The organism is Streptomyces sp. NPDC026673 (genome assembly GCF_040638135.1).
Lineage (GTDB): Bacteria > Actinomycetota > Actinomycetes > Streptomycetales > Streptomycetaceae > Actinacidiphila.
Genome location: NZ_JBEZXR010000018.1, coordinates 10606 through 68276 on the forward strand (window position 1 = coordinate 10606; position 57671 = coordinate 68276).

Here is a 57671-nt window from a genome sequence, read left to right on the forward strand (position 1 = left end):
CCGGGGACGGGGGCACCGGGAGTCGGCCGAGCACGGGAGGCGCGACGGCCCGGACCGGAACCCGGGACAGGGGCCGAGGCCGGGAACCCGGGTCAGAGGCCGAGGCCGGGAACCCGGGTCAGGTGCCAGGCCAGGAACCCGGGCAAGGAGTCAGGCGAGCGCAGGACGCGCAGGTGGCCGCGACGGGGGGCCGGGGACGGGGGCACCGGGAGTCGGCCGAGCACGGGAGGCGCGACGGCCCGGACCGGAACCCGGGACAGGGGCCGAGGCCGGGAACCCGGGTCAGGTGCCAGGCGAGCGCAGAACGCACAGGTGGCCGCGACGGGAGGCCGGGGACGGGGGCACCGGGAGTCGGCCGAGCACGGGAGGCACGGCAGCCCGGACCGGAACCCGGGTCAGAGGCCGAGGCCGGGAACCCGGGTCAGGAGTCAGGCGAGCGCAGAACGCGCAGGTGGCCGCGCCGGGTGATCTCCATGGGGTCGCCGCCCCGGCCGTTCGTACCGGTGCCCTCGCGTTCCTGGGGGCGGGCGGCCTCGCGCACGGCGTTGGCGAGCGCTTCCAGGTCGTCGCCGCTGGGGCGGGTCGGGCCGGTGTCCGTGGCAAGCCGTACGACCTCCCAGCCGCGGGGGGCGGTGAGGCGCTCGGAGTGCTCGGAGCAGAGGTCGTAGCAGTGGGGCTCGGCGTAGGTGGCGAGCGGCCCGAGGACGGCGGTGGAGTCCGCGTAGACGTACGTCAGCGTCGCGACGGCGGGACGGCCACACGCGGTGCGCGAACAGCGACGTACAAGGCTCACGACGTTGGACGGTACCGCACTCTTGAGCGGGCCGCGACGACTCCCCAGGAGCTCACCCCGTCGTGTCGTCCGGGTTGGCCGGGAAGGTCCGACCTGGGCCCAACACACCTGACCTGCAAAGGGCCGGAAATGTACGGGCGTACCGCCGAGGCGCGTGGTCACCAAACGATGCAAATGACGCCAATTGCGATCAGGGAAGCGGTCAGGGCGCGGGAATCGTCCGGGCGGCAGGGGCGAGCGACCGTACATTCTGCGACATCGCAGAGGATGTCCGGTCCTGGTACCCCGTGGCGGTGGCAGCCGTCACGGAGCCGCATACACGGGGCTCCCGACGGCTACTCTCAGAGGTGATGGACACCCCTTCGCCCGCACCGCGCCAGCGCCGCCGCGACCGACACGGCCGCGGCATGCGCGGCCCCATCGCGCCCCCGCAGGTGCCGCTGGCGCGCACCCGTGCCGACGCCTTCGACGACCTGGTGCGCGACGCGGCCGACCGGCTGGAGCGGCGGTGGCCGCAACTGGCGGAGGTGGAGTTCGCGGTGCAGGAGGTCCCCTGGCCCGTGGACGGCGCCGACGCTGCCGAGGCCGACGGCCGGTTCGACGACGGAGTGCCGCTGGGACGGCTCATCGGGGGCCGCAAGGACAGCCCGCACCGCATCGTGGTGTACCGCCGTCCCGTGGAGATCCGGGCCAAGAGCCGCGAGGAGCGGGCCCTGCTGGTGCACGACGTGGTCGTGGAGCAGGTGGCGGAGCTGCTGGGGCTGTCGCCGGAGAACGTCGATCCCCGGTACGGAGAGGGTTGACCCCCCGTACCGGGGCGCGTGCGGTACCCGGCGCGCTCCGCCGTCACCGGTTCAGGATGGACAGGTCCTCTTCCGACTTCGGGACGGCCACCAGGCCGCGGTCGTCCGGCAGGGTCTGGATCGTGAACATGGGGACGCCCTCCAGCGGCAGGGCCAGCATCCGCGAGGCGTAGACGGGGCCGCCGGAGACGGGTTCGACCGTGACGGCGTACGTGCCCTTGCCCTCCGAGGGGGCGGCCGGGGCCAGGACGACGGTCGTGCCGCGCTTGACGGGGACGTTCTTGGTGATGGGCTCGCCGCCCTTGGTGGACGCGGAGCTGGTGACGCGCACCGTGGCGTCGCCGTCCGGCGCGGTGAGGGCGAGCGTCGAGCCCTTGGCGCGGTTGTCGGCGGCGGTGGCGCGGTCGCCGATGGGCGCGGTGGCGGGCAGGAAGGCGGTCTCCTGGTTCGCGCCCTTGCCGCGGGTGATCCGCAGGGCGGCGACCACGGGGGCCGCACCCGAGGTCCCGGTCGGGCTCAGGATCAGCGAGCCGGCCTCGCCCTTGGTGACGTCGCCCAGGTCGACGGCGGTGGTCATGCCGCTCTTGACGTGCACGGTTTCATGCCCGGCCGGGGTGATCTCACCGCTGGCCGAGGCCAGCCGCACCTTCAGGTCGGCGTCGTCGTCGCCGGTCGCGAAGACCACCAGGCGCACATCCGTGGCGTCCCCGGGGATGCCGGGCATGACGACCGCGGTGGCGGGGTCGGTGGCGGCCGGCAGCCAGTCGCCCCCGGCCTTGGCGTCCTCGGCCTCCACGGTGGCGCCGACCCGGCCGCTGCGGGCGCTGACGTGGAGGGTGAGGCCGTCGGACTTCTCCGTGGTGACCGTGGAGAGCAGCACGGGGACCGACGCGCCCGGCGGCACGGTGATGCCGTCGCTGGTGGCGGTCTTGACCTCGCCCTTGTCGCCGTACAGCTCCAGGTCGACGACGGCCGCGGTGTCGTCCGGGTTGGTCAGGTGGACGTAGTCCTGGCGCTCGGCGGCGGTGCTGACGCCGGGGAACCAGAACGCGCTGTCCGGTACGGAGCAGGAGGCGCCGAGCACCGCCCGGGCCGGGCCCGCGTCGACGACGGTGGTCTGCTGCACGGTCCAGCCCGGGGCGAGCGCTCCGTCGGCGGTGCCGATGAGGGCGGGGGCGTTCGTGGCCGCGGTGTCGGCGGAGACCGGCTTGCCCGCCTCCTTGAGCGGCACGACCGGCTTGCGCTTGGCGTCGGCCTTGCCCTCCTGGTCGGCGGCGGGCAGCAGTTGGGCGGTGCCGCCCGAGCCCGCGGAGTCGCCCTTGGGCGTGAAGGCGGTGTACGTGGTCGAGGCGAAGTCCGAGTCCGACGGCGCCGGGCAGGCGAGCGTGGACCGCTCGACGGGCAGCCGTGCGGCGTTCGCCGCGGGCGCCGCCTCCGGGGTTCCCGCACCGGTCACGGTGGCGACGCCGGCGACGGCGGCAAGGGCGGCGGTGACGCCGATCAGGGAGAGAGTGCTGCGGTTCACTGCTGGTTGCTCCCGTCGCGGCGGTAGCCGTCCGTGTCGTACGCGTCCGTGTCGTAGCCGCCGTTGGTGCCGTAGGGGGCGTAGGAGGCGTCGTAGCCCTGCTGCCCGGGCTGCTGCTCATAGCCCTGCTGGGGCTGCTGCTCGTAGCCCTGCCGGTCGTAGCCGGGCTGCGGGGCCTGCTCCCCGTAGCCGTACGGGTCGTAGACCTGCTCCTGCGGCTGGGCGGGTTGCTCGTAGCCGTAGCTGCTGGTGTACTCGGCGGCCCACTGCTCCTGGCCGTACGGGTCGCCCTGCCCGGGGGCGGCGGCGTAGGGGTCGTATTCGGCGTACTGCGCGTACTCGCCCTGCTCTTGGGGGTCGGGCTCGGTGGCATCGGGCTCCGCGGGGGCGGCCCCCGCCTCCTCCTCGGCCTCCGCGGCGGCGCGCAGCCGGCGGGCGCGGCGGCCGTCGCCCTGCGCCGGGATGCCGGCGGCCGGCATGGACGGCACGGGCACGGCCTCCGCCTCGGGCAGGTCGTCGTCGATCTCGCGGCGCCGGCCCGGCAGGGCCATGACGACGAGCACCAGACCGAGGAAGCCCTGGACCCACAGCCACACGGTGTGCGTGAACGGGTCGTCGTAGACGACGTCCAGGCGGCCGCCCTGGCTGGGCAGCCGGAAGCCCTGGGCCCAGCCGTCGACGGTGGTCGCGGTGAGTTCCCTGCCGTCGAGGGTGGCGGTCCAGCCGGGGGCGGCGCGGTCGGCGATGCGCAGGACGCGGCCTTCGGCGCCGGACGGGATGGTGGTGTGGGCCTCGACCTTGCCAGAGGCGACGGTCAGGGGCCGCGCGGTGTCCGCGTCGTCGCCGGTGGATCCGGTGCCGTCGGCGCTCCCACCGCCGTCGCCGGCGGGCGCGACGATCGTCATGCGCGCGACGTCGTCGTCGACCCGCCACAGGGCGCTGCCGTCCGCCTGGCTGAGCCGGGAGAGGCCGGGTGTGCTGTCGAGGGTGCGGCCGACCTCGCGCGGGGCACCGCGCTGGACGAGGACGTAGCGCACGGCGTAGCCGCCGAGCTGGCTGGCCTGGTCGGCGCCGGAGCCTGCCACGAGGTTGCCGACGATCTTGGCCAGCCGTGTGTCGCCGCCCTCCGCGGCGGCGATCTCGGCGTCGCCGAGGCGGGCGCCGGCGCCGCGGACGAGAGCGTACGACACCTGGGCCGGGGTCCCGGACAGGACGAGGGTGCGGGCCTGGTCGCCGGTGTTGCTCTCCTCGGCGACGAAGGCGGGCACCTGCGTGGGGTCGCTGCGCTTCAGGGGGCCGTCGGCGCCGCCGGCCATCCAGCCGACGGCGGCGGCCAGCGGGGCGAGCACGGCGGCCAGGGCGACGAGCGCGGCGACGGGCTGGCGCCAGCCGAAGCCGGAGGCCGCGAGCCGTTCCTTGGCTCCCTCGGCGCCGACGGCGGCGGCGGCGATCAGGGCGAGGCCGTAGACGAGGGTGGCGGGCCCGGACCAGGCGGTGTGGTTCGCCGCGACCGCGAAGACCAGGCCGGCCAGGGCGCCCACCCAGGCGGTGACGATGGCCGACCGCCGCTCGCCGCGCACGAGCGCGGCGAGTCCGGCCAGCACGATGCCCGCGAGCAGGTAGCCGCCGACGGCGCCGGGGCCGCCGGGGTTGAGCAGCAGGAGGTCGGTGGCCGTGGCGGACCTGGCGCCGTACGGCAGCCCGGCCTCGTGGAAGAAGCGCGTCGGGTGCGTGAGCAGCCCGATCGACCAGGGCGCGAGCACCACCAGGGGGGCGCCGAGGACCGCGACGGCCCGCATGGCCAGCGGGACGAGCAGCCGGCCCTGCCCGCGCACGACGCGCGTGGCGAGGGCGACGCCGACGAGCACCAGGGCGATCAGCCAGGTGATCGGGGTGAACGCGGTGGTGATCGTCAGCAGCAGCGCGACCGCCCAGGCGGCGCGCCAGCCGGGCCGCAGCCCGCGCTCGACGGCGTCGGCGGACATCCGCAGGCCCGCGGCGGAGACGGCGGCGCGGGCCATGAGCGGCAGCAGGACGGCGAGGACGGCGGTGCCGAGCCGGCCGCCGGCGAGGGCGCCGGTGACGGCGGGGAGGAAGGCGTACGCGACGGCGCCCCAGGCGCGCAGCAGCCGGGAGTCGACGAGCGGCCGCGACACGAAGTAGGCGCTGAGGCCCGCGAGCGGCACCGAGGCGACGAGGAGCACGGTCAGGGCGAGGCCGGTGCTGCCGAGCAGGAGGCTCGACAGGGTGGCCACGATCGCCAGGTACGGCGGCGCGGCCTCGATGGTGCCGGCGCCCAGGGCGTGCCAGGCGCCGAGGTACGAGCCCCACAGGTCCGAGGCGTCGGAGGGGGCGGGCAGCAGCGCGCCGCCGGACAGGGCGCCGCCGCCGAGGAGCGCGCGGCAGGCGATGAGGGAGAAGAGCAGCAGGACGGCGAAGAGCATCGGGGCGGGTTGCCGGGCGACGCGCTTCAGCAGCGCGAACTGCTCGACGTCCATGTACTCGCCGTCGTCGTCGCCCCCGCTCGGCCCGGACTCCAGCCCGCCGCCGTGGCGTCCGGCGGAGGAGGCGTCGGCGGCGGCACGGCCGGAGACGTTGCTGACGACCTGCTCGACGGTGGCCCGTACGGTCGCGCCGGGCGGCGGGAAGAGCGACCGCAGTTCGGAGGCCGGGACGGCGGCCCGGGAGCGACGGTGACGGGCGGCCAGGAGCCGGCCGGGGCGCAGCAGGACCGACAGCAGGCCGGTGATCTCGTCGACGGCCTGTCCGGGGACCTTGCCGACGAGGTAGGCCAGGGTGCGCAGGACGGTGCCGAGCACGATGCGCGCGAAGACGTACGGCAGCAGGACGCCGCGGGTGTTGGACAGCAGCGTGTAGACGGCGCCGGCCTTGTCGACGCGGTGCGGGTTGACCGCGGAGCGTCCGGCGCAGTCGACGGGCCGGCGCTCGCGGGAGGCGGCCTCGGCGTGCCGCAGGACGGCGTCGGGGGCGACGAGGACGGTGTGCCCGGCGGACTGGGCGCGCCAGCAGAAGTCGACGTCGTCGCGCATGAGGGGCAGCCGGCGGTCGAATCCGCCGAGGTCCTCCCACACGTCGCGGCGTACCAGCATGCCCGCGCTGGAGACCGAGAGCACCTGGCGGACCTGGTCGTGCTGGCCCTGGTCCTGCTCGCGGCGCTCCAGCCCGGTCCAGCGGCGGCCGCTGCGGGCGATGGAGACGCCGACCTCCAGCAGCTGGCGCCGGTCGTACCAGCTGCGCAGCTTGGGGCCGATGATCGCGGCGGACGGCGAGGAGTCGGCGACCCTGAGGAGGTTGAGGAGGGCGTCCGGGGCGGGCTCGCAGTCGTCGTGGAGGAGCCACAGCCACTGCACGGGCTCCCCGTGGGGCTGGTCGGGCTCGTCGTAGGCGTCGTCGTTCCAGGTGCGGGTGGCCGGGTCCCAGCTGCTGCGCCGCCCCAGGTAGGGCAGTTGCTCCTCGGTCAGGGGCTCGGCGGCGCGCACGCACTCGTCGACGGCGGCGCCGAAGCCGCTGCGCCGGGCGAGGTGCAGGACGCGGTGGTCGCCGAGGCTCTCGGCGAGCAGGCGGGCGGAGTCGTCGGCGCTGCCGGTGTCGGCGGCGATGACGTCCTGGACCGGGCGGTCCTGGGAGACCAGGCCCGAGAGCGCGTTGGGCAGCCAGCGGGCGCCGTCGTGGGCGACGAGCACGGCGGTGACGACGTGGCGCGGGAACTCCGGTGCCTGGGCGGCGTATTGAGTCCCGGCAGAACTGTTCACGGACATCGAGGTTCGGGCCCCGGTTCGCTGGACTTCGGACGACGCCTTGGGCGTCTCGGACGGGCCCCCACACTAACGGTTGCGGGAGCCGGCCCTTCCGGGTCCGGAGCACATATACGCACGAAGCCCGACGTGCCGGACGCGCGCCGGGTCCGCCGCTAGACGACGCCCTTCTTCAGGCGGCGGCGCTCACGCTCGGACAGGCCGCCCCAGATGCCGAAGCGCTCGTCGTTGGCGAGGGCGTAGTCCAGGCAGTCGGAGCGGACCTCGCAGGCGAGGCAGACCTTCTTGGCCTCGCGGGTGGAGCCGCCCTTCTCGGGGAAGAAGGACTCGGGATCGGTCTGCGCGCACAGCGCGCGCTCCTGCCACCCGAGCTCTTCGTCGGCCTCTTCGGCCAGCAACAGCTGGAACAGCTCGGTCATGCGCGCCCCTCGTCTGTTTTCGCTTCCCCGTGATGTTGCCGTTACCTGCGACGGTCGAACGACACGAGTGAAATTACAAGTGTGCCGATACGGGCCAGTCAAGCCGAGATCTGCTATTGAGCCCGTTATTCACCCTGCGGAACCAAGGCCTGACAGAAAGTGTTCAAATCAGCCCAAACGTCCGCATACGTCAACCGCGGTCGACGCCCCGGAGGGGAGGCGATCACGATGCGATCACGAAAACACAACGACGTTTCACGAGGAGACGTTCCTGCGTACCCGTGTGGTTGCGTCGGCACTTTTCCTGGGTCTTCTACACACAAACCTTTCACCATGCCGAATAGCCGGATCAGGTGAAAGATTTACGACAAACCAGGCATCGAGTTGACAGGCGCGCAGGGGACCCGGTGTGCTAGAGGGCATGCCAGTGACCCACGCGCCTTCCCGGACCCGCCGCCTCGGCGAGTTCCGTCGTGCCGTGGAAGCTCACTGTCGCTGTTCCAGCTGTTGCCGCTGAAGGACTCCTCCCAGCCCGCACAGCCTCATGCGCATGCCTGACGCTCCTCACTTCCCGTAGGAACTCCCGCACCCATGAACAGCGACGTCTCGATCGCCGGCGACCCCCTCGCCATCCCCCACCTCCTTCCGCCCGCCCCCGCCCACCCCGTCACCGTCGCGCAATTCGCCGGGCTGGCCCGCGAGATCGCGGCGGACCGGGCCCGTTGGGCGCCGCGCGTGCGCTACGACGCCGTCACCCGCTGGTACGACCGCCTGGAGACCGGCCCCGGGTACGAGGTCTGGCTGCTCAGCTGGGTCCCCGGCCAGGGCAGCGGGCTGCACGACCACGGCCGCTCCTCGGGCGTGCTGACCGTCCTGCAGGGCGAACTCACCGAGCGCTCCCTCGGCGGCAACGGCGAGACCCGCCGTTCACTCCCGCCGGGCCACCAGCGGGTGTTCGCCCCCGGCTACGTGCACGAGGTGGTCAACGACTCCCTCGAGGGCGCGGTCAGCCTGCACGTCTACTTCCCGGGCCTGACGGAGATGACCCCGTACGCCTGCACCTCCGGGACGCCCGCGGCCGAGGGCTCGTTCGCTGGCTGACGCGGCGGGCTGACAGACTGTCCGCATGCGAATCGTGGTACTGGCCGGCGGCATCGGGGGAGCCCGTTTCCTGCGCGGCCTGAAGGCGGCGGCGCCGGAGGCGGACATCACCGTCATCGGCAACACCGGCGACGACATCCACCTGTTCGGCCTCAAGGTCTGTCCCGACCTCGACACCGTCATGTACACCCTCGGCGGCGGGATCCACGAGGAGCAGGGCTGGGGCCGCGCCGACGAGACCTTCACGGTCAAGGAGGAGCTGGCCGCCTACGGCGTCGGGCCCGAGTGGTTCGGCCTGGGCGACCGCGACTTCGCGACCCACATCGTGCGCACCCAGATGATCGGCGCGGGCTACCCCCTCAGCGCCGTCACCGAGGCGCTGTGCGCGCGCTGGAAGCCCGGGGTGCGGCTGATCCCGATGACCGACGACCGGATCGAGACGCACGTCGTCGTCGACGACCCGGACGCGGGCCCCGGCGGCGGGCGCAAGGCGGTGCACTTCCAGGAGTACTGGGTGCGGCTGCGGGCCTCCGTTCCGGCGTACGCGGTGCTGCCGGTCGGCGCGGAGGGCGCCAAGCCCGCGCCCGGCGTCCTCGAGGCGATCGCCGAGGCGGACGTGATCCTCTTCCCGCCGTCGAACCCCGTGGTGTCGGTCGGCACCATCCTGGCCGTCCCCGGCATCCGGGAGGCCATCGCCGAGGCGGGCGTACCGGTGGTGGGCCTCTCCCCCATCGTCGGGAACGCGCCGGTGCGCGGCATGGCCGACAAGGTGCTGGCGGCGGTCGGCGTGGAGTCCACGGCCGCGGCGGTGGCCGCGCACTACGGTTCCGGCCTGCTGGACGGGTGGCTGGTCGACACCGTGGACGCGGACTCGGTGGACGAGGTCGAGGCGGCGGGCATCCGCTGCCGGGCCGTGCCGCTGATGATGACGGACCTGGACGCGACGGCCGCGATGGCCCGCGAGGCGCTCGCGCTCGCCGGGGAGGTCCGCGCGTGACCGCCTCCTTCCGCGTGTGGGCCGTGGCCGGGCTGCCGGAGATCGAGCCCGGAGCCGATCTCGCCAAGCTCATCGCGGCGGGCGCGCCCGGCCTGGCGGACGGCGACGTCCTCGTCGTCACCTCGAAGATCCTCAGCAAGGCGGAGGGGCGCGTGGTGCGCGCCGACGACCGCGAGGCCGCCATCGACGCCGAAACGGTTCGGCTGGTCGCGCGGCGCGGGCCGACCCGGATCGTGGAGACCCGGCACGGCTTCGTCATGGCCGCGGCCGGGGTCGACGCGTCGAACACGGCCGCCGGCACGGTGCTGCTGCTCCCCCAGGACCCGGACGCCTCCGCCCGCGCGCTGCGCGCGGGCCTGCGGGACATACTCGGCGTCAACGTCGGCATCGTCGTCACCGACACCTTCGGGCGGCCGTGGCGCGAGGGCCTGACCGACGTCGCCATCGGCGCGGCCGGGCTGCACGTGCTGGACGACCTGCGGGGTGCGACGGACTCGCACGGCAACGAACTGGCGGTCACGGTCACGGCCCTGGCCGACGAGCTCGCCGCCGCCGGCGACCTGGTGAAGGGCAAGTCCAGCGGGTCGCCCGTCGCGGTCGTCCGGGGCATGGACCGGCTGGTGCTCCCGGCGGAGGAGGACGGCGACGGCGCCCGCGCGCTGGTGCGTCGCGCCGCCGACGACATGTTCCGGCTGGGCACGTCGGAGGCCGTCCGCGAGGCCGTCGGCCTGCGGCGGACCATCCGCGACTTCACCGACGAGCCCGTCGACGGCGCGGCGGTACGGCGCGCCGTGGCCCTGGCGGTCACCGCGCCGGCGCCGCACCACACGACGCCGTGGCGCTTCGTGCTGCTCGAGTCGGAGTCGGCGCGGGTCGAGCTGCTGGACGCCATGCGCGACGCGTGGATCGCGGACCTGCGCCGCGACGGCCGCAGCGAGGAGTCCATCGCCAAGCGGGTGCGCCGCGGCGACGTCCTGCGCCGCGCGCCGTATCTGGTGGTGCCGTGCCTGGTCGCCGACGGGGCGCACGACTACCCGGACGCGCGGCGCTCGGCGGCGGAGCGGGAGATGTTCGTGGTCGCGATGGGCGCGGCCGTGGAGAACCTCCTCGTCGCCCTGGCCGGCGAGCAGTTGGGCTCGGCGTGGGTGTCGTCCACGATGTTCTGCCGCGACGTGGTGCGCGAGGTGCTCGATCTGCCCGCGGACTGGGACCCGATGGGGGCCGTCGCGATCGGCCGGCCCGCGGCGCCGCCGAAGGAGCGGCCCGCACGCGGCGCGGAGGCGTTCATCGAGGTGCGCTGACGCGCCGTTCGGCCGGTACGCGCCTCCCGGGGCGCGCCGCCGTCCGAGGCCGGTCGCCGCGTGGCGGACGCGGGGTGACGGAGGCAGCCCTCGGGGCGCCCGCGCGTCCGGTGCCGGCGGTCAACGGCGCCACCAGCGTCGCGGGGGAGCGGGGGCGGGGGCGGGGGCGTTGTCGTACTCGCGGGAGATCACCTCGACCCGGCGTGCGGCGTGGTCCGCGCGGACGGTGTCCAGGCCGAAGGTGTCGAGTTCGCGCATGGCGGCCATGTCCTCCTCCGATGCCGGGCTCAGGACCCGGACGCTGAGCTCGCGGTCCCCGTCACCGAGATGGGTCCCGGAGAGGACGGCGTCGATCAGGCGGCGCGCCGCGTCCGGCGTGCCGGTGTCCGTCAGGGCGATCTGGAGCAGCAGTTGCTCCATGCCCGTGTCGGTCCACCGGGCCTGCGCGATCCACACGCACCGCACGCCGGGGAAGTCGAGCAGCCGCAGGCGGATCGCGTCGCGCAGGGCGACCGCTGTGGGGTGGGTGGACCAGGTGAACCTGACCGTCCGTTCCTCCGTGGTGCGCATGCCCCTGACCCGCAGGGTGTGCGCCACCAGGGCGAAGGGGAGCTTGGCCGAGCCCTGTTCGGAGAAGACGGCCAGCGTGTCGACCTTCGTGTGGTGGACGATGTCGAGCAGCCGCATGATGTCGCAGTGGACGGCGGCGGCCGCGTCGGGGAGGTTCCGCCGGCAGCACTCCTCGCTGACATAGCCGGGCAGGACGGGGCCGGTGTCGCCCTCCCAGCCGATGAAGAGCACCGAGCCGTCGTCCTTCACGGGGACGAAGACGCCGAAGTCGACGAGGGCGGCGAGCAGTCGCTCACTGTCCCGGTCAGGCTCACGGTGGTCGAGTATGTCGGCGAGAGCGGTGTTCGGTGTCGTCACTCCGCGATCATAGGGACGCGCCCTTTCCGGAAACAGCCCTTGCGTTCGGATATGCGGCGTAAGCGCCCTACAGCGGGACGATGTTGCCCGGGGCCATGCGGGGAGCGCGGCGCGGGGGGCGGCGGCCGGTGAGCAGGATGAGGCGGGCGGCGCGGTGGCGCTGGCCCTCGTAGGGCTCGAGGAGTTCGAGCATGGTGGCGTCGTCGGAGCGGTGGGCGCCGGTGAGGGCGTAGCCGACGGTGTGCGGCAGGTGGAGGTCGCCGACCGTGATCGCGTCGGGGTCGCCGTTGCTGCGCTGCAGGGTCTCGGCCGCGGTCCAGGGGCCGATGCCGGGGACGGCCTGCAGGCGCGCGAGGGCGGTGGCGGGGGCGAGGGCGGTGGCCTGTTCCATGCGGGCGGCGGCGCGGGCGGCCCGGACCGCGGCGGCGGAGCGCTTGCCGTCGACGTTGGCGCGGTGCCACTCCCAGGAGGGGATCATGGCCCAGCCGCGGGCGTCGGGCATGACGCGCATGCGCAGTTCCTCGCCGGGGCCGGGGGCGGGTTCACCGAAGCGCCAGAGCAGGACGCGCCAGGAGCGGTAGGCCTCGTCGGAGGTGACCTTCTGCTCCAGGATCGCGGGGATCAGGGATTCCAGGACCAGTCCGGTACGGGCCAGCCGCAGGCCGGGGTTGCGGCGGTGGGCCTCGTGGACGACACGGTGCCGGGCGGTGAAGGCGGCGGGGTCGTCGGCGTCGCCGAGCAGGGCGGGGAGGCGGTCCAGCAGCCAGTCGGCGCCCGGCCCCCAGGCCTCGGCCTCGATCTCGCCGCCGGAGGGGCGGGCGATCCGCAGGGTGCCCGGGCCCTCCGGGGTGCGCGAGGCGCGGTACACGGCGCGGTCGGCGCCGACGCGGAAGGCGGGGTCGCCGGGGCCGCGGCGCAGGGGGCCGAGCGTGAGGCCGAGGTCCAGGGGGCCGCGCGGTGTCCAGCGCCTGGTCCGGCCCGGCGTGCGGGGGCCGGGAACGCCGCCGGTCTTGGCGCGCAGGAGTCGGGTCTGCTCGGGGTGCACCCTCCGAGCCTACGGGGTGGGCCGTCCGGCGCTCCGGGTTTCCGGCCGGTGGGCGGGGTGCCCACCGGCCGTGGCCCGGGGGCCGGCTACTGGTCGGAGGAGAAGCGGACCGCGCCGTCCGGGATGACCGCGCCGCACCAGATGCGCACCCCGTGCCGCAGTTCGTTGTCGGCGCCGACGTGCGCGGCGTCACCGACGACGGCTCCGCTGACGACGGTGCGCTCGCCGATGACCGCGCCCGCGCCGATGAGGGAGTCGGTGACGACGGCTCCGGGGTGGACGACGGCGCCGGCCAGGACCGTGCTGCCGTCGACGACCGCCCCTGCGCCGATGACGGCACCCGCGCTCACGGCGCTGCCGCCGGTGAGCTTGGCGTCGTCGGCCACGCGGGCGCCCTCCAGGACGAGGCGCTCGCCGCACCGGCCGGGGACGGCCGGGGAGGGCGCGCGGCCGAGGACGAGGTCGGCGGAGCCGCGGACGAAGGCGTGCGGGGTGCCGAGGTCGAGCCAGTAGGTGGAGTCGACCATGCCCTGCAGATGCGCGCCGTCGGCCAGCAGGCCGGGGAAGGTCTCGCGCTCGACGGAGACCGGGCGGCCGGCGGGGATCGAGTCGATGACGGAGCGGTTGAAGACATAGGCGCCCGCGTTGATCTGGTCGGTGACGATCTCCTCGGGCGTCTCGGGCTTCTCCAGGAAGGCGGTGACGCGGCCGGAGGCGTCGGTCGGCACGAGCCCGAAGGCGCGCGGGTCCTCGACCCGGGTCAGGTGGAGGGAGACGTCGGCGCCGGAATCGCGGTGGGTGGCGACGAGGCCGGCGATGTCGAGGCCGGTGAGGATGTCGCCGTTGAAGATGAGGACGGGGTCGCCGGGGGCGGAGTCCAGCCGTTCGGCGACGTTGCGGATGGCGCCGCCGGTGCCGAGCGGCTCGTCCTCGGTGACGTACTCCAGGCGCAGGCCGAGGGCGGAGCCGTCGCCGAAGTGCGGCTCGAAGACCTCGGCCAGGTAGGAGGTCGCCAGCACGATGTGCTCGACGCCCGCCGCGCGTGCCCGGGCCAACTGGTGGGTGAGGAACGGCACGCCGGCCGCGGGGACCATCGGCTTGGGGGTGTGCACCGTCAGGGGGCGCAACCGGGTGCCCTTGCCGCCGACCAAGAGGATCGCTTCAGTCACCTGTGTTTGTCTCCGCTTCCTGGCGGGCCGAACGAATGAGCGGCCAATCCTATGCAGCCTGCGATCACCGGCCCTGGAGCCCCGCCGCGGCACGGCGGATGGCGCCGAGATCGTCGTACAACTCCGTTCCGGGGCATGCGGTGGCGAACCCGTCCCGGTGGCCGGAGATGACGTTCATGCGGACCCGCGCGCCCTTCCTGTACTTGTTGCTCCCTCCGGACACCAGATATGTCACCCCCTCCGGATCGAGGCCGTAGATCCCGAGTTTCCACGCGGCGAGCCGGGCGACCGCCGACAGGGCCTCGCGGGTGGGCTTCTCCTCGGAGAAGTCGCCGAGTACGGCGATGCCCATGGTGTGCTCGTTGAAGCCGAGGGTGTGCGCGCCGTGGACCGCCCTGGAGACGCCGCCGCTGCGGCCTTCGTAGATGTTTCCGCACTTGTCGACGAGGAAGTTGTAGCCGATGTCGCGCCAGCCGCTGCTCTTGACGTGGTAGCGGTAGATACCGCGGATGACCGAGGGGGAGTCGGAGCACTCGTAGTCGTTGCCGGTGGCGGTGTGGTGCACGAAGACCGCGGCGATGTCGTCGTTGAACTCGGATTCCTCGCTGCGCAGTTGCTCGTCGGCGCCCCAGCCGAAGCGGGTGACGATGCGGGGGCGCGCCCCGGTGAAGCGCTGCCCGGTGAGGGCCTCGGTCTGGGACCGGCTGAGCTCGGGGACGAAGGGGGACTCGACCGGGGTGCCCGAAGTGTCTCTCGGGTCCGAGGCGGTGTCGGTGGTGCCGTCCTTCGCCGGGCCGCCGTCGAGCGGGGTGTCCTCCTCGCCCGGGCCCACGCCGTCGAAGGGGTCTCCGCTGTCGGAGGAGTCGCCCAGGACGGAACCGTCGCCGGCGGGGCCGCCTGTGGCGCCGTCACCGTCCGGGCCCCCGCCCGCCGGTACGGCGGCCCCGGGGTCCGCCGCGGCGTCGGGGTCGGGGAAACCGCCGCCCGGGTCGCCGGCGGGTCCGTCACCGGCCCCGTCACCGGGTTCGTCCCCGGGGTCGACCATCTCCAGCCGCAGCCCCTTGGGGAGGGCGGGCAGCACCCCGCGCCTGCCGGTGGGCGCCGCGGGGACGACCCGCACCTCGACCCCGTCGGAGCGGCCGACCCACAGCGGGACGGTCGATCCGCGCACGCCGGAGGACGATCCCTCGGCCGAGCCGGCGTCGGGGGCGTCGTCGTTGTGCGCCTCGACGGCGCGCCAGCCGGACCAGGTGCCGGTCCCGGTGGCGCGGGTCCGGACCTGGACGGTGCCCTGGAGGTCGGTGCCGACGTCGTCCCAGGTGATGCCGATCAGGGAGAACGGCCGCACGGCCCGCGCGGGCAGGCCCTGGGTGAGCGGCGAGCCGATGGCGCGGCCGGAGGGGGCGAGCGGGGCCAGCGGGAGGGTGCGGGTGGCACCGGGGGGCGTGTCGGGGGCGGCGGCCCGCGCCGGGGCGTGGATCGTGGCGGTGGCACCGGAGGGGAAGGCGAGCGGCAGGGCGAGGGCAGCCATGCACGCAGCGGAGATCGAAGTCGCAAGAAGTGCACGCATGGGAAGAACAGTTACATAAGGCCCCAGAACGCGCAGCCGGGATCTGACGGGCTGTCCTCTTCTGCCTGGCCATCAGCGCGGCCCGCCACGGGGCCGCCTGACGTAGCCTGGGCCGCGTGACTTCGACTGCCCGTACACCCGCCGACCTGCTGCGTTCCGCGCTCGCGGCGGACCCCGCCCGCCCCCTGGTCACCTTCTACGACGACGCCACCGGCGAACGCGTCGAACTGTCGGTGGCCACCTTCGGCAACTGGGTGGCCAAGACCGCCAACCTCATCCAGGACGAACTGGGCGCCCAGCCGGGTGACCGTGCGGCCCTGCTGCTGCCCGCGCACTGGCAGACCGCGGTATGGCTGCTCGCCTGCTTCTCCACCGGTGTGGTCGCGGTCCCCGGCGGCGACCCGGGCGGCGCCGACTTCGTGGTCTCCGGCCCGGACACGCTGGAGGAGGCCCGGGCCTGCTCCGGCGAGCGGGTCGCGCTGGCGCTGCGCCCGCTGAGCGGCCGCTTCCCGCAGGCGCCGGAGGGCTTTGCCGACTACGCGGTCGAGGTGCCGACGCAGGGCGACCGCTTCGTCCCGTACGCGCCGGTCGATCCGCACGCGCCCGCGCTGGGGCTGCCCGGCGGGGAGGACGCCACCGGGGCCGAGGTGGTCGAGCGGGCCCGCGCGTCCGCCGAGGCCCTCGGGCTGACGGCCGGGGCGCGGCTGCTGTCGGGTCGGTCGTACGACGACTGGGACGGGCTCGCCGCGGGGCTCCTGGCGCCCTTGGCCGCGGGCGCCTCCGTGGTGCTCTGCCGCCACCTGGACCGGTTGCCCGCCGCCGACCTGGACAAACGCCGGGAGAGCGAGCGGGTGACGCACATGGCGTAGCCGCCTTCCGGAACCCCGCGCCCGGCGCGGGGTTCCGGAACACCGAGGGGCCTCGGACGAATTTCAACAACTCCGCACAACCGAGGGCGGGCTTGGACGGTCTTTATAGGTGACCCGATCATCTGCGGCACCTGTAAGGACGGACCCGGACGTGACCACGTCAGTCGATTCGCCGGAAACCGAGGACACCTCTCCCGGCGCGGCCCCGCCGAGGAGGCGCCGCCGTACCTGGCTGCGCGTCCTGGCGGTCGTCACCTCCCTGGTGCTCCTGGCGGGGGCCGGACTCTCCTGGTACCTGTACAAGCAGCTCGACGGGAACATCCGGACGGACACGGACACGGCCCACGAGCTGATGCGGGTGCAGTCCGAACGGCCCAAGGTCCTGCCCGAGGCGACGACGGCCGAGAACATCCTCCTGCTCGGTTCCGACAACCGCGGCGACGGCAACGGCAAGTACGGCCAGGACACCGGCACCCAGCGGTCGGACACCGCGATCCTGCTGCACCTGGCCGCCGACCGGAACAGCGCGACGGCGGTCAGCCTGCCGCGCGACCTCATGGTCGAGATCCCCTCCTGCCGCCGGGCCGACGGCAGCATGAGCAATCCCCAGTTCGCCCAGTTCAACTGGGCGTTCGAGTACGGCGGCGCCGCCTGCACGATCCGTACGGTGGAGAAGCTGACCGGGATCCGCGTCGACCACCACCTGGTGGTGGACTTCAACGGCTTCAAGAAGATGGTCGACGCGGTCGGCGGGGTCGAGGTCTGCGTCCCGCACGCCGTGCACGACCAGGACGCCCATCTGGATCTCGAGAAGGGCCGCCAGGTGCTCCGCGGCGAGGACGCCCTCGGCTACGTCCGGGCCCGCAAGGGCATCGGCGACGGCAGCGACACCCAGCGCATGGACCGTCAGCAGCAGTTCCTCGGCTCCCTGGTGCAGAAGGTCGACACCACGGGGGTGCTGCTCAACCCCGCGAAGCTCTATCCGCTGCTCGACGCCGCGACCTCCTCGCTCACCGCGGACGCCGGGCTGGACTCGCTGCGCGAGCTGTACGAGTTGGCGCAGAGCCTGCGCAAGACGCCCACGGACCAGGTGCGCTTCCTCACCGTGCCGCGCCGGCCCTACACCGCCGACCCCAACCGCGACGAGCTGGTGCGGCCCGCCGCGGACAAACTCTTCGCGACGTTGCGCGAGGACGGACAGGTGGCCGTCGAGGGGGACGCGGACAAGGGCTCCGGCCCACGTCGCGGAACGCCCGGTGGAACCGCCTCCGCCACTCCCGCATCTCCCACACCGTCGGGGTCGGCGAGCGCCTCCCCGTCCTACCGCGGCACCACCGCCGACCGCGATGTCTGCGGCGGGAGTGGGGATTGAACACTTTGTCCAGGTGTAAGAGAGCGGAATTTGTCAGCTGCGGGCGTACACGCTGAACTGTGGGGTTAGTGTGAGCGATCCGGCCTGATGCAGCGGCCGAGACGGAGGACTCGATCGACCGTGGACACGCAAGGCCGTAGGCAGCAGGTCGACCCGGCGGATCAGTGGGTTTTCGATCCCGAGACGGGCAGCTACCAGTTGCGGCTGGACCCCCCGCAGCAGCAGGAGCGCGCGGTTCCCGCGCAGGGGACGGGCCGGCGGGCACAGCGCGTCCAGCCGCAGGGCGGCGGCCGCACACGGCAGGGCCAGTCCGGCGCCGAAGGGCAGGGCCGCTCCACGGCGGCCGGGCGCCCTGCGAACGGCGGCCGCTCGGCGGCCGGCGGCAGGGGGCCGGACGGACGGCGGGCAGCGGGGGCCGGCGGCAGGGCGGACGGCGGCGGACGGGCGGGCGCGCGCACCAGCCGGCGCCGGCCCAAGCCCCGCAAGTCCACCAAGAAGCGCGCCCTGATCTGGACCGCCGGCACACTCGGGGTCGTGGTCATCGCGGCGTGCGTCGGCGTCTACACGCTGTACCAGCAGCTCAACGGGAACATCCACACGGTCGACCCGGGCATCGGCTCCAAGAACGCCACGTCCACCGGGCCCGTCAACATCCTGGTCATCGGCACCGACAGCCGTGCGGGCCTGAAGGGCAAGTACGGCGACTCGGCCAATGTCGGCCACGCCGACACCACGATCCTCTTCCATGTCTCCAAGGACCGCTCCAACGCGACCGCGCTGAGCATCCCCCGCGACATCATCACCGACATCCCGGACTGCCCGACGAAGCAGCCGGACGGCTCCACGAAAATCATCCCGGGTGAGAGCGACGTCCGCTTCAACACCAGCCTGGGCCAGTACGGCCGCGACCCGGGCTGCACGATGCGGACGGTCAAGGAACTGACCGGCATCACCCCGGACCACTTCATGATGGCCAACTTCGACGCGGTGAAGGACCTGTCGACGGCCGTCGGCGGTGTCGAGGTGTGCCTGGCCAAGGACATCGACGACCCGGACTCGCACCTGAAGCTGGACAAGGGCCGGCACACCGTCGCGGGCGAGCAGGCGCTGGCCTTCGTCCGCACCCGGCACAGCGTCGGCTTCGGCGGCGACCTCAGCCGCATCCAACTGCAGCAGCAGTTCCTCAGCTCGATGATGCGCAAGATGAAGTCGGGCGGCACGCTGACCAGTCCGACGAAGCTGGTCAAGCTGGCGAACACGGCGACCAAGGCGCTGACCGTCGACACCGGCATCGGCAGCGTGCCCAAACTCAGCGCGCTCGCCAGGGATCTGAGCCGCGTCGACACCAAGAACATCACCTTCGCGACGGTGCCGGTCATAGACAATCCGGCCGAGAAGGTGCACACCACGGTCGTGCTGGACGAGACCAGGGCGCCGCAACTGTTCGCCATGGTGAAGAACGACACGTCGCTCACCGAGGTGAAGAAGAAGCAGAAGGCCTCCGAGGCGGCCAAGCTCAAGGGCCCCAAGGCCGACCCGATCGACGTCCGGGTCGAGGTGTTCAACGGCAGCGGGGTCTTCGGCGCCGCCCAGGACACGGTCAACTGGCTGCAGAACGACAAGGGCGTCAGCCGCTCCACCAACGGCGGCAACGCGCCCGCCGAGGCGCGGAAGACGACGCTGGAGTACGCCCCCAACCAGGCCGACCAGGCACGCCGGCTGGCCGAGATGATGGGGCTGCCGGCCTCCGCGCTCAAGCAGGGCACCGAGGACGCCGCCCCGCGCGCCAACATGACGCTCACCCTCGGCAAGGACTTCACCGCCGCGGGCACACCGATCGCCCCGCCGACGAAGGCGCCCGAGGGCATCCAGAAGGTCGAGGCCGACGACAAGAGCGTGTGCGCCAAGTAGCGGCCCGGCGGGAGCACCAGGCTCAAGAGGGGTATCAGGGGTGGGGACCACACTATGACGGACAGTCGTGTGCGAGATCTCGGCTGGGACGACAGCCTCTACGAGCCCCGGTCGCCGGACGGGCCGGGGCAGCGGGCCGCGGACGAGCCGGCGGATCCGCACGCGGCTTCGGCCGGCGGCGGCCGGGGGCAGCAGGACGCACGGCCGCCGAAGCGGCGCAGGCGCCGGGTCCTGCGGTGGACCGCGGTCACCCTCGCGGTGCTGATACTCGGGACGGCGGGCGCCGGCTACGCCTACTACGAGCACCTGAGCAAGAACATCCGCAAGGGGAAGCGGAACAGCGGCGAGAGCCATGTGGCGAAGACGCCGACGAACGCGATGAACATCCTGCTGCTGGGCGCCGACGGCCGTAACTCCGAGGAGAACCTGAAGCTCGGCGGCGCCAAGTACACCAAGGGCGACCCGCCCCGCGCCGACGTGATCATGCTGGTGCACCTGGCCGCCGACCGCAGCAACATGTCCGTGGTGAGCATCCCGCGCGACACCAGGGTGCCGATCCCGAAGTGCACCGACCCCGAGACCGGCAAGGTGTTCCCCGCCACCACGCACGCGATCGTCAACGAGAGCCTGACGCGCGGCGGCCCCGGCTGCACGCTGGCCACCGTGCAGAACCTCACAGGGGTCTACATCGACCACTGGATGACGATCGACTTCGCGGGCGTGGTGAAGATGGCCGACGCGGTCGGCGGAGTCGACGTCTGCGTGAGGCAGCCGGTCTGGGACCACCCGACACCGCAGCAGCCGGGCGGCTCGGGGCTGAAGCTGAAGGCCGGCACGCAGAAGATCAGCGGCAAGACCGCGCTCCAGTGGCTGCGCACCCGGCACGCCTTCGAGAGCGACCTCGGGCGCGCCAAGGCACAGCACATGTACATGAACTCGATGGTGCGCGAGCTGCGTTCGCAGAACGTCTTCACCGACAGCGGGCGGCTGCGCGCCCTGGCCGAGGCCGCCACCAAGGCGCTGCAGGTGTCGGAGGAGATCGGCACCCCGAAGAAGCTGTACGACCTCGGGATGCAGCTCAAGAGCGTCCCGTCGGACCGGATCACGATGCTGACCATGCCGCCGGTCACCGACACCGAGAACGACCAGCACTACATGCCGGACCCGGTCGCCGCGCCCAAGGTGTGGTCGCGGCTCGTGCACGACGTGCCCTTCGACGACAACGGCGGGAAGAAGGCGAAGAAGAAGCCCGCCGAGACCGGCCCGGCCGCCCGTCCGGCCGCGGAGATCCCGGTCGACGTCGTCAACGGCACCGCGGGCGACGCCACGGGCACTCCCGTGAACGGCCGTGCGCGCGCCCTGGTCGGAGCGCTGGCCGGGGCCGGGTTCGGACGGGCCGCGGCGAACACCACGTCGCAGCCGTCCGCGGCCACCGTGCTCAGCTACCCGGCCGGCGAGGGCGCGCAGGGCCGCTCGGACGCGCTCGCCGTCGCCAAGGTGTTCAAGCTGCCGGAGAGCGCTGTGAAGGAATCCTCACATGTCGCCTCCGTCACACTCCTGATCGGTGCGGACTGGCGGGACGGAACGGTCTACAGCGGGGCCGCCGACGACGGCGGAGCGCTGCCCAGGAGCGCCGGAGCCCTGAACGGAGCGAATGAGTCGGCCTGCATGGACGTGTACCGGCCATATCGCTGGGATCCCGGTTTGGGGTAATGCGCACGATCGCTTTACGCAGCCGATAAACATCGAAAGCCTTGACCCCGTCGCGCTTTATGTATCGTGACCTCCAACCATTCGCGAGCAGGGCTGTTCCGGTTCCACAGGACTTTGACAGTCACACAGCTGAGAATCACCCACGATCCGCGCGCTGCGGCGCAGCCGGTGACCACAGTGACCACCAGCGCGTCATGGGAGGGCCTACATGCGCCACGGCAGCGTTCCCGGAGGGCTCAACGCCCCCTACGATCCTCACGAACCCGGATGGGGCGACTCTCCGTACAGAGAGGGTCACGGACAGCCGTACATCCCGCAGCAGCCGAACCCGCACCAGCCGGTCCCGCAGCAGCCGATCCCGCAGCAGCCGCAGCGCGGCGGCTACCGGCCGGAGGAGCCGCGGCACGGCGGATACCCGCCGCAGGAGGCGTACGCGCCCTATGAGGCGCCGAACCGCGACGCCGCCGGTTACGACACCGGGGGCTACGGCGACGACCGCTACGAGACCGGCTACGGGAACGAGGCCGGCTACGGGGACGACGACGCCTACGACGGCCCGCCGACCGCCACCCAGGGCGACGGGGCGGACGGCGGATCGGATGACGACGGGTACGACGACAGCGGGCGCCGCGGCAGCAGCCGACGTCGCAAAAAGAGCAAAAGACGCGCCCTGCGCTGGGTGGCGATCGTCACCTCGGTGGCGATACTCGGCACGGCCGGCGCCGCCTACGCGTACTACCAGCACCTCAACGCGAACATCAAGAAGGACGCGCTGAACCTCGGCGACAGCCAGGCCGCCAAGAGCAAGGCCAACGCCGCCGGCCAGACCCCGCTGAACATCCTGCTGCTGGGCTCCGACAGCCGGGCGTCCAAGGCGAACCAGAAGCTCGGCGGCGCCAGGGCCGACGCCGACCGCAAGCCGCTCGCCGACGTCCAGATGCTGCTGCACGTCTCCGCGGACCGCAGCAACATGACCGTGGTCAGCATCCCGCGCGACACCCGGGTCACCATCCCCAAGTGCACCGACCCGGACGACGGACGCGTCTACCCCGAGACCACGACGGAGACGATCAACACCAGCCTCCAGCACGGCGGTCCCGGCTGCACCGTGGCCACCTGGGAGAAGCTCACCGACATATCCATCGACCACTTCATGATGATCGACTTCGCCGGCGTGGTCTCCATGGCCGACGCGGTCGGCGGTGTCCCGGTCTGCGTCAAGGGCAACGTCTGGGACCGCAAGTCCGGGCTGAAACTCACCAAGGGCGACCACACGATCAAGGGCCAGCAGGCCCTGCAGTGGCTCCGCACCCGGCACGGCTTCGAGGACGGCAGCGACATCGGCCGCACCCACGCCCAGCACATGTACATGAACGCGATGGTGCGCCAGCTGAAGTCCGGTGCGAAGCTCAACGACCCGGGCAAGCTGACGGGCCTGGCGGAGGCCGCCACCAAGGCGCTGACCGTCGACGACGACCTGGGCACGGTCAAGAAGCTCTACGACCTGGGCAACGACCTCAAGGGCGTCCCCACCGACCGCATCACCATGACGACGATGCCGTGGGGTGCCGACCCGCAGAACCCGGCGGCACACGTCGTGCCGATCCCCGCGGCGACCAAGCTCTTCACGCTGCTCCGCAACGACCAGCCCGTGGACGGCAAGGCCGCCAAGAAGAAGAAGACGGACAAGTCGGCCGCCTCCACCGCCAAGGCCGCACCGGCGGCGGAGATCCCGGTGACGGTCCAGAACGGCACCGGCAGCGCCTCCCAGGCGGCGGTCCCCGGCCGGGCGAGCTCCCTCACGGAGAAGCTGAAGGCCCTGGGCTACACCCAGGCCGAGGCCGACTCGACGCCGCAGTCGCAGTCCGGCACCACCGTCACCTACGCGAGCGACGACGACAAGGCCAACGCCCTGGCCGTGGCCAAGTCGCTGAAGCTCCCCGCCGGCGCGGTGAAGAAGTCCTCGTCCGTCTCGCAGATCACGCTGGTGATCGGCGCCGACTGGAGGACCGGGACGACCTACCCGGCGGCCAGCAGCGCCGACACCAAGCAGGTGCTGGCGGACGCGAGCGCGCTCAACGCCTCCGACGAGTCGGCGTGCATGAAGGTGAACTCCTTCTACAGCTGGTAGGAGCTCACCCCGGGATCACGCGTCGGCCGCCGTCCGCACCGCCGGGCGGCGGCTGGCGATGACCCGCCGGGCGAGCGAGCGCGGGCTGGTCAGGAAGCCGTAGCCCCACGACATGTGCATCGTGGCGAGCGCCACCGGGATCTGCAGCCGTGCGCCGGCGGACAGGCCCTTGCCGGCCGGGACCGAGCCCAGTGCGATGGCGGCCAGGTAGCCGCCGGGCACCACGAACCCCAGCGGGGTGACCGCGGCGCCCAGGACCACGCCCGCCGCGATGGCCACGACGGCGGCCGGGGCGGCGAGGTAGCGCAGGTTGACCGAGCCCTGGTGGTAGCGGGTGACGACGCGGCGCCAGCGCCCGTAGTCCTTGTACTGCTTGGCCAGCGCGCGCACGGTGGGCCGCGGGCGGTACGAGACCCGCAGTTCGGGCGAGAACCAGATCAGGCCGCCGGCCTCGCGGATGCGGTAGTTCAGCTCCCAGTCCTGGGCGCGGATGAACTCCTCGTTGTAGCCGCCCTGCTGCTCCAGCACCTCGCGGCGGAACACCCCGAGGTAGACGGTGTCGGCGGGGGCGGCGGCGCCACCGGTGTGGAAGGCGGCGTTGCCGACGCCGATCTTCGAGGTCATCGCCGCGGCGACGGCCCGCTCCCAGTCGTTCTCGCCCTCGGCGTGCATGATGCCGCCGACGTTGGCGGCGCCGGTCTCCTCCAGCAGGCGCACCGCGGTCTTGATGTAGTCCGGGGAGAGCATGCCGTGGCCGTCGACCCGCACCACGACGGGGTGCCGGGAGGCCTTGATGGCGGCGTTCAGGGCGGCGGGGGTGCGACCGGTCGGGTTGGGCACCGTGTGGACCCGGGGGTCCTCGCGCACCAGCTCGGCCGCGATCTCGTCCGTGCGGTCCTTGGAGGGACCGAGGGCGATCACCACCTCGAGTTCGCCCGCGTAGTCCTGCTCGAGGATGTGGCGGACGGAGTTGCGCAGATGCCGCTCCTCGTCGAGCACCGGCATGATCACGGAGACGGCGGGCAGCACGTGGGGGGTCGCAGCGTTCACAGCCGCACACGTTACCGCGAACGGATGATACGAGCGCGTGCGGCCGGGCGGGGCTCATTCCGTACGACGGTATGACTCCTTAGCGTGATCGCATGACCGTCGCTCGTCGCCGTCAGCAGCCCACAGCAGCCGCCCGCCGAGCCCGGAAGCGGCCGCCGGCACGTCGCGGAATGCGCGTCCTCGGTGCCGTCTCGCTGGGCATCCTGACCGCCAGCGGGATCGGGCACGCCGTCCTGGGGCACATGGACGACCGCATGGCGCGGGTGGACGCCTTCGCGGGGATGAAGAACCGGCCCAGTCCCACCAAAGGCACCAACTTCCTGCTGGTCGGCACCGATGTGCGCCGCGGGCTGACCGCGGCCCAGCGCGACCGGCTGCACCTGGGCGGGGAGCCCTGCGACTGCACCGACACCATGATGCTGGCGCACCTGTCACGGGACGGCCGCCGGGTGAGCGTGGTCGGGCTGCCCCGGGACTCGTACGCGGAGCTGCCGCGTCCCGGCAAGCTGAAGTGGGCCTGGGGGGTGGGCGGTCCGGCGCTCGCCGTCGGCACGGTCGAGAAGATGACCGGGATCAAGGTCGACCACTACGCCGAGTTCGACTTCCGCTCCTTCGTGAAGACCGTCGACGCCATCGGCGGCGTCGACCTCTGCACCGCGCGTCCGCTGCGGGACGCGGCGACCGGGCTGGACCTGCCCGCCGGCACGCTGCGCGCCGACGGCGGAACGGCGCTGCGTTTCGTCCGCTCCGGCCATGTGCCCGGCGGCCCCGACCTGCCGCGGATGCAGAACCAGCAGCGGTTCCTGGCCGCCCTGGTGCGCCGGATCACCGACATCGGGCTGCTGCAGAACCCCGTCAAGCTGGAACAGGTGGCCACGGCCGCGCTGGGCTCGGTGCGCGCGGACCGGCAGACCAAGCCCGACGACCTGATCGCGCTCGCCACCGGGCTGCGGGGCGGCTTCGGAGCGCGCTCGGTGGAGTTCGCGACGGTGCCGGTGGACGCCACGCCGTTCCGGGTGCAGGGAGTGGGGACGACGCTGCGCTGGGACACCAAGGGCGCCAGGCAGGTCTTCGACGCGATCCGCGAGGACCGTCCGCTCACCGGCCCCGACGGCGGGCCCCTGGCCACGCCCAGTCCGCCCGCGCCCGAGCCGGAGCAGGTCGAGGTGCCGCCCGGTTCGATCCGCGTCCAGGTCAACAACGGGACCTCGGTCAACGGCCTGGGGGCGCGGGTGGACAAGGAACTGCGCCGTGCGGGCTTCCGCACCACCGGTACGCCCGGCAACACCGTCCGGCACGACGCGGAGTACACCGTCATCCACTACGACCCGGGCTGGGACCGCTCCGCGGACGCCCTGGCGACGGCTCTGCCCTTCGCGGAGATGCGGCCGGTGGCGGGCCTCGGAAGGGTGCTGCGGGTCATCGTGGGCGCGGACTACGACGGCGTCACGCCGGTACGGGCCGGCGAGCCGGACCCGCCCGCGCCGCCGCCCGCGGAGGTGCCGCCGGCGCGCGGGGACCGCATCCTGTGCGGCTGACGGATCCCGCGCGGCCGGCCGCCGGGGCCGGAGGACGGCCCCGGCGGGTGCCGCGGCGGCGTCAGTCGTCGAAGCCCTCGGCCGCGCGCTTCTCCCGCAGCTCCATGATCGCCCGGCGGCGCGCCAGCCGGTGCGTACGCCGGATCTGGGCCTCCTGCAGACGGCGCCGGTCGCGGTCGGTCTCCGGGAGGATCTGGGGCACCGCACGCGGACTGCCCTCGGCGTCCACGGCGACGAAAACCAGGTAGGCGCTGGCCACCTGGGTGCCCGGGCCGGACTCGTTCCACCGCTCGGCCAGCACGCGCACGCCGACCTCCATGGAGCTGCGCCCGGTCCAGTTGACCTGGGCCTGCACCTTGAGCAGGTCGCCGACCCGCACCGGCTCCAGGAAGGCCATCTCGTCCATGGCGCCGGTCACCGCGGGCCCCTCGGAGTGCCGCCCCGCGACGGCACCCGCGGCATCGTCCACGAGCTTCATGACCACGCCGCCGTGCACGGTGCCCAGCAGGTTCGTGTCGTGGTGGGTCATGATGTGCGCCAGCGTGATCCGCGAGGCGGACGTGGGCTTGGACGGGACAGGGTGCGGGGGCGGCTCCTCGAACATGGCTCCACCCTAAGCCGCACCGGCCCCCTCCCCGTCCGGCACACCTTGCCCGCCGACGAGGCCGGGCGGATGCTGAGAAAGGGGTCGACGTCCCGATGTCCAAGAGGTGATCCACCATGGAGAAGACGTGGACGATCAAGCTGTCGCTGGAGGAGGACGGCAACCGCACCGCCTGCACCGCCTCGCTCACCGGGGACGGCGCCCCGGGTGTCGTGGGCCACGGCTATTCGCGGCGCAATCCGAACGACGAGCCGGACATGCGCATCGGGGAGGACGTGGCCGCCTCGCGGGCCTGCTCCAACCTGGCGCACGAACTGCTGGAGCAGGCCGCGGGGATGATCGAGACCCACACCAACGCCCCGACGCATCTCACCGGCTGAGAACGCCCGAGCACAACGGGTCACCGTACGGCGGCGGTCCTGTGACCTTTGCATCAGCTCTGCTTCAGAAGCGCCACGGAGGCATCGCCCGGCAGATCGAGCGGGCACACTGCCGTACATGAACGCATGGCCCGACGGTTGGTCCGACGACAGGAACCAGCGGCAGCAGCAGGTCTCCGAGCCGCCGCTGCCCCCCGAGCTGTCCCCGCGCCGTGCGGCGGCCGGCTCCGGCAGTGTCCCGCGCCAGCAGGCGTACGGCAGCGGCGCCCCCGGATACGGCGGACCGGGCGGCGGCGGTCACGACGGCTACGGCGGGGGCGGCGGCTCGTACGGCCCGCCCTCCACCGGCGGCCGCACCACTCCGCCCGGCAGCCGCAAGCGGCGGGTCAAGGTCGTCCTGATCGGTCTGGTCGTCGTGGTCGCCGCCTGGTCGATCGGCACCTACTTCTGGGCGGACGGCAAGGTGCGCCGCGAGGTGGACCTCGGGACGGTCATAGACCGCCCGGAGACCGGCGAGGGCACCAACTACCTCATCGTCGGCTCCGACAGCCGTGAGGGCCTGTCCAGCGATCAGAAGAAGCAGCTGCACACCGGCTCCGCCGCGGGCAAGCGCACCGACTCGATGATGATCCTGCACGTCGGCGACAACGGGAACTCGCTGATCTCGCTCCCCCGCGACTCCTATGTCACGATCCCCGAGTTCAAGGGCTCCGAGTCCGGCAAGACCTTCTCCTCGCGCGGCCAGAACAAGCTCAACGCCGCCTACTCGATAGACGGGCCGACGCTGCTGGTGCGGACGGTCGAGTACAACACGGGCCTGCACATCGACCACTACGCGGAGATCGGCTTCGCCGGCTTCGCCAACCTCGTCGACGCGGTCGGGGGTGTCGAGCTGGACATCCCCCGCAACATCGACGACAAGAACTCGGGCCTGCACATCAAGAAGGGCACGCAGACCCTCAACGGCGACGAGGCCCTGGCCTTCGTCCGCCAGCGCTACCAGGAGGCCGAGGGCGACCTGGGCCGCACCAAGAACCAGCAGAAGTTCCTGGCCGCGCTGGCGAGCCAGACGGCCACGCCGGGCACGGTGCTCAACCCCTTCAAGCTCTACCCGACCATGGGCGCGGGCCTGGACACCCTGATCGTCGACAAGGACATGAGCCTGTGGGACCTGGCGTCCATGTTCTGGGCGATGAAGGGCGTCTCCGGCGGTGACGGCGTCTCGATGAACATGCCGACCTCGGGCTCCGTCAGCACCAACGTGGGCAGCGCGCTCAAGTGGGACATGCCGAAGGTCAAGCAGCTGGTCTCGGAGCTGAAGAACGACGACAAGGTCACGGTCAAGCCGAACTCCTGACCCCGTCCGACGGCCGAGGGGCCGGCGGGGCGCGTACACCGCGCCCCGCCGGCCCCTCGGTACCTCTCCGGCTCCCGCCGCCCGCGCGGCCGCCGCGCGGGCCTCACGGGGTGGAGGCGCCCAGGCGGTCGATCGAGTGGTTCGCCACGTAGTCGGCCATGGTGTCGTTGCGCATGGCCTCCCACAGCTGCTCGCTGCCGTTCTCGTCGAGCAGCACCACCGACTGGCCCTTGATCATGTCGAGCCCGCCGACCGGGGCGTTCATGAAGACCATGTCGCCCGAGCGCACCCCGCGCATGCTCCACATCAGGTCGCGCAGATCGCCGTCGGAGAGCCGGTCGTCGACGCTGACCACGCCGGTGACGCGGTCCAGCAGCTCCTTGGCCTTCAGCGGGTTGGCCATGGAGTCCTTGGTCAGCGTCTTGGCGATCACCGCCCGCAGGAAGGCCTGCTGGCGGTGGGTCCGGTCCAGGTCGCCGCGCGGCAGGTTGTAGCGCTCGCGGACGTACTTCAGGGCCTCCTCGCCGTTCATGTGCTTCCCGGCCAGGTCCACGCCGCCGATGTCGTCCGTGAGGGTCTTGAAGCCGCTCCAGTCGATGACGGCGAGATGGTCGACCTTGACGTCGGTGAGCCGCTGCACGGTGTCGATCAGCAGCGGCGGACCGCCCCACGAGAACGCGGCGTTGAGCTTCGCCTTGCCGTTCCCCGGGATCGAGACCCAGCTGTCACGGGGCAGGGAGACCACGTACGCGTGCCGGTGGTCGGCCGGCAGGTGCACCAGCATCATCGTGTCGCTGCGCTGCGCGCCGCGCTTCCACTCCGGGGCCTTGGCGTCCCTGCCGGTGGTCGGCAGATCGGAGCGCGCGTCCACACCGACCAGAAGGAACGTTTCACCACCCTTGGCGGCCCGGGGCTGCTCGCTCTCGGGCACGTTCGTCGGGAAGACGTTGGGGATGCGGTCCACCTTGCCGGTGTAGTGGTCCACCGCCCACCACATCGTTCCGGCCACTCCCAGGACCCCCAGCACCAGCAGGGTCAGTGCGCCCAGCAGCACCCGGCGCGTACGGCTGCGCCTGCGGCGCCGGCTCCCGGCCGCCTCCTCCGCTGCCGGTTCGGCGGCTGTTCCCGGTACCGCCGTCTCCTCGTGACCGATCGGATCCGTCGTTCTCATCGTCCACCCCCACCCTGTGCACCCGCTCCCCACGCGTGCGTAGGGGGCATTGTGGCGCCTGGGGCACCGTCATGGCCATGCCCGGGCCCCACCGGACGCCACGGGCCGGCGGAGCCCCCGGCCCGCCCGCGACTATGCTCGGCAGCGCAATCCGGCCACGACCTGGGAGGACCCTTCACATGGCGCTCAAGCTCACCGTGATCGGCACGGGCTACCTCGGTGCCACACACGCCGCGGCGATGGCAGAGCTGGGCTTCGAGGTGCTGGGCCTGGACATCGATCCCGGCAAGATCGAGACTCTCGCGGCGGGCCGGGTGCCCATGTACGAGCCGGGCCTGGAGGAACTCCTGGGCCGCCATGTCGCCGGCCTGCCCGGCTCCACCGGTCGGCTGCGCTTCACCACCTCCTGGGAGGAGGTGGCCGCCTTCGGCGACATCCACTTCGTCTGTGTGAACACGCCGCAGAAGCACGGCGAGTACGCCTGCGACATGAGCTACGTGGACAGCGCCTTCGAGTTGCTCGCCCCGCACCTGGAGCGCCCCGCGCTGGTCGTCGGCAAGTCGACCGTGCCGGTCGGCAGCGCGGCCCGGCTGGCGGCGCGCCTGGCCGAGCTGGCCCCCGCCGGGGACCGGGCCGAGCTGGCGTGGAACCCCGAGTTCCTGCGCGAGGGCTTCGCGGTCGAGGACACCCTCCACCCGGACCGGATCGTGGTCGGCGTCGCCTCCGAGCACGCCGAGAAGCTGCTGCGCGAGGTCTACGCGACGCCCGTCGGCGAGGGCACGCCCTTCGTCGTCGCGGACTACCCGACCGCCGAACTGGTGAAGACGGCCGCCAACGCCTTCCTGGCCACCAAGATCTCCTTCATCAACGCCATGGCCGAGGTCAGCGAGGCGGCCGGCGGGGACGTCGTGAAGCTCGCGGAGGCCATCGGCCACGACGAGCGGATCGGCAGGAAGTTCCTGCGGGCCGGCATCGGCTTCGGCGGCGGCTGCCTGCCCAAGGACATCCGCGCCTTCATGGCCCGCGCCGGCGAACTCGGCGCGGACCAGGCGCTGACGTTCCTGCGCGAGGTCGACTCCATCAACATGCGCCGCCGCGGCCACATGGTCGAGCTCGCCCGCGAGGCCTGCGGCGGCAGCGGCTTCCTCGGCAAGCGGATCGCGGTGCTGGGCGCGGCGTTCAAGCCGGACTCCGACGACGTACGGGACTCCCCCGCGCTCAACGTCGCCGGGCAGATCCACCTCCAGGGCGGCCAGGTCACCGTCTACGACCCCAAGGCGATGGACAACGCCCGGCGGCTCTTCCCGACCCTCGGGTACGCCTCCAGCGCGCTGGAGGCGGTCCGCGGGGCCGAGGTCGTGCTGCACCTCACCGAGTGGCGCGAGTTCCGCGAGCTCGACCCCGCGGTGCTCGGGGCCGTGGCCGGGCAGCGGCACGTCATCGACGGGCGCAACGCGCTGGATCCCGCGGTGTGGCGTGAGGCGGGGTGGACGTTCCGGGCGATGGGGCGGCCCAACGCGTAGCCCTTCGGGGTGGCCGGTGGTTGTGTGCGGCGCCGCTGTGGTTTCGGTTGGGGGTTTCCCCGCCCGCCCTCCCGATTGCCCGGCGCGGTCAGGCACCGCCTCGCGCGTGTGTGGGTGGGCCGGGTGCGGGGCCTCCGGGGCTGGGCATTCTGGACGCATATTTACGTGCGTGGCGGGCACCTGCTCTTCTCACCCCGGGTGCCGCACACAAATACGCCCAGTGTCCAGAACACCCACCCCTACGACCCCGCCCCCTCCCTCTCGTAGCGCGCCTGATCCCCGGAGGGTGGGTACAGAAGGCGGTCCGGGGGCGCCGCGCATGCCTCCTGAACCCCACCGGGTCAGGCCCCCCACGAGGGCACCGCCCAGCGGTAGCTCGGGGACGCAGGGGGCGAGCAAGCGGTCCGGGGTGACCCCGATTGCCTAACTGAACCCCCCACCGGCCGTCGTGCGCCCACACGACCGGAGGGGGTGTGGCGGGGTGCTCCTCCTGGCCGAAGGCTGGGGGAGACGAGCGGCGGACCCGGGTGCCGAATGATGTGGGGGTAAACCGCGAGCGCTGGTGGGGGTACCCCCGGCCGGAGGCTGGGGGAGTGCGCCGGCGCGGCACCGACCCCACGCCAACAGAGCGCAGGCCCGCACCGACCGCGCCGGATGGGGGTCCCCCCGGCCGAAGGCTGGGGGAGGGAGGGCGGGCGGGGAAACCCCCCACATCAACCACAACGCACCCGCACACGACAACGGCCCCGGGCGCGCAGCGCACCCCCGGGACCGCCGCGCGCCCCGCGCGCTAGTGGACGTCGCCCATGAGCCGGATGACCCGCTTGCGGTACACGATGAAGGCCGCGCCGGCGGCAAGCGCCACGAAGCCCTGGACCGCGAAAGAGGTCTCCGACAGGAAGCCGTCGCCGATGACCAGCTGGAGGATGGCCGCCACGCAGTCGCCCGCCGTCACGGCGAGGAACCACAGGCCCATCATCTGGCTGGCGTACTTGGCCGGGGCCAGCTTGGTGGTGACCGAGAGGCCCACCGGGGACAGGCACAGCTCGGCGGTGGTCTGGATGAGGTAGACCACGGCCAGCCACAGCGGGGTGACCTTGACGTCGCCCGAGGCGGCGGCCTGGGCCAGCATCATCACGACGAAGGAGGCGCCGATGCCGATCAGGCCGTACGCGAACTTCACCGTCGTGCTCGGGTTCTTCCGGCCCAGCTTCATCCACAGCGCGGCGAAGACCGGGGCCAGGGCCATCACGAAGAGCGGGTTCAGCGACTGGAACCAGCTCTCCGGGAAGTCGAAGCCCCACAGCTTGGACGAGGTGTGCTCGGAGGCGAAGACCGTCAGGGTCGAGCCGGACTGGTCGTAGATCATCCAGAAGAGGGCGGCCACGACGAAGAACCAGATGTAGCCGGTGACCTTGGTCTTCTCGTCCGAGCTGAGCTCGTTGTCACGCCGGATGCGCCAGAAGTAGTACGTCGGCAGCGCCAAGCCCAGCAGGGAGAGCGGCCACAGCACCCAGTTGATCGTGAAGTGCCCGGTGAAGGTGACCACGCCGTAGAAGACGACGGCGGCGGCCAGCCACAGCAGGGCCTTCTTCAGCAGGCCGGCGCGCTCGGCGGCGTCCAGCGGGGTGGGGACCACGCTGGAGACCGGCGCCAGGTTCTTGGTGCCGATCAGGAACTGGGCCAGGCCCAGAGCCATGCCGACACCGGCGAGGGCGAAGCCCAGGTGCCAGTCGACCTGCTGGCCGACGGTGCCGATGACCAGCGGGGCGAGGAAGGCACCGAGGTTGATGCCGATGTAGAAGATCGTGAAGCCGCCGTCACGGCGCGGGTCGTTCCGGTCCGGGTAGAGCTGGCCCACCATCGTGGAGATGTTGGACTTCAGCAGGCCGGAGCCCACGGCGATGAAGACCAGGCCGACGAAGAAGGAGGCCTTCACCGGCACGGCCAGCAGGAAGTGGCCGATCATGATGATCGCGCCGCCGATGGCGACCGTACGGCGGGGACCCCACAGGCGGTCGGCGAACCAGCCGCCCGGCATCGCCAGCAGGTACACCGTGGCGGTGTACACGCTGTAGATCGCGCCGGCGGTGGCGGCCTTCATGCCGAGGCCGCCGTCCGAGACCGAGGCCGTCAGGTAGAGGACGAGCAGCGCCCTCATGCCGTAGTAGCTGAAGCGCTCCCACGTCTCGGTCAAGAAGAGAGTGGCCAGGCCGCGGGGGTGGCCGAGGAAGTTCCTGCCGCTGGATCCGGAATCCGGCGCGGCGAGGCCCTCAGTCAGGCTGGACGCCATGGGTTTTCCTTGCTGCTCGGGACGCGCTGCGAGAGCGGTGCGCGCCCGGGTGGGGGGTGACCGGCACCGGGGCGCGCGAGGGCGCACCGGGATCCACGGCCGACGCCTTCACAGGCGCGGCCCCGGTCGACAGGTCGTTGACTGAATGCTGGTGGGGACCAGCCCCGTCACAGAAGGGTCCTTCGACGTGTGGCACGCGCCGAAGGTCCCGATGGCTGTTACGGGCATTTGGTTACCTTATGGCAGCACTACATGTGCTATATGGGACGACTTGAGATGTACCTCACAAGCACTGCGGCCCGCCCGGCGTGCGGTTTCTCGCGGCGGACTACCATCAGCCCATGACCCGCGTACTGCTCGCCGAGGACGACGCATCCATCTCGGAACCGCTCGCACGCGCGCTGCGCCGCGAAGGGTACGAGGTCGAGGTGCGCGAGGACGGACCCGCGGCGCTCGAAGCCGCCCTGCTCGGCTCCTTCGATCTTCTGGTGCTCGACCTGGGGCTGCCCGGAATGGACGGGCTCGAGGTGTGCAGAAGGCTGCGCACCGAGGGCCATGGCTTCCCGGTGCTGGTGCTGACCGCCCGCGCCGACGAAGTGGACACCGTGGTCGGCCTGGACGCCGGCGCCGACGACTATGTGACCAAGCCGTTCCGGCTGGCCGAGCTGCTGGCCCGGGTGCGGGCGCTGCTGCGGCGCGGCACGGTCGAGGCCCAGCAGCCCTCCACCCAGGGCGTGCGGATCGACGTGGAGTCGCACCGCGCGTGGATGGGGGACGAGGAGCTCCAGCTCACCGCGAAGGAGTTCGACCTCCTGCGGGTGCTGGTGCGCGACGCCGGCCGGGTGGTCACCCGCGAGCAGCTGATGCGCGAGGTGTGGGACACCACCTGGTGGTCCTCCACCAAGACGCTGGACATGCACATCTCGTGGCTGCGCAAGAAACTCGGCGACGACGCGGCGGCCCCGCGCTACATCTCCACGGTGCGCGGCGTCGGCTTCCGGTTCGAGAAGAACTAGGAAGAGCGGGCACGCCGTCGGGCCGCGCGGTCTGACACGCTTCACTCATGCGCCGCCGTCTCATCCAGTCCACGCTCGCCGTGGTGCTCGTCGTCATCGCCGTCTTCGGTGTCTCCCTCGTCCTGGTGGAGGCCCGGACGATCGAGAACAGCGCCAGGGAGAGCGTGGACTCCGAGGCGGTACGGCTGGTCGGCATCGTCGAGAGCAGGATGATCGGCGAGGAGCGGATCAGCCGCGAGGTGCTGGCCCAGCAGATCGCCCAAGGGCGCTACGCGCTGGTGCGGATCCCGGGAGCGGAGCCGATCAGCATCGGCACCAAGCCCACGGGCGAGGTGATCTCCGCCCGGCAGACGGGCGAGCACGGCGAGACGGTCACCGTCGAGGAGTCCCGCAGCAAGGTCAGCCGGGAGATCGGCCGCACCCTGCTGATCATCCTCGCGGTGGCGCTGCTGGCGGTGCTGGCCGCCGTGATCCTCGCGGTGCGCCAGGCGCGCCGGCTCGGCAGTCCGCTGACCGATCTGGCGGAGACCGCGGAACGGCTCGGCTCCGGCGACCCGCGGCCCCGGCACCGCCGCTACGGAGTGCCGGAGCTGGACCGGGTCGCCGACGTGCTGGACCGCAGCGCCGAGCGGATCGCCCGGATGCTGACCGCCGAGCGGCGCCTGGCGGCGGACGCCTCCCACCAGCTGCGGACGCCGCTGACGGCGCTGTCGATGCGGCTGGAGGAGATCATCGCCACGGCCGAGGACCAGGAGGCGGTCAAGGAGGAGGCGACGATCGCCCTGGGGCAGGTGGAGCGGCTCACGGACGTCGTGCAGCGGCTGCTGACCAACGCGCGGGACCCGCGTACCGGCTCGGCGGTCGTCTTCGACATCGACGACGTGATCAAGCAGCAGGTGGAGGAGTGGCGTCCGGCGTACCGCAGCGCCGGCCGGGCCATCACCTCTTCGGGCAAGAAGCGGCTGCGCGCCGTCGGCACCCCGGGGGCGGTCGCCCAGGTGCTGGCGTCGCTGATCGAGAACGGGCTGATGCACGGCTCCGGCACGGTCGCGATCTCCACCCGGGTCACCGGCACGCAGGTGGTGGTCGAGGTCACCGACGAGGGCCAGGGGGTGCCGCCGGAGCTGGGCGCGCGGGTCTTCGAGCGCACGGTCAGCGGCCGCAACTCCACCGGCATCGGCCTCGCGGTCGCGCGCGACCTGGCGGAGGCCGACGGCGGACGCCTGGAGCTGCTGCAGCAGCGGCCACCGGTCTTCGCGCTCTTCCTGGCCCGCGAGGACCAAGGCCGCGGCAAGGGCGCCGCCAAGCGCGGGTAGGCCCCGCGGGTGCGGCGCGGGTCAGCGCACCCGGCCGGCGGAGGAGTGCGTACCGCCCGTCCCGGTATGGGCGCCGGAGGACTTGTTCTCCTTCGCGACCAGGAACGATTCCGCCTGCTGCACCGTCTCGCGGACGGGCAGCGCCTTGAACACCCAGGTGCGGTAGGACCAGAAGCGGAACAGGGTCGCCACGCCGATGCCGAGGAACTTGAAGACGTTGCTCTGCAGCGGGCTGTCCCAGCCGAAGCCGTAGGTGGCCGCGTAGAGCACCCCGTTCTCGATCACCAGGCCCACCGCGCTGAACACCAGGAAGAGGGTCAGCTCGCGGGTACGGCCGGACTTGTCCCGGTCGCGGTAGGTGAAGTAGCGGAACCCCACGTAGTTGAAGGCGATCGCGACGACGGTCGCGATGATGCTCGCCCGCACCACCTGCAGGTCGGTGACGTGCCGGACGAGGTTGAAGACCCCGATGTTGACCAGGACCCCCGCCCCGCCGACCGCCCCGAACTTGGCGGCCTCGCGGGCCATCGCCGTCAGCCGGTTCCGCATCCCCGCTCGGGTGGTGGACCCGGTCGCACCGTCCATGTGATCGTTCGGCCCCGTCTGTGACTGGTCAGTGACCTTCATGCTAACCGCGGCCCCTCCGGGAGGGCGGTCGGTGCGTCATTCATGCCCGGATATCCTGGTGACTGTGACATTCCCGGTAGTCGGCATGATCGGTGGCGGCCAGCTCGCCCGTATGACCCACGAGGCGGGCATCCCCCTCGGCATCAGATTCAAGCTGCTCAGCGACACACCCGTGGACTCCGCGGCCCTGGTCGCCGGAGAGGTCGTGGTGGGTGACTACCGCGACCTCGACACGCTGCGCTCGTTCGCCGCCGGCTGCGATGTGATCACCTTCGACCACGAGCACGTGCCCACCGAGCACCTGCGCGCCCTGGAGGCCGACGGCATCGCCGTGCGCCCGGGGCCCGACGCGCTGGTGCACGCGCAGGACAAGGGCGTGATGCGGGCGAGGCTCGACTCCATCGGCGTGCCCTGCCCGCGGCACCGCATCGTCTCCGACCCGGCCGACGTCACGCGCTTCGCCGAGGAGGGCGCCGGGTATCCGGTCGTGCTCAAGACGGTGCGCGGCGGCTACGACGGCAAGGGCGTGTGGGTCGTCCGCGACGAGGCGGGCGCCGCCGAGCCCTTCAGGGCGGGCGTGCCGGTGCTGGCCGAGGAGAAGGTCGACTTCGTACGGGAGCTGGCGGCCAACGTCGTGCGCTCCCCGCACGGCCAGGCGGTCGCCTACCCGGTGGTGGAGTCCATCCAGGTCGACGGCGTGTGCGACACCGTGATCGCGCCCGCGCCCGACCTGCCCGAGGCCCGGTCGGTGGAGGCCCAGCGGCTCGCGCTGACCATCGCCAAGGAGCTCGGCGTCGTCGGGCACCTGGCGGTCGAGCTCTTCGAGACCCGGGACGGCCGGATCCTCGTCAACGAGCTGGCCATGCGCCCGCACAACAGCGGCCACTGGACCCAGGACGGCGCCATAACCTCGCAGTTCGCCAACCACCTGCGCGCGGTCCTCGACCTGCCGCTCGGCGACCCGCGCCCCCGCCAGCCGTGGACGGTCATGGCGAACGTGCTCGGCGGCGACTACCCCGACATGTACGCCGCGTACCTGCACTGCATGGCGCGGGACCCGCAGCTGAAGATCCACATGTACGGCAAGGACGTGAAGCCCGGCCGGAAGGTCGGCCATGTCAACACCTACGGCGACGACCTGGCCGAGGTGCGCGAGCGCGCCCGCCACGCCGCCGACTATCTGCGAGGGACGATCCAAGAGTGAGCACTCCCGCTGGGCCGCTGGTCGGCATCGTGATGGGTTCCGACTCCGACTGGCCGGTCATGGAGGCCGCGGCCCAGGCGCTGGACGAGTTCGAGGTGCCCTACGAGGTCGACGTCGTCTCCGCGCACCGGATGCCGCGCGAGATGGTCGCGTACGGCGAGCAGGCGGCCGAGCGCGGCCTGAAGGCGATCATCGCGGGCGCGGGCGGCGCCGCGCACCTGCCCGGGATGCTGGCGTCCGTGACGCCGCTGCCGGTGATCGGCGTTCCCGTGCCGCTGAAGTACCTGGACGGCATGGACTCCCTGCTGTCCATCGTGCAGATGCCCGCCGGCGTCCCCGTCGCCACGGTCTCCGTGGCCGGCGCGCGCAACGCGGGCCTGCTGGCGGTGCGCATGCTCGCCGCGCACGACGCCGAACTGCTCGAGCGCATGCGGCACTTCCAGGACGAGCTGAACCAGCAGGCCACCGAGAAGGGCAAGCGCCTGCGGGCCAAGGTGGAGGGATCGGCCGGCTTCGGTTTCGGAGGGAAGAAGTAGTCCATGGACCTGCTCGCGCGCGCACAGGAGCTGCTCACCGCCCACCCCGTGGTGGACGGCCACAACGACCTCCCCTGGCGGCTGCGCGAGCAGGTCCGCTACGACCTGGACCGGCGTGACATCGCCGGCGACCAGTCCGCCCACCTGCACACCGACATCCCCCGGCTGCGGGCGGGCGGCGTCGGGGCGCAGTTCTGGTCGGTGTACGTCCGCAGCGACCTCGTCGGAGGCGACGCGGTCGTCGCCGTGCTGGAACAGATCGACTGCGTACGGCGCCTGGTCGACCGTCACCCGGACGCCCTGCGGCTCGCGGTGACCGCGGACGACATGGAGGCCGCCCGCGCCGAGGGCCGCATCGCCTCCCTGATGGGCGCCGAGGGCGGCCACAGCATCGCCAACTCCCTCGGGGTGCTGCGGATGCTGTACACGCTGGGCGTGCGCTACATGACGCTCACCCACAACGACACCATCGACTGGGCCGACTCCGCCACCGACGAGGCCCGGCACGGCGGTCTGACCGTCTTCGGCGAGGAGGTCGTGCGCGAGATGAACCGCCTCGGCATGCTCGTCGACCTCTCCCATGTCGCCCCCGACACCATGCGCGCGGCCCTGCGGGTCAGCGAGGCCCCGGTGATCTTCTCGCACTCGTCCTCGCGCGCCGTCTGCGACCACGTCCGCAACATCCCGGACGACGTCCTGGAGCAGCTGCCCCGCAACGGCGGGGTCGCCATGGCCACCTTCGTGCCGCAGTTCATCCTCCCGGCGGCCGCCGAGTGGATCGTCGGGGCGAACGAGAACATGAAGGCCCACGGCCTCCACCCGCTCGACCAGTCCACCGAGGCCCAGGCCGTCCAGGAGGCCTACGAGGCCGGCCGGCCGCGGCCGATCGCGGACATCGGCACCGTCGCCGACCACCTCGACCACATGCGCGAGGTCGCCGGCGTCGACCATCTCGGGCTCGGCGGCGACTACGACGGTGTGCTGCACCTCCCCGAGGGCCTCGGCGACGTCTCCGGCTATCCGCGGCTGTTCGCCGAACTCCTGCGCCGCGGCTGGTCCGAGGACGACCTCGCGAAGCTGGCGTGGCGCAACGCGGTCCGGGTGCTGCGCGACGCTGAGTCCATGGCGGCGGGGCTGCGGGGCAAGCGCGGACCGTCGAACGCCTCGATCGAGGAGCTGGACGGCCAGGCCTAGAGCCTGTCGTCGCCGCCCGCCCGCCGCTCCTCGGGCTCGGGGAGCCGCCAGCGGAAGGGGAAGAGTTCCCGTTCCCACCCGGGTGTCCGGGCGGGCCCGGCCGCGGCGGCCGGCTCGCGCAGGAGGCAGCGGTGGCGCAGCAGTTCACGGCGCTCGGCCCCCGTCAGCGGCGGGCCGGGGTCTCCGGGGGCGTCGGGCTCGTCGATGTCGCCGCGCGCCGCCGCGTTCAGGCGCAGGGAGTCCGGGGTGCGGTAGTCGAGGCGGAAGTCCGTTCTCCACTGGGAGTTGTGGCCCCAGCCCTGCGAGAGGTCGACCGTGGGGCGGTGGCGGCGCAGATACGTCCAGTACAGCGGGGAGCGGTCGGCGATACCGCGCCGGGCGTGCCCGGCCCCGGCGCGGACGCGCACCCCGGCGCGGCCGAAGAGCAGCCGGCCGAGCATCAGGCCGGGCCACACGACCCCGGTGACCTCGATCGGCGCCCAGGGGTCGGCCGTCTGCTCCACCTCGACGATCTCGTGGAGAAAGGGGTCGAAGGCGGTATCGCCGTCGAACGGTGTCATGCCGAGCCCGGTGAACAGTTCGAGGTACTGGGCCCGGGAGACCCGGGGCCACCACAAAGTCCCGTCCGGCTCGTCGTCGGCCGCGGGCTGGAAGGCCAGCAGCAGCAGGTCGCTGACCCGGCTGAGGGCGTACAGCTCCTTCAGGGGGTCCCGCCACGCGCCGACCGGCCCTTCGTCCTCCCACCACGGTTCGTCGCGGGACACGACGCCGAGCAGCGGGCGGTAGTCGTCCCGGACCCGCTCGAGCCAGGGGACGACCACCGCCGTGTGGGCGTCCGGTCCCTCGTGGTCGCGCAGCGCCTCGAAGAGCCGTCTGCCGTCGGGCCGTTCGGCGTCGGTGTCCTCCCCGTCCATGCCCGCAGCGTAGCGGGGGTCAGCGCCGCAGGCGGCTCCACGGGGTGAAGGTGAAGACCGCGCCACCGAGCAGCAGGATCGTGCCGGCGACGAGGGCGAGGGCCCGGAGCGAGGCCCGGTCGGAGGAGCCGGTGTCGGCGAGGCCGCCGGAGGTGGTGGTCGTGCCGCCGGACGTGCCGCCCGATCCTCCGGAGCCGCCGGTGATGCCGCCCTCCTGCCCGGTGACGTCGAGGGCCAGGGAGACCCCGGGGTCCTCGGTCGGGGTGCAGGTCGTGGTCGTGCCGAGGGCCTCGACGGTCAGGACGCCCGGGGTGAGTGTGGCGCGGCCGTCGTGGGCGGGTGTGTAGGTGCCGGTGAGGTCGGGGATCTCGATCGGGTCGCCCGCCTTGATGGCCTCCTTGTTGGCGGGGCCCTCGACGGCGACCTCGCCCTGGTCCGCGCCGCCGACCACGACCTTCATGGACGGCTTGACGGAGTCGGCGGGTATGTCGGCGGGGCTGTCCATCACGGATTTCCCGAAGCGGACGGTCAGGTCGTAGGCGCCGCCGTTCTCCTCGGCGTCGATCCGCACGGGCGAGACCGCGCTCTTGTCGCCGATGGGGGTCTTGCAGGCGTAGGAGACGTCGACCTCCTCGCCGGTGTGGGAGGTGCCTCCGGTGGACGTGCCGCTGGGGGTGGTGCTCGGGGTCGTCGTGGGTGTGGCGCTCGGCGTGCCGCTGGGGGTGCTGCTCGGCGTGGTCGTCGGGGTCGTCGTCGGGGTGGTCGTGCCGCCGCCGTCCTCGGTCACCTTGATCGTCACGGCGACCGGGACATCGCCCGTGGGGACGCACGTGGTGTCCGTGGAGAAGGCGTTGATCTTGTAGTCGCCGGGGGTGAGCGTGATGTCGCCGGGTGCCGTGAGCTTCAGGGTTCCCTTCATGTCGGAGAGCTTCATCTCGCTGTTCTTGGGGATCGCCGGGTTCTCGCGCGGCCCCTCGACGGCGAGGGAGCCGCTCTGGGCGCCGGCCACGGTGATCTCGCCGGAGGGCTTGACGCTGTTCTCCGGGAGGTCGATGAGGTCGGGGTTCTTCGACGCGGCCTGGGTGAACTTCCAGACCACCTCGACCTCGTCGCCGACCTCGGCCGTGGCGGGCGCGGTGACGTCGGCCTTGGTGGTGCCGTTCACCTTGGGCAGGCCGGACGCGGCGGGTGGGGTGCACTCGGTGGCGTAGGAGACCTCGGCGGCCGCCGCCGGGAACGCCGCGGCGAGGACGCCCGCACCGCTGAGCATCAGGGCGAGACCGAGGGCGGTGGCGGCCCGGGATCGTCGGTTGGTCACGTGCGGTTCCTTTCGTGGCGGTGGGCGGTGCCGTCCGCCCACGGGGTGCCCTCAGCGGTGCGGTGCTGCGGCTGGTGGTCGTGGCTGAACCACGGCAGGGCGGGCGGCGGGCCGGGGGGCGGCCCCAGCGGTCCGGGGGCGCGCGGACGGACCCGGTCGACGACGGCCATGCCGAGGCGGAAGAGCGCGGCCGGCACGACCACGCAGAGGAGGACCCAGAAGAGCGTGACGCCCCAGGGGCGGGAGACGTCCCAGGGCTCGGTGACCAGCACCTTGCCCGCGTACTCGAGGGTCACGGTGTAGTCGCCGTGGGCGCCGGCCGCCAGCTGCACGGGCAGTTCGACCCGGGCCTTCGCGCCCGGCCGCACGGTCCCCTGCCAGGCGCGGTCCTCCCACTGGGGGGCGAAGAGCCCGTGCGAGGTGCCCACCCGGAAGGCCGGGTCCTGCACCGGGCCCGAGCCGAGGTTGCCGACGGTGAGCACCAGCCGCCGGCCGGGCGGGGCGCCGAACCAGGTGAGCAGGCCGCCGGAGCCGTCGAGGCGGGCGCTGAGCACGGAGAGCCGGCCGCCCGTCGGCTCGGGCAGCGGCGCGGTCGGATGGCCGGCGACGACGAAGGGCGCGTCCACCACCGCCCGCTCACCGGTGACGGTGGCGACGTGGACGACGCAGGGACAGGGCTTGGGGGGCTCGGCGACCGGCATCGCGCGGCGGAAGGCGCCGCGGGCGTCGGTGGTGACGGCCCGCCCGTGGGCGTTCGCGCAGGAGTTGGTGCCGCCGATCGCGTTCTGGCCGCAGAGCAGCAGCGTGAGCAGGGTGTTCGGCCGCCAGCCCGTGCCCCGTACGGTGATGTCGCCGCCGGTGCCCGCCTGTTCGGGGCTCACCGTCACCGCCGGGCCGGGCGCCCCCGCCGCGCCGGGGGCGGGCAGCACGAGCAGCGGGAGGAGACAGAGGGCGGCCGCGAGAAGCCGGTGGATGCGCCGTCGCATGGGCCTCACGCCGTCCTGCCGCCGAGGCTCGCCCCGGTGGTGCCGGGGCCGTCCGGTCCGCCGCCCGCGCGGGCCGAAAGGTCGGTGCCCCCGGTCTCGTACGGCTCGTCCGCCGCCGGGTCCGGGTCCGGGTGCGCTGACCGGCGCCGGGCGCGGATCCGTACCAGCCGGAACAGCAGACCCCCGAGGAGCGCGAGGGCGAGGCCCACGGCCGCCCAGGGCACCACGAGGTACGAGGCGCTGCCGGTCTCGTCGACGTCGCCTCCCGCCGCCGTGACGCGCAGCCGTACGGTCACCCGGTCGAACCGCGGGGCGCCCGCCCAGCGTTCGGTCAGTTCCACGCGCTGGCCGGGGAGGAGTTCCAGGGGCAGGGTGCGGGCCCGGCGGTCCAGGAGCGTGCGGCCGAACAGGCCCTCGGCGGTGACGGCGAGCCGGGGGGTGAGCGAGACGTTGCCGCGGTTCACGAGGGTGTAGCGGATGGTGGCGTCGCTGTCGCCGATGCCGGGGAAGAGCGGCGTGCCGTGGCCGACGCTGACGCTCTCCACGGACAGGGCGCCGAGGGCTTGCCCGTTGACGCGCAGGTAGACGCGGGCCCCGACGGCCCTGCGGACGCTCATCCGTACGTCGCCGGAGGCGGTGTCGGCCCGGGTGTCCAGGGCGACGATGGCGCCCGGGTGGTCGCCGGGCGAGGCGTCTGCGGGCACGGTGACGGTGAACGGGATGTCGGCCCGCGTGCGGGCGGGGATGGTGATGCTGCTCCTGGCCAGTCGTACCCAGGAGCCGACGTCGGTGTTCCTCTCGTCGGCGCCGCGTACGGCGAAGCCGCCGTCCCGCGGGGTGTTGTAGGCGTCGGCGCCGTAGAGCCGGAAGGTCATCGGCTCACCGGAGAGGTTGGAGACGGACACCTTGTCCCGGAGCGTGGCGCCGGGATCGGCCTCGAGGGTGAAGAAGGGGCGCTCCTGGGCGGTGGGGCTGCGGTCCTTGGCGCCGGCGGCGGGGGCCGGGAAGACCGACCAGCGGCCGTTGTCGGCGGCGAGGGCGGCGGGCGCGGTCGCCGCGCCGAGGCCGAGGAGGGCGAGAAGAACGAGGAGGACGAGGGGGATGGCGGGGATGGCGGGGGCGGCGGGGAGCGCGCCGCGTGCCCTGGCTCCGGCCCTGGCTCTGGTCATGGTCGCGCTCCCTCGCGGTCCGGTGGTGGGCCGGTCACTGCGGCCGGCCCACCCGAGCTATCTGACTGTGCGTCAGGTAAGCGTGAGGGTCAAGACTCCGGAGTAGCTTCCCGTGGCGGAGTACGCGGGCACGTCCAGCGACAGCCCGGCGTCCACGGTGAACTCACCGCCGGTGAGCGTCCCGTCCGGCGCCGAGGCCAGCGTCGCCCCCGCGCCGCCCACGGTCCCGGCCGAGCCGGCCGCGCAGGTGCTGGGGCTGCCGGACGCCGCGACGCACGCCGGGCTCCAGCTGAGCCGGTCGGCGCCGATGAGCGCGCCGCCGGGCCCCTTGAAGTCGGTGACCTTGCCGGTGAGCGACCAGCCCGTGCTCCCGCCGCGGAAGTCCTTGACGGTCACGGTCTGCAGCGCCCCCGTGGAGGGGCCGCCCTCGCCGAAGTCCACCGGCGTCATCGCGACGGTGTCCCCCGCCTGGGTCATCGACAGGGTGCCCGCCTTCACGGAGGTGTTGAGCTTCTGGCTGCCGGGAGGCGGCGGGGTGTTGTCGATGACGGTGTAGGCCACCGGCCCGGCGGCGGTGGACGGGTCGTACGCGGCGCCCTCGAAGGCGACGATGCCGGTGGTGTCGAGGTCACTGACGGCCAGCGTCACGCTGAACGCACCGGAGCCGTCGGCGGTGGCGGAGGTGAACTCGCCGGTGGCGCCGGCGCCCTGGACGCCCGCGACGGTCACCGCGGCACCGGCGGTGAACCCCGTGCCCGTGACCGTGACGCTCGCGCCGATGACGCCGGAGGAGGAACCCAGCGCGATGTGGCGGCCGTTGGGGGCGGTCGCGGTGATCGTCTCGGCGACGGGGGCGGGCGGGCTGTTCACGGTGCAGGGGGTGTCGGCCGAGATGCCGTAGTCGGAGTGGACGTTGTAGTCGCCCGGGGTGAGGGTGATCTGGCCGGGCGCGGTGACCGTGAAGGTTCCGGTGATGGTGAAGTCCGGGAAGTCGGCGCCGGCCGGGATCACCGGATTCTCCTTGGGGCCGACGAGGGTGAGCAGCTGGTTCTGCGCGCCGCCGAGCTGCACCTTGACCGTCGGGGTGATCTGGTCCTCGGGGATGGGGAGGTTGAAGCTGCTCGTGTTGGCCATGGGGCCGTCGAGCACATAGGTGACGGTGACGGTGTCGCCGACCTGCGGGGTCGTGTCGCTCACCGAGATGTCGGCGACGGTCGGGCCGTCGAACGGCGGGATGCCGGAGATGCCGGGCGGGATGCAGTGCACCTGGAAGGTGGAGGTCGCCGCGGCGGCGGGTCCGGCCAGGAGGGTCCCGCCGCCGAAGGCGAGTGCGAGCACCCCCAGGACCGCGGCGGACCTCCGTCTCCATAAGGTGCCTCTTCGAGGGATGGCGATCATTTTGCACCTCTTGATCACGTTTCTGGTACAGAGTCCCTTTCTGTACCGACGACGGTCATTGACGTCCTGCGATCAAGAGAAGTCAATGCGAAAGCCTGACCGAATTTGACGGATCGTCAGATTCGGCGCCCCGGACGGCGGGTCAGCCAGAGGATGCCGCCGGCCCCGAGGAGGAGCACCGTGCCGCCGAGCGTGCCCAGCGCGACGGCGCCGTCCTCGGGGCCGGTCTGCGGGAGGGACTCCCCGCCGCCGGAGGCGCCCGAACCGCCGGAGGAGGAACCGCCGGAGGAGGAACCGCCGCCGGAACCGGCCGCCGCCGCGACGTCCAGGGTCAGCGAGGGCCCCGGGCTGTTGCCGGGGGTGCAGGTCGTCGTCGTGCCGAGGGCCTTGATGGTGAGCACCCCCGCCGTGAAGGTGACCTTGCCGCTCTTCCTCGGGACGTATGTACCGGTCAAGTCGTTGATCTTGATAGGGGTGTTGGCCGGCACGGTCTCGGCGTTCGCCGGCCCCGAGACCTTGAGCGAGCCGCTGCCGGCCCCGCCCAGGGTGATGAGGGCGCTCGGGTTCATGGCCCCCTTGCCCAGATCCACCGGGCTGGAGGAGACCCCCTTCCGGAACGACATCACGATCCTGTAGCCCGACCCCGACTTGGCCGCGGTGATGTCGATGGGCGAGACGGCGCTCTTGTCGCCGATCGGGGTCTTGCAGTCGTACTTGACGTCCACGACCTTCGCGTACGCGGCCGGGGCACCGCCGAACACGACCGCCGCCGCCGCGACGGCGGTCGACACCGCGGCCGCCTTGCGCTTGGGGAGCGACACCGGATGTCTCCCTTCCCCCAGAAGTTACTGACGATCCATCAGATGTGGCGCGACAGTACGCCCGTGAGGGAGAGAGGGGAAGAGATCCGGCTCAGGCCGGGGCGGCGACCTCGGCCCAGACCGTCTTGCCCGGCCGGCCGTCGGCGTTGCGCACGACCCCCCAGTCCAGGCAGAGCCGCTGCACTATGAACATCCCGTGCCCGCCCGGCCGTCCGGCACGGTGCGGGGTGCGCGGGGCGGGGCTGCCGACCCCTCCGTCGACGACCTCCAGGCGCAGCGCCTTGGGGTGGCGGAACAGCCGCAGCTCCTCCGGACCGCCCGCGTGCAGGCAGGCGTTGGTCACCAGCTCCGACACCACCAGCAGGACGTCCTCCGCCGCCGCGCGGCGATCGGCGGTGTCGGCCGGAAGCCAGCCCCAGTCGTGGAGCGCCTGGCGCGTGAAGTCACGTGCGCTGGGCACCACGCCGGCCACGCCGGCGAGGTGCAGCCGGCGTGGCTGACCGTCCTGGTCGCCCTGGCCGTGCGGCGGCACGGCCGCATCGCCCGGGTCCGGGCCGCGGTCGTCGGCCGCAGGGGGCCGGGTGGTGCTCATCAGCGCCTCCCACTCACCGATGTCCGCCAGTGTCCCAGTGTCCGAAGTGATCCCGAGGTCTCTCCTGCCCGGGCCGCTCCGGTGAACACCTCCGGATGCGGACGAAACAGGGGGTGCCCCGGCGGCCCGCTGCGGAGCCGCGACGGGGTCACTCCTTCAGTGCGTCGTCCAGGGTGTCGTGGACGGTGAACACGGCCTCGGCGCCGGTGATGGCGAAGACCTTGGCCACGGCCGGCTTCATCCCGGCCAGATGGACCGCACCGCCCGCGGCCTCGGCCTTCAGCCGGGTGCCGAGCAGTACGTTGAGCCCGGTGGAGTCGCAGAACTCCAGATGTGTGCAGTCCACCACGAGGGTGCCGAAGCCGTCCTCGATCAGCGTGTCGAGGGGCTCGCGCAGCAGGTCGGCGGTGTGGTGATCGAGCTCACCGGCGGGCGACACGACCGCCTTGGTGCCGTACCGCTGCACGGAAACGCGCAGCCGGTCACGGCCGGTCGTACCGACCATCTCGCGGTCCATGCGCACTCCTCCCGGGAAGTCTCGGCGATGCGCATCTCGCACCCTACGCGCTTCCTGACCTGGGTGGTAGTCGATCCGGCGCCGCCGGAGATCGATGCTCCCCGGGTTGCAATAACCGCGCCGGACGGGGTAGGCGTGGAGTGTGGGCTGAATTTCAGGCTCCGCTTGCCCTGCCGCCGCACCGAGGAGGAGAGCATGGCATCCCGGCTCGACGCGCGTGCCGCGTCGGCGACCACCGAGGCCGGCGTCCACGAGGAATACGGAACACCGGAGGGCCTGGAGGACCTCCCGGAGATCCCGCCCTTCGACGAAGTGGGTCCGGTCGACGCACGGGCCCTGTCCAAGACGCTCTTCCGGCGGCTGGAGACGCTGGAGGAGGGCACCCATGAGTACAGCTATGTGCGCAACACTCTGGTCGAGCTCAATCTCGCGCTGGTGAAGTTCGCCGCCTCCCGCTTCCGCTCCCGCAGCGAGCCCGTGGAGGACATCATCCAGGTCGGCACGATCGGGCTGATCAAGGCCATCGACCGCTTCGAACTGAGCCGCGGGGTCGAGTTCCCCACCTTCGCGATGCCGACGATCATCGGTGAGATCAAGCGCTTCTTCCGTGACACCTCCTGGTCCGTGCGGGTCCCGCGGCGGCTCCAGGAGCTCCGGCTCGACCTGGCCAAGGCCGGTGACGAGCTCGCCCAGCGGCTGGACCGCGCGCCGACCGTCGCCGAGCTGGCCGACAAGCTGCAGATCAGCGAGGCCGAGGTCATCGAGGGCATGAGCGCGAGCAACGCGTACACCGCGAGCTCGCTGGACGCCCAGCCCGAGGAGGACGACTCCGAGGGGGCGCTCGCCGACCGCATCGGCTACGAGGACCACGGTCTGGAGGGGATCGAGTACGTGGAGTCCCTCAAGCCGCTGATCGCGGAGCTCCCGGCGCGGGACCGGCAGATCCTCTCGTTGCGCTTCGTGGGCAACATGACGCAGTCGGAGATCGGCGACGAGCTGGGCATCTCCCAGATGCATGTGTCCCGGCTGCTCAGCCGCACCCTCGGACGGCTGCGGCGGGGGCTGCTCGTCGAGGAGTGACCCCTCCCCTTTCCCATGGCGTTCGCGCACGGCGCGGCGGGCCCGGTGAGACGTCCCTCACCGGGCCCGCCGTCGTACGGCCGCCCGCGCGCGTGCGGTCAGGAGAGCCCCGCCACGTTGCCGGGGGCGGCGGTGCCGGCCGCCGGCCAGTCGATGCCGGGGGCCGGGTAGTAGTTCACCCCCATGGCCGCCCACCGCGGGCCCTGGGCCGCCAGGCGCTCCCGGAAGGACCGCCAGCCCGTACGGGCGGCGGGGGTCCAGCCGAGTTCGGCGACGGCGGGCAGGCGCGGGAAGGCCATGTACTCGATGTCGGCGCTGCCGGTGATCGTCTCGGACCACAGCGGCGCCTCGACACCGAGTACGGCCCCGGCCGGGACGCCCCCGACGAGTGCCGCCGGATCCCAGTCGTAGGCGCGCCGGACGTCGATCCGGCCCGCCCAGGAGGTGCCGAGCGAGGTGTCCGCGTCGTACTTCATGTCGAGGTAGGCGCGGTCCGCGGGCGACAGGACCAGACGGGTGCCCGCGCGGGCGGCGGCCGCGACAGCGGCCTGGTCCTTGGCGCCGGTCCCCCAGTACTGGACGATGGCGCCCGGTACGGGACGGGCGCCCGCCAGCTGGTGCCAGCCGACGACCGTCTTGCCCTGCCGGCGGACGGCGGCCTGCGCGCGGTCCATCAGGGCCGCGTAGTCGGCACGGGGCGTGGCGCGCGCCTCGTCACCGCCGATGTGCAGGTACGGGCCGGGGGTCATCGCCGCCACCTCGCGCAGCACGGTGTCCACGAAGGCGGCGGTGGCGGGCCTGGGCACACAGAGCGAGCTGAAGCCGACCTCGGTACCCGTGTAGAGCTCGCGGGCGACGCCGTCGCAGTTGAGCGCGGCGTAGGAGGCGAGGGCGGCGTTGGTGTGGCCCGGCATGTCGATCTCGGGGACGACGGTCATGAAGCGGCTCGCCGCGTACGCCACGAGCTCCCGGTAGTCGGCCTTGGTGTAGAAGCCGCCCGGCCCGCCGCCGACCTCGGTGCTGCCGCCGTGGGCGGCCAGGCGGGGGAGGCCGTCGACGGCGAGGCGCCAGCCCTGGTCGTCGGTCAGGTGCAGATGCAGGCGGTTGATCTTGTAGAGCGCGATCTGGTCGATGTAGCGCTTGACCTCGTCCACGGTGAAGAAGTGCCGGGCCACGTCCAGCATCGCGCCGCGGTATCCGTAGCGCGGGGCGTCGGAGATCGTGCCGCCCGCGACCGTCCACGGGCGCCGGACCACGAAGCGGCGCTCGACGTCGGCGGGCAGCAGCTGCCGCAGTGTCTGCACCCCGTGGAAGAGCCCGGCGGGTGTGGCCGCGCGGATCACGACGGCGCGGCGGGTGGACCGCAGGGTGTACCCCTCGGCCCCGGTGCCCGCGGCACCGTCCAGCGCGAGCACGATGCCGTCCTCGGCCCGGTCGGTCGTCACGGGCAGGGCGAAGCCGGTCGACGGGCGCAGCAGCGCCGCCAGTCGGCCGGCGATCGCCCTGGCCTGCGCGGAACCGCCCGGGACGTGGATCCCGGCGGAGTCCCCGAGGGTGAACGCCGTCCCGCCCGGCGCGACCGAGGCCGGCGCGGGCACGACCTGCCCGAGCGGCCGGGGCCCGTCACCGGCCGTCGGTGACGGCGCCGCGGTGGCGAACGGGGCCGCGGTCGCGAGGGACAGCAGGGCCACGGACAGCACGCGTCGTCGTCTCATTCCGGTCATTCCGGAACGTCTATCACCGCGGCGGCGGCGGAAAGCCGCGCGCGGCGGGGATCAGGACGATTCGCGCACCCCTCGCCGCCATACGGCGGACACCAGCGGCACACCGGGCCGGTAGGCCAGGTGGACGTGCGACGGGGCGTCCAGCACCACCACGTCGGCCCGCGCGCCGGGCGCGAGCCGTCCGACGTCGTCGCGGCGCAGTGCCAGCGCCCCGCCCAGGGTCGCGGCCCGCACCGCCTCGTCGGGGGTCATCCGCATGTCCCGTACCGCGACGGCCACGCAGAAGGGCATGGAACTGGTGAAGGAGGAGCCGGGGTTGCAGTCCGTGGAGAGCGCCACCGTGGCGCCCGCGTCGATCAGCCGCCGCGCGTCGGGGTAGACCGCGCGGGTGGAGAACTCGGCGCCGGGCAGCAGCGTCGCGACGGTGCGGCTGTTCGCCAGCGCGTCGACGTCGGCGTCGGTGAGGTGGGTGCAGTGGTCGGCGGAGGCCGCCTCCAGCTCCACGGCGAGCTGCACGCCCGGGCCGTGGCCGAGCTGGTTGGCGTGCACCCGCGGGACCAGGCCGCGGGCGGCACCCGCGGTCAGGATCGCGCGGGCCTGGTCGCCGTCGAAGGCGCCGCGCTCGCAGAAGACGTCGACCCAGCGGGCGTACGGGGCGCAGGCGTCGAGCATCGGGCCGGTGACGAGGTCGACGTAGCCGGCCGGGTCGTCGGCGTACTCGGGGGCGACGATGTGCGCGCCGAGGTAGGTGACCTCGTCGGCGTGGTCGCCGGCGATGCGCAGGGCGCGGGCCTCGTCGTGCGGGGTCAGGCCGTAGCCGGACTTGGTCTCGATGGTGGTGGTGCCCTGGCGCAGGGCCTCGGCGACGTAGCGGGCGACGTTGGCGTGCAGCTCCTCGTCGCTCGCCGCGCGGGTGGCGGCGACGGTGGTGCGGATGCCGCCCGCGGTGTACGCCTGGCCGGACATGCGGGCGTTGAACTCGCGGGTGCGGTCGCCGGCGAAGACCAGGTGCGAGTGGGAGTCGACGAAGCCGGGGATGACGGCCCGTCCGGCCGCGTCGTACGACTCGTCCGCGGCGGGCGCCGCCGCGGACGGGCCGACCCAGGCGATGTGCTCGCCGTCGATCACGACGGCCGCGTTCTCCAGCAGCCCGAGCGGGCCCTCCCCGAGCGCCGGGTCGTTGGTGACCAGGCTGCCGATGTTGGTGATGACGCTGCTGCTCATGACGGGTTTCCTTCGGCGGCGGGGACGGCGGAGATCGCGGCGGCCAGGGCCGCGCCCACGTCGTGGACGAGCTGGTGCGCGCCGTCGCGGACGACGTGGCGGCCGCCGACCACCGTGTGGCGGACGTCGGCGCCGGTGGCCGCGAAGACGGCGGTCTCGGCGCCGAGCCGGGCCGGGGGTCCCGCGGTGCGCGCGCTGTCCAGCGCGATGGTGGTGAAGTCGGCGAGCGCGCCCGCCTCCAGCCGCCCGGCGTCGGCCCAGCCGAGGCCGGCGTGGCCGTCGGTGGTGGCGGCGCGCAGCAGCTGGGCGGCGGTCCAGTGGCCGCGGGTGCGGGTGCGCAGCCGCTCGTCCAGCTCCATGGCCCGCGCCTCCTCGAACAGGTCGATCACCGCGTGGCTGTCGCTGCCGAGGCTGAGCGGGCTGCCCGCCTCCTGCAGCCGCTTCGCCGGGCCGATGCCGTCGGCGAGGTCGCGTTCGGTGGTGGGGCACATGCAGATCGTGGTGCCGGAGCCGCCGAGCAGCGCGATGTCCTCGTCGGTGAGGTGGGTGGCGTGCACGGCCGAGGTGCGCGGGCCGAGCACGCCGTGGTCGGCGAGGAGCCGGCTGGGGGTGACCCCGTGCGCCGCGTGGCAGGCCTCGTTCTCGGCGGGCTGCTCCGACAGGTGGACGTGCAGCGGCGCCTGGCGGTCCTCGGTCCAGCGCACGACGGTGGCCAGCTGGTCGGCGGGGACCGCGCGCACCGAGTGCACGGCCGCGCCGATCCGCGCGTGGGGGCGGTCGGCGAGGGCGGCGGCGCGCTCGGCCCACGCCTCGGCGTCACCGTCGCTGAAGCGCAGTTGGTGCGGTTCGGGGGCGGCCCCGAAGCCGGAGGAGAGGTAGACGGTGTCGAGTAGGGTGATGCGGATGCCCGCCTCGGCCGCGGCGGCGATCAGCGCCTCGCCCATGGCGTTGGGCTCGTCGTAGGGGCCCCCGCCGGGCCGGTGGTGGACGTAGTGGAACTCGCCGACGCAGGTGATGCCGGCCAGCGCCATCTCCGCGTACACGGCGCGGGCGAGGTCGAAGTAGGTGTCGGGGGTGAGCGCCGCCGCGACCCGGTACATCACCTCGCGCCAGGTCCAGAAGGTGCCGCTGCCCTGCTGCACCGTGCCGCGCAGGGCCCGGTGGAAGGCGTGGCTGTGGGCGTTGGCCAGGCCCGGCAGGGTGAGCCCGCGCAGCGTGACCGCGCCGACGGGCGGCGCGGCGGCCCCGGTGCGGACGGCGGCGATCCGGCCGTCGGCGGCGGTGTCGAGGACCACGCCGCGCTCGACACGGCCGCCGGTCCACGCGTACTCGGCCCAATAGCTCTGCGGCGTCAGCGACACGCCAGGCCCTCCAGTACGTCGGCGAGTGCGGTCACCCCGGCCAGGCAGTCGTCCTCGGTGGCCGACTCGGCCGGGGAGTGCGAGACCCCGGTGGGGTTCCGTACGAACAGCATGGCGGTCGGGACGGCCTCCGAGAGGATCCCGGCGTCGTGTCCCGCCCCGGTCGGCAGCACGGGCACTTCCCCCAGCAGCTTGACGAGCTCGTCGCGCAGGCCGTGCGCGAACTCCACGACCGGGGTGAAGGACTCCCGGGTGACCTCCACCCGGACCCCGTCGCGCTCGCCGCGTTCGACCGCCGCGCGCTCGATCTCGCCGACGACCTCGGCCAGGGTGGCCTCGTCGGCGGCCCGCGAGTCCAGCCAGCCGCGCACCAGGGAGGCGATGGCGTTGACCCCGTTGGGCTCCACGCCGACCTTGCCGAAGGTGGCCAGCGCCCCGGCGAGCCGGGCCTTCTTGCGGGCGGCGAGCACCGTGTTGGCGTAGGTCAGCATCGGGTCGCGGCGGTCCTCCAGGCGGGTGGTGCCCGCGTGGTTGGCCTCGCCGTGGAAGTCGAACCGCCAGCGGCCGTGCGGCCAGATGGCGGAGGCGACGCCGACCGCGTGCGGGGTGTCGGCCAGGAAGCGGCCCTGCTCGACGTGGAGCTCGACGAACGCGCCGATCCGGGCGAGGCGTTCGGGGTCCGCGCCGATCGCCTCGGGGTCGTGGCCGGCCCGCTCCATGGCCCGCGCCAGGGTGACCCCGTCGCCGTCGCGCAGCGCGTGGGCCTTCTCGGCGGTCAGCTGTCCGGCGGACAGCCGGGAGCCGACGCAGGCCAGCCCGAAGCGCGCGCCCTCCTCGTCGCCGAAGTTGACGATCGCGAGCGGCTTGACCGGGGCGGCGCCGCGGGCCCGCAGCTCGTCCAGCGCCGCGAAGGACGACACGACGCCGAGCGGCCCGTCGAAGGCTCCGCCGTCCGGCACCGAGTCCAGGTGCGAGCCGGTGACGACGGCGTCCCCCGCGGTGGGGTCGCCGAGCCAGGCCCACTGGTTGCCGTTGCGGTCCACCTCGTAACCCAGGCCCCGGCCCTCGGCCTGCGCCCGGAACCAGGCGCGGCAGTCGGTGTCCGCGCCGGTCCAGGCGTAGCGGCGGTAGCCGCCGGAGCCGGAGTCGCGGCCGATGGGCCGCAACTCCGTCCACATCTCGTGGAACGAGGAGGTCACGCCTCCCCGCCTTCGACGCCCTCGCCGCCCTCGCGCATGGGCACGCGCACCCCGCGCTCGGCGGCGACCTCCTCGGCGTGGTCGTACCCGGCGTCGACGTGCCGGATGACGCCCATGCCCGGGTCGTTGGTGAGCACGCGGCGGATCTTCTCGCCCGCCAGCTTGGTGCCGTCGGCGACGGTGACCTGGCCGGCGTGGATGGAGCGGCCGATGCCGACGCCGCCGCCGTGGTGGATGGAGACCCAGGAGGCGCCGGAGGCGACGTTGACCATGGCGTTGAGCAGCGGCCAGTCGGCGATGGCGTCGGAGCCGTCGAGCATGGCCTCGGTCTCGCGGTACGGGGAGGCGACGGAGCCCGCGTCGAGGTGGTCGCGGCCGATGACGACGGGCGCGGCCAGGGTGCCGTCGGCGACCATCTCGTTGAAGCGCTCGCCGGCCTTGTCGCGCTCGCCGTAGCCGAGCCAGCAGATGCGCGCGGGCAGGCCCTGGAAGTGGACGCGCTCACCGGCCATCTTGATCCAGCGGGCCAGCGACTCGTTCTCCGGGAAGAGCTCCAGGATCGCCTTGTCGGTCTTGGCGATGTCGGCCGGGTCGCCGGACAGCGCCGCCCAGCGGAAGGGGCCCTTGCCCTCGCAGAACAGCGGGCGGATGTAGGCCGGGACGAAGCCGGGGAAGGCGAACGCCCGCTCGTAGCCCGCGAGCTGGGCCTCGCCGCGGATGGAGTTGCCGTAGTCGAAGACCTCGGCGCCCGCGTCCATGAAGCCGACCATGGCCTCGACGTGCCTGGCCATCGCCTCGCGGGCGCGCTGGGTGAACTCGGCGGGCTTCTCGGCCGCGTACGAGGTCATGTCCTCGAAGTCGACGCCGATCGGCAGGTACGCCAGCGGGTCGTGGGCGGAGGTCTGGTCGGTGACGATGTCGATGGGCGCGTCCATGGCGAGCAGCTGGGGCACCAGCTCGGCGGCGTTGCCGAGGACGCCGATGCTCAGCGCCTTGCGCTGGTCGCGGGCCTCGGTGGCCAGCGCGAGCGCGTGCTCCAGGGAGTCGGCGCGCACGTCCAGGTAGCGGTGCTCGATGCGGCGCTCGATGGCGCGCGGGTCGACGTCGATGCAGATCGCGACGCCGCCGTTCATGGTGACGGCGAGCGGCTGGGCGCCGCCCATGCCGCCGAGACCGGCGGTGAGGGTGATGGTGCCGGCCAGGCTGCCGCCGAACTTCTTCTCGGCGACGGCGGCGAAGGTCTCGTACGTGCCCTGCAGGATGCCCTGGGTGCCGATGTAGATCCACGAACCGGCCGTCATCTGGCCGTACATGGTCAGCCCGAGGGCCTCCAGGCGGCGGAACTCCTCCCAGGTGGCCCAGTCGCCGACGAGGTTGGAGTTGGCGATGAGCACGCGCGGCGCCCACTCGTGGGTCTGCATCACGCCGACCGGGCGGCCGGACTGGACGAGCATGGTCTCGTCCTGCTTGAGGCCCTGGAGGGTGCGCACCATGGCGTCGAAGGACCGCCAGTCGCGGGCGGCCTTGCCGGTGCCGCCGTAGACGACCAGCTTCTCGGGGTGCTCGGCGACCTCGGGGTCGAGGTTGTTCTGCAGCATGCGCAGCGCGGCTTCCTGCTGCCAGCCCTGCGCGGTGAGCGCGCTGCCGCGCGGTGCGCGTACGGTCCTCGGTCCGGCGCCGGTTCCGGTCATGCCCCTGCCTCCTCGCGACTGGATTGAGTCATTCACATCCTGGTCTGCTGAATAGCACTAGTCAACCGGTCCCCGGGCGGATTCCTCCGGTCGCCTTCCCCACAGGCGGGCTCGTACCCGTCCGGGGCGGTTCCGTCACGGCCCGCCCGCGCGAGCGGGTCCTGACACGATGGCTGTATGACCGAGGAACCTGCGGCACGACGGGAACGGGCACTGCGCGCGGCGGTCGAGCGGGGGCTGGTCGGTCCGGACAGACCGGTGGCCGGGCTGCTGGACCTGGACGGCGTCCGCGCGGCCGCCGCCGAGCTGCGGGCGGCCTTCGCGACGCCCGGCGTGGACGTCGCGCACACCTTCGCGGTCAAGGCGGCCTCGCTGGTCCCCGTGCTGCGGCTGCTGTCCGAGGAGGGCATCGGCGCGGAGGTGGCCAGCCCCGGGGAGCTCGCCCTGGCGAGGGCAGCCGGGGTTCCGGCCGGGCGCATCGTGCTGGACTCCCCCGCCAAGACCCCGGAGGAACTGCGGGAGGCCCTGGCGCTCGGCATCGCCCTCAACGCCGACAACCCCCAGGAACTGGCACGCCTGGACCGGCTCGTGCCGCCCGGCACGACCGCGGCCCCGCTCGGTCTGCGGGTCAACCCCCAGGTCGGCGGGGGCAGCATCGGCGCGATGAGCACGGCCACCGCCACGTCGAAGTTCGGCGTCGCCCTGCGCGACGAGGGCGCGGCCGACTGGGTCGTCCGCGCCTACCTCGACCGTCCCTGGCTCACCCGTCTGCACACCCACACCGGCTCCCAGGGCGTGCCCCTGGAACTGATGGCGGCCGGGGTGCGCGCGGCGTACGAGCTCGCCGAACGGATCAACGCCGCGGCCGGACGGCGGCAGGTCACCACGCTCGACATCGGCGGCGGCCTGCCCGTCAACTTCGCCTCCGACGAGGTCCGGCCGGGCTTCCGCGCCTACGCGGACACGCTCCGCGCGGCCGTGCCCGGGCTCTTCGACGGGCGGTACGCGCTGGTCACCGAGTTCGGGCGGTCACTGGTGGCCAAGTCGGGCACGATCCTGGCCCGCGTGGAGTACGCCAAGCACGCCGGGGGCCGCGCGATCGCGGTGACGCACGCCGGGGCCCAGGTCGCCACGCGTACCGTCTTCGCGCCCGAGGCCTGGCCGCTGCGGGTGCTCGCGCTCGACCCGAAGGGACGGCCCAAGGAGGGGGACCCGGTCCTCCAGGACATCGCCGGGCCGTGCTGCTTCGCGGGCGACCTCGTCGCGACGGCGCGCGAGCTGCCGCTGCTCGCGGAGGGCGACCTCGTGGCGCTGCCCGACACGGGGGCGTACTACTTCTCGACGCACTTCGCGTACAACTCCCTGCCCCGCCCCGCCGTGCACGGCTACACCGGCTCCTCCCCGGCCTTCCGCACCCTCCGCCGCGCCCAGACGCTCGAGGAGCTCGTCCGGGAGAGCGGCGGGTGACGGACGACGGGCGGGCACGGTCCGCGGCCCGGCCCCGGCGGGGTCAGCGGGGTGCCTCGGCGCGGCGGCGGGAGGTGCCGCCCGGGGCGGCGTCGCCGGCGACCGGCCCGGTGGCCTCGTAGCCGGGGACGGACGCGGCGGCCGGGCCCCGCCCCGCGTACTCGGGACGGATCCACAGCAACGTCTCGTGCGCCCGCTCCCAGCGCCCGAGGCCCACCGCCTTGGCCCACAGCCCGGCACCGGCCCCCGCGAGCAGCATCCCCGCCGCCGCGGGCGCGAGCACGCCCGACGCGAGGGCCACCACGAACGCCCCGAGCAGCCACCACCGCCGGGCCCGGGCCCACGCGCGCGCCGTGACCCGGCGGTCCTGCAGGAAGACGCCCCGAGGGGCGCGCTCCGCCGCCTCCCCGAGGTCCGTGTACCGCCGCCGGCGCAGCAGGAAGGCCACCACCGCGGCGACCACGAACAGCGCCGCCCCGCCCAGCACACCGATGCGGCGCCCGGTCAGGCCGGGCACGAAGACCCCGACCCCCGCCGCGACGACCCCGAGCCACCACAACCAGCGCGCCGGCACCCGCACCAGGACCGCCACCCGCGCCAGCGCATACGCTCCGCGCACCACCGCTGCCTCCTCCTCCACGGCTCGTTCCGAGAGTGCTGGGGAGGGAGGTTACTCAGGAAACATCAGAATTCCGTGAGAACGGCACCGCATGCGCCGCTCCCGAGGCAGTGATACCACTGAATGCGGGGGCCTCTGGGGCTGGAGTGGTGCGTATGAACATCGTGGTCGACCTCAATCGCTGCCAGGCCTACGCGCAGTGCGCGTTCCTCGCTCCCGAGGTCTTCGAACTGCACGGCGAGGAGGCGCTGCTGTACGTCCCGGCCGTCCCGGAGGACCAGCGGGAGCGGGTCCACCGCGCGGTGGTGGCGTGCCCGGTGCAGGCCATCCTCGAGGGCGAGGCGGCAGGTGCCGATGTCC

Annotated in this window: 49 protein-coding genes (2 of these 49 only partly in view); 22 read left to right on the top strand and 27 right to left on the bottom strand. The window is 73.1% G+C overall.

What is annotated here, in order from left to right; translation table 11 throughout:
• Positions 1-421: 421 nt before the first annotated feature.
• Positions 422-841, bottom strand: coding sequence for a DUF3499 domain-containing protein (locus AB0F62_RS15225; protein WP_361797934.1), 420 nt, complete (start codon positions 839-841; stop codon positions 422-424).
• A gap of 302 nt (positions 842-1143) precedes the next feature.
• Here AB0F62_RS15225 and AB0F62_RS15230 point away from each other — a divergent pair, with 302 nt between their 5' ends.
• Positions 1144-1596 carry a metallopeptidase family protein gene (locus AB0F62_RS15230; RefSeq protein WP_361797678.1) on the top strand — a complete coding sequence of 151 codons (453 nt, stop codon included), beginning with the start codon at positions 1144-1146 and terminating at the stop codon, positions 1594-1596.
• Positions 1597-1639: 43 nt separating this feature from the next.
• On the opposite strand, the gene AB0F62_RS15235 is transcribed toward AB0F62_RS15230, so the two are convergent.
• From AB0F62_RS15235 to AB0F62_RS15245, 3 genes are all read right to left on the bottom strand, one after another.
• Positions 1640-3121, bottom strand: a complete 1482-nt coding sequence (locus tag AB0F62_RS15235; protein WP_361797681.1) for a DUF5719 family protein — start codon at positions 3119-3121, stop codon at positions 1640-1642.
• Entirely contained in the window at positions 3118-6900 is a 3783-nt protein-coding gene (locus AB0F62_RS15240) for a glycosyltransferase (RefSeq protein WP_361797684.1), read from the bottom strand. Before AB0F62_RS15240 ends, AB0F62_RS15235 begins: the two co-directional genes overlap by 4 nt.
• A 152-nt stretch (positions 6901-7052) precedes the next feature.
• A complete protein-coding gene (locus AB0F62_RS15245; protein WP_018559705.1) occupies positions 7053-7316 on the bottom strand; it encodes a WhiB family transcriptional regulator in 264 nt (87 codons plus the stop codon).
• 591 nt (positions 7317-7907) lie between these two features.
• Between AB0F62_RS15245 and AB0F62_RS15250 the strand changes: the two genes are divergently transcribed.
• Genes AB0F62_RS15250 through AB0F62_RS15260 form a run of 3 tightly spaced genes read left to right on the top strand, consistent with a single transcriptional unit; the run spans position 7908 to position 10715 of the window.
• Complete coding sequence (locus tag AB0F62_RS15250) at positions 7908-8417, top strand: cysteine dioxygenase family protein (protein WP_361797687.1); 510 nt, start codon at positions 7908-7910, stop codon at positions 8415-8417.
• A gap of 25 nt (positions 8418-8442) precedes the next feature.
• Entirely contained in the window at positions 8443-9414 is a 972-nt protein-coding gene (gene cofD, locus AB0F62_RS15255) for a 2-phospho-L-lactate transferase (protein WP_361797690.1), read from the top strand.
• Positions 9411-10715, top strand: coding sequence for a coenzyme F420-0:L-glutamate ligase (locus AB0F62_RS15260; RefSeq protein WP_361797693.1), 1305 nt, complete (start codon positions 9411-9413; stop codon positions 10713-10715). The genes cofD and AB0F62_RS15260 overlap by 4 nt, the downstream gene beginning before the upstream one ends.
• Before the next feature lie 120 nt (positions 10716-10835).
• Here the strand turns inward: AB0F62_RS15260 and AB0F62_RS15265 are convergent, their stop codons facing one another.
• From AB0F62_RS15265 to AB0F62_RS15280, 4 genes are all read right to left on the bottom strand, one after another.
• Positions 10836-11642 carry a hypothetical protein gene (locus tag AB0F62_RS15265; protein WP_361797696.1) on the bottom strand — a complete coding sequence of 269 codons (807 nt, stop codon included), beginning with the start codon at positions 11640-11642 and terminating at the stop codon, positions 10836-10838.
• Between the two features lie 67 nt (positions 11643-11709).
• The gene (locus tag AB0F62_RS15270) at positions 11710-12663 is read right to left on the bottom strand and encodes a DNA-3-methyladenine glycosylase 2 family protein (protein WP_361797937.1); all 954 of its coding nucleotides are present in this window, start codon (positions 12661-12663) and stop codon (positions 11710-11712) included.
• Positions 12664-12773: 110 nt separating this feature from the next.
• The gene (locus AB0F62_RS15275) at positions 12774-13856 is read right to left on the bottom strand and encodes an NDP-sugar synthase (RefSeq protein ID WP_361797699.1); all 1083 of its coding nucleotides are present in this window, start codon (positions 13854-13856) and stop codon (positions 12774-12776) included.
• 64 nt (positions 13857-13920) lie between these two features.
• Positions 13921-15387 (bottom strand): peptidoglycan recognition protein, encoded by a 1467-nt coding sequence (locus AB0F62_RS15280; protein ID WP_361797702.1) that lies wholly within the window; start codon positions 15385-15387, stop codon positions 13921-13923.
• Positions 15388-15542: 155 nt separating this feature from the next.
• Here AB0F62_RS15280 and AB0F62_RS15285 point away from each other — a divergent pair, with 155 nt between their 5' ends.
• From AB0F62_RS15285 to AB0F62_RS15305, 5 genes are all read left to right on the top strand, one after another.
• A complete protein-coding gene (locus AB0F62_RS15285) occupies positions 15543-16295 on the top strand; it encodes a TIGR03089 family protein (RefSeq protein WP_361797705.1) in 753 nt (250 codons plus the stop codon).
• 151 nt (positions 16296-16446) lie between these two features.
• Entirely contained in the window at positions 16447-17667 is a 1221-nt protein-coding gene (locus AB0F62_RS15290) for an LCP family protein (protein ID WP_361797708.1), read from the top strand.
• 87 nt (positions 17668-17754) lie between these two features.
• The gene (locus AB0F62_RS15295) at positions 17755-19578 is read left to right on the top strand and encodes an LCP family protein (RefSeq protein WP_361797711.1); all 1824 of its coding nucleotides are present in this window, start codon (positions 17755-17757) and stop codon (positions 19576-19578) included.
• Between the two features lie 54 nt (positions 19579-19632).
• The gene (locus AB0F62_RS15300) at positions 19633-21291 is read left to right on the top strand and encodes an LCP family protein (protein WP_361797714.1); all 1659 of its coding nucleotides are present in this window, start codon (positions 19633-19635) and stop codon (positions 21289-21291) included.
• Between the two features lie 208 nt (positions 21292-21499).
• Entirely contained in the window at positions 21500-23422 is a 1923-nt protein-coding gene (locus AB0F62_RS15305) for an LCP family protein (RefSeq protein WP_361797717.1), read from the top strand.
• Positions 23423-23437: 15 nt separating this feature from the next.
• Here the strand turns inward: AB0F62_RS15305 and AB0F62_RS15310 are convergent, their stop codons facing one another.
• Positions 23438-24472 carry a glycosyltransferase family 2 protein gene (locus AB0F62_RS15310; RefSeq protein WP_361797720.1) on the bottom strand — a complete coding sequence of 345 codons (1035 nt, stop codon included), beginning with the start codon at positions 24470-24472 and terminating at the stop codon, positions 23438-23440.
• Positions 24473-24564: 92 nt separating this feature from the next.
• On the opposite strand from AB0F62_RS15310, the gene AB0F62_RS15315 reads away from it, so the two are divergent.
• Complete coding sequence (locus AB0F62_RS15315) at positions 24565-26010, top strand: LCP family protein (RefSeq protein ID WP_361797723.1); 1446 nt, start codon at positions 24565-24567, stop codon at positions 26008-26010.
• A 61-nt stretch (positions 26011-26071) separates the two neighbouring features.
• Here AB0F62_RS15315 and AB0F62_RS15320 read toward each other — a convergent pair whose 3' ends face one another.
• Positions 26072-26614, bottom strand: coding sequence for an acyl-CoA thioesterase (locus AB0F62_RS15320; protein WP_361797726.1), 543 nt, complete (start codon positions 26612-26614; stop codon positions 26072-26074).
• Positions 26615-26730: 116 nt separating this feature from the next.
• On the opposite strand from AB0F62_RS15320, the gene AB0F62_RS15325 reads away from it, so the two are divergent.
• Positions 26731-26994, top strand: a complete 264-nt coding sequence (locus AB0F62_RS15325) for a DUF1876 domain-containing protein (protein WP_361797729.1) — start codon at positions 26731-26733, stop codon at positions 26992-26994.
• A 118-nt stretch (positions 26995-27112) separates the two neighbouring features.
• The gene (locus AB0F62_RS15330) at positions 27113-28351 is read left to right on the top strand and encodes an LCP family protein (protein ID WP_361797732.1); all 1239 of its coding nucleotides are present in this window, start codon (positions 27113-27115) and stop codon (positions 28349-28351) included.
• Positions 28352-28454: 103 nt separating this feature from the next.
• Here the strand turns inward: AB0F62_RS15330 and AB0F62_RS15335 are convergent, their stop codons facing one another.
• Complete coding sequence (locus tag AB0F62_RS15335) at positions 28455-29522, bottom strand: LCP family protein (protein WP_361797735.1); 1068 nt, start codon at positions 29520-29522, stop codon at positions 28455-28457.
• A gap of 179 nt (positions 29523-29701) precedes the next feature.
• Between AB0F62_RS15335 and AB0F62_RS15340 the strand changes: the two genes are divergently transcribed.
• Complete coding sequence (locus AB0F62_RS15340) at positions 29702-31045, top strand: UDP-glucose/GDP-mannose dehydrogenase family protein (protein WP_361797738.1); 1344 nt, start codon at positions 29702-29704, stop codon at positions 31043-31045.
• 790 nt (positions 31046-31835) lie between these two features.
• Here AB0F62_RS15340 and AB0F62_RS15345 read toward each other — a convergent pair.
• Entirely contained in the window at positions 31836-33338 is a 1503-nt protein-coding gene (locus AB0F62_RS15345; RefSeq protein WP_361797741.1) for an oligopeptide:H+ symporter, read from the bottom strand.
• Positions 33339-33679: 341 nt separating this feature from the next.
• Between AB0F62_RS15345 and AB0F62_RS15350 the strand changes: the two genes are divergently transcribed.
• Both AB0F62_RS15350 and AB0F62_RS15355 read left to right on the top strand, forming a co-directional pair.
• On the top strand, positions 33680-34354 hold the full coding sequence (locus AB0F62_RS15350) for a response regulator transcription factor (protein WP_361797744.1): 675 nt from the start codon (positions 33680-33682) through the stop codon (positions 34352-34354).
• Between the two features lie 47 nt (positions 34355-34401).
• Positions 34402-35670: an ATP-binding protein gene (locus AB0F62_RS15355; RefSeq protein ID WP_361797747.1), complete on the top strand. Its 1269-nt coding sequence runs from the start codon at positions 34402-34404 to the stop codon at positions 35668-35670.
• A 21-nt stretch (positions 35671-35691) separates the two neighbouring features.
• Here AB0F62_RS15355 and AB0F62_RS15360 read toward each other — a convergent pair whose 3' ends face one another.
• On the bottom strand, positions 35692-36255 hold the full coding sequence (locus AB0F62_RS15360) for a GtrA family protein (protein ID WP_361797750.1): 564 nt from the start codon (positions 36253-36255) through the stop codon (positions 35692-35694).
• A gap of 106 nt (positions 36256-36361) precedes the next feature.
• On the opposite strand from AB0F62_RS15360, the gene AB0F62_RS15365 reads away from it, so the two are divergent.
• The 3 genes from AB0F62_RS15365 to AB0F62_RS15375 are packed head-to-tail and all read left to right on the top strand — an operon-like array spanning position 36362 to position 39231.
• Positions 36362-37501: a 5-(carboxyamino)imidazole ribonucleotide synthase gene (locus AB0F62_RS15365; RefSeq protein WP_361797752.1), complete on the top strand. Its 1140-nt coding sequence runs from the start codon at positions 36362-36364 to the stop codon at positions 37499-37501.
• 32 nt (positions 37502-37533) lie between these two features.
• The gene (gene purE, locus AB0F62_RS15370; protein WP_361797940.1) at positions 37534-38037 is read left to right on the top strand and encodes a 5-(carboxyamino)imidazole ribonucleotide mutase; all 504 of its coding nucleotides are present in this window, start codon (positions 37534-37536) and stop codon (positions 38035-38037) included.
• A 3-nt stretch (positions 38038-38040) separates the two neighbouring features.
• Positions 38041-39231, top strand: coding sequence for a dipeptidase (locus tag AB0F62_RS15375; protein WP_361797755.1), 1191 nt, complete (start codon positions 38041-38043; stop codon positions 39229-39231).
• Here AB0F62_RS15375 and AB0F62_RS15380 read toward each other — a convergent pair.
• The 8 genes from AB0F62_RS15380 to AB0F62_RS15415 form a co-directional block, all read right to left on the bottom strand.
• Positions 39228-40145, bottom strand: coding sequence for a hypothetical protein (locus tag AB0F62_RS15380; protein WP_361797758.1), 918 nt, complete (start codon positions 40143-40145; stop codon positions 39228-39230). The two genes, AB0F62_RS15375 and AB0F62_RS15380, sit on opposite strands and share 4 nt — an antisense overlap.
• A 19-nt stretch (positions 40146-40164) precedes the next feature.
• Entirely contained in the window at positions 40165-41415 is a 1251-nt protein-coding gene (locus AB0F62_RS15385; protein ID WP_361797943.1) for a hypothetical protein, read from the bottom strand.
• Between the two features lie 44 nt (positions 41416-41459).
• The gene (locus AB0F62_RS15390; RefSeq protein WP_361797761.1) at positions 41460-42449 is read right to left on the bottom strand and encodes a hypothetical protein; all 990 of its coding nucleotides are present in this window, start codon (positions 42447-42449) and stop codon (positions 41460-41462) included.
• A 5-nt stretch (positions 42450-42454) separates the two neighbouring features.
• A complete protein-coding gene (locus AB0F62_RS15395; RefSeq protein ID WP_361797764.1) occupies positions 42455-43618 on the bottom strand; it encodes a DUF916 domain-containing protein in 1164 nt (387 codons plus the stop codon).
• A gap of 72 nt (positions 43619-43690) precedes the next feature.
• Complete coding sequence (locus AB0F62_RS15400; protein WP_361797767.1) at positions 43691-45016, bottom strand: beta-xylosidase; 1326 nt, start codon at positions 45014-45016, stop codon at positions 43691-43693.
• A 116-nt stretch (positions 45017-45132) separates the two neighbouring features.
• Positions 45133-45837 (bottom strand): LPXTG cell wall anchor domain-containing protein, encoded by a 705-nt coding sequence (locus AB0F62_RS15405; protein WP_361797770.1) that lies wholly within the window; start codon positions 45835-45837, stop codon positions 45133-45135.
• A 91-nt stretch (positions 45838-45928) separates the two neighbouring features.
• Positions 45929-46429, bottom strand: a complete 501-nt coding sequence (locus tag AB0F62_RS15410) for an ATP-binding protein (protein ID WP_361797772.1) — start codon at positions 46427-46429, stop codon at positions 45929-45931.
• A 148-nt stretch (positions 46430-46577) separates the two neighbouring features.
• Positions 46578-46946, bottom strand: a complete 369-nt coding sequence (locus tag AB0F62_RS15415; protein ID WP_361797774.1) for an STAS domain-containing protein — start codon at positions 46944-46946, stop codon at positions 46578-46580.
• 195 nt (positions 46947-47141) lie between these two features.
• Between AB0F62_RS15415 and AB0F62_RS15420 the strand changes: the two genes are divergently transcribed.
• Complete coding sequence (locus AB0F62_RS15420) at positions 47142-48026, top strand: RNA polymerase sigma factor SigF (protein ID WP_361797776.1); 885 nt, start codon at positions 47142-47144, stop codon at positions 48024-48026.
• Between the two features lie 98 nt (positions 48027-48124).
• Here the strand turns inward: AB0F62_RS15420 and AB0F62_RS15425 are convergent, their stop codons facing one another.
• Genes AB0F62_RS15425 through hutU form a run of 5 tightly spaced genes read right to left on the bottom strand, consistent with a single transcriptional unit; the run spans position 48125 to position 55225 of the window.
• The gene (locus tag AB0F62_RS15425) at positions 48125-49741 is read right to left on the bottom strand and encodes a beta-N-acetylhexosaminidase (protein WP_361797778.1); all 1617 of its coding nucleotides are present in this window, start codon (positions 49739-49741) and stop codon (positions 48125-48127) included.
• 60 nt (positions 49742-49801) lie between these two features.
• A complete protein-coding gene (hutI, locus tag AB0F62_RS15430; protein WP_361797781.1) occupies positions 49802-50974 on the bottom strand; it encodes an imidazolonepropionase in 1173 nt (390 codons plus the stop codon).
• Positions 50971-52329 (bottom strand): formimidoylglutamate deiminase, encoded by a 1359-nt coding sequence (locus AB0F62_RS15435; protein WP_361797946.1) that lies wholly within the window; start codon positions 52327-52329, stop codon positions 50971-50973. Before AB0F62_RS15435 ends, hutI begins: the two co-directional genes overlap by 4 nt.
• On the bottom strand, positions 52326-53534 hold the full coding sequence (locus AB0F62_RS15440) for an allantoate amidohydrolase (protein ID WP_361797784.1): 1209 nt from the start codon (positions 53532-53534) through the stop codon (positions 52326-52328). The genes AB0F62_RS15435 and AB0F62_RS15440 overlap by 4 nt, the downstream gene beginning before the upstream one ends.
• The gene (hutU, locus tag AB0F62_RS15445) at positions 53531-55225 is read right to left on the bottom strand and encodes a urocanate hydratase (RefSeq protein ID WP_361797787.1); all 1695 of its coding nucleotides are present in this window, start codon (positions 55223-55225) and stop codon (positions 53531-53533) included. Before hutU ends, AB0F62_RS15440 begins: the two co-directional genes overlap by 4 nt.
• A 177-nt stretch (positions 55226-55402) precedes the next feature.
• Between hutU and AB0F62_RS15450 the strand changes: the two genes are divergently transcribed.
• On the top strand, positions 55403-56692 hold the full coding sequence (locus AB0F62_RS15450; RefSeq protein ID WP_361797790.1) for a diaminopimelate decarboxylase: 1290 nt from the start codon (positions 55403-55405) through the stop codon (positions 56690-56692).
• A gap of 43 nt (positions 56693-56735) precedes the next feature.
• Here AB0F62_RS15450 and AB0F62_RS15455 read toward each other — a convergent pair whose 3' ends face one another.
• On the bottom strand, positions 56736-57314 hold the full coding sequence (locus AB0F62_RS15455) for a hypothetical protein (protein WP_361797793.1): 579 nt from the start codon (positions 57312-57314) through the stop codon (positions 56736-56738).
• Between the two features lie 152 nt (positions 57315-57466).
• Between AB0F62_RS15455 and AB0F62_RS15460 the strand changes: the two genes are divergently transcribed.
• Positions 57467-57671, top strand: partial view of a ferredoxin gene (locus AB0F62_RS15460; protein ID WP_361797796.1) — the 5' portion only. It continues 5 nt past the right edge of the window; the window shows 205 of its 210 coding nt (coding positions 1-205); it begins with the start codon at positions 57467-57469; the stop codon falls past the right edge of the window.
• Positions 57666-57671, top strand: the 5' end (the start) of a protein-coding gene (locus tag AB0F62_RS15465) for an FAD-dependent oxidoreductase (RefSeq protein ID WP_361797799.1). 1359 nt of this gene lie beyond the right edge of the window; only the first 6 of its 1365 coding nucleotides appear in the window; the start codon lies at positions 57666-57668; the stop codon falls past the right edge of the window. The genes AB0F62_RS15460 and AB0F62_RS15465 overlap by 11 nt, the downstream gene beginning before the upstream one ends.

Bases quoted from the DNA above. Each gene is read 5' to 3' on its own strand.
- AB0F62_RS15410 (WP_361797772.1), bottom strand. From the start codon at position 46,429: ATGAGCACCACCCGGCCCCCTGCGGCCGACGACCGCGGCCCGGACCCG.
- AB0F62_RS15385 (WP_361797943.1), bottom strand. From the start codon at position 41,415: ATGCTCAGCGGTGCGGGCGTCCTCGCCGCGGCGTTCCCGGCGGCGGCC.
- AB0F62_RS15250 (WP_361797687.1), top strand. From the start codon at position 7,908: ATGAACAGCGACGTCTCGATCGCCGGCGACCCCCTCGCCATCCCCCAC.
- hutU (WP_361797787.1), bottom strand. From the start codon at position 55,225: ATGACCGGAACCGGCGCCGGACCGAGGACCGTACGCGCACCGCGCGGC.
- AB0F62_RS15360 (WP_361797750.1), bottom strand. From the start codon at position 36,255: ATGGACGGTGCGACCGGGTCCACCACCCGAGCGGGGATGCGGAACCGG.
- AB0F62_RS15350 (WP_361797744.1), top strand. From the start codon at position 33,680: ATGACCCGCGTACTGCTCGCCGAGGACGACGCATCCATCTCGGAACCG.
- AB0F62_RS15340 (WP_361797738.1), top strand. From the start codon at position 29,702: ATGGCGCTCAAGCTCACCGTGATCGGCACGGGCTACCTCGGTGCCACA.
- AB0F62_RS15355 (WP_361797747.1), top strand. From the start codon at position 34,402: ATGCGCCGCCGTCTCATCCAGTCCACGCTCGCCGTGGTGCTCGTCGTC.
- AB0F62_RS15280 (WP_361797702.1), bottom strand. From the start codon at position 15,387: ATGGCTGCCCTCGCCCTGCCGCTCGCCTTCCCCTCCGGTGCCACCGCC.
- AB0F62_RS15305 (WP_361797717.1), top strand. From the start codon at position 21,500: ATGCGCCACGGCAGCGTTCCCGGAGGGCTCAACGCCCCCTACGATCCT.
- hutI (WP_361797781.1), bottom strand. From the start codon at position 50,974: ATGAGCAGCAGCGTCATCACCAACATCGGCAGCCTGGTCACCAACGAC.
- AB0F62_RS15300 (WP_361797714.1), top strand. From the start codon at position 19,633: ATGACGGACAGTCGTGTGCGAGATCTCGGCTGGGACGACAGCCTCTAC.
- AB0F62_RS15400 (WP_361797767.1), bottom strand. From the start codon at position 45,016: ATGATCGCCATCCCTCGAAGAGGCACCTTATGGAGACGGAGGTCCGCC.
- AB0F62_RS15375 (WP_361797755.1), top strand. From the start codon at position 38,041: ATGGACCTGCTCGCGCGCGCACAGGAGCTGCTCACCGCCCACCCCGTG.
- AB0F62_RS15240 (WP_361797684.1), bottom strand. From the start codon at position 6,900: ATGTCCGTGAACAGTTCTGCCGGGACTCAATACGCCGCCCAGGCACCG.
- AB0F62_RS15335 (WP_361797735.1), bottom strand. From the start codon at position 29,522: ATGAGAACGACGGATCCGATCGGTCACGAGGAGACGGCGGTACCGGGA.
- AB0F62_RS15420 (WP_361797776.1), top strand. From the start codon at position 47,142: ATGGCATCCCGGCTCGACGCGCGTGCCGCGTCGGCGACCACCGAGGCC.
- purE (WP_361797940.1), top strand. From the start codon at position 37,534: ATGGGTTCCGACTCCGACTGGCCGGTCATGGAGGCCGCGGCCCAGGCG.
- AB0F62_RS15330 (WP_361797732.1), top strand. From the start codon at position 27,113: ATGAACGCATGGCCCGACGGTTGGTCCGACGACAGGAACCAGCGGCAG.
- AB0F62_RS15395 (WP_361797764.1), bottom strand. From the start codon at position 43,618: ATGACCAGAGCCAGGGCCGGAGCCAGGGCACGCGGCGCGCTCCCCGCC.
- AB0F62_RS15425 (WP_361797778.1), bottom strand. From the start codon at position 49,741: ATGAGACGACGACGCGTGCTGTCCGTGGCCCTGCTGTCCCTCGCGACC.
- AB0F62_RS15245 (WP_018559705.1), bottom strand. From the start codon at position 7,316: ATGACCGAGCTGTTCCAGCTGTTGCTGGCCGAAGAGGCCGACGAAGAG.
- AB0F62_RS15325 (WP_361797729.1), top strand. From the start codon at position 26,731: ATGGAGAAGACGTGGACGATCAAGCTGTCGCTGGAGGAGGACGGCAAC.
- AB0F62_RS15295 (WP_361797711.1), top strand. From the start codon at position 17,755: ATGCAGCGGCCGAGACGGAGGACTCGATCGACCGTGGACACGCAAGGC.
- cofD (WP_361797690.1), top strand. From the start codon at position 8,443: ATGCGAATCGTGGTACTGGCCGGCGGCATCGGGGGAGCCCGTTTCCTG.
- AB0F62_RS15415 (WP_361797774.1), bottom strand. From the start codon at position 46,946: ATGGACCGCGAGATGGTCGGTACGACCGGCCGTGACCGGCTGCGCGTT.
- AB0F62_RS15380 (WP_361797758.1), bottom strand. From the start codon at position 40,145: ATGGACGGGGAGGACACCGACGCCGAACGGCCCGACGGCAGACGGCTC.
- AB0F62_RS15315 (WP_361797723.1), top strand. From the start codon at position 24,565: ATGACCGTCGCTCGTCGCCGTCAGCAGCCCACAGCAGCCGCCCGCCGA.
- AB0F62_RS15230 (WP_361797678.1), top strand. From the start codon at position 1,144: ATGGACACCCCTTCGCCCGCACCGCGCCAGCGCCGCCGCGACCGACAC.
- AB0F62_RS15320 (WP_361797726.1), bottom strand. From the start codon at position 26,614: ATGTTCGAGGAGCCGCCCCCGCACCCTGTCCCGTCCAAGCCCACGTCC.
- AB0F62_RS15345 (WP_361797741.1), bottom strand. From the start codon at position 33,338: ATGGCGTCCAGCCTGACTGAGGGCCTCGCCGCGCCGGATTCCGGATCC.
- AB0F62_RS15390 (WP_361797761.1), bottom strand. From the start codon at position 42,449: ATGCGACGGCGCATCCACCGGCTTCTCGCGGCCGCCCTCTGTCTCCTC.
- AB0F62_RS15450 (WP_361797790.1), top strand. From the start codon at position 55,403: ATGACCGAGGAACCTGCGGCACGACGGGAACGGGCACTGCGCGCGGCG.